Source organism: Vibrio sp. ArtGut-C1 (assembly GCF_002105475.1).
Classification (GTDB): Bacteria; Pseudomonadota; Gammaproteobacteria; order Enterobacterales; family Vibrionaceae; genus Vibrio; species Vibrio diabolicus.
Genome location: NZ_NCTH01000005.1, coordinates 115,343 through 173,013, shown reverse-complemented (window position 1 = coordinate 173,013; position 57,671 = coordinate 115,343). Strand labels below are relative to the sequence as shown.

Sequence of the window (57,671 nt, the reverse complement as noted above, 5' to 3'; positions counted from 1 at the left end):
TGCCCCGAAGTGTGGATGATTAATACAGGCTTATCTGTGCTGACTTTATCGAGATCCGCTTTGGTAGGGTAGTAATCCAGTTGGGCGTCGTCGTAACCAAAACCTAAAATCCAACCCGTTTTCTCAATGAATAGGCGTTGCGTATCATTGTTCGCGGCATTTTTTAGAGTTTCGATGATTTTCGCCACGGTATCGGCTTCGCCATCAGGAGATGGCAGCACGTTTGCGACCATGGCTTGCAGACCAACACCATACACATGACTGTGCGGATCAACAAAGCCAGGCAACATAGTTTTGCCTTTTAAGTCGACCAACTGTGTTTTACCGAACTTGTGCTCCATCGCTCCATCTTTGCTGCCGACATAAATGATTTTCTCGCCTAATGTTGCGACGGCTTCGGCGTACTCTGGCTTATCGCTAGCCATGGTTAGGATATCGCCACCATAATAAATTTTGTCTGCGGCGGTTACTTTTAGCGGCTCGGCGACGGCTTCTTTCGCTTCTTCAGAAAAACACCCCGTTAAAGCAAGCCCAGAGAGGGCAATAGGGATCCAGTTTTTGTTCATCGGTCATCTCCATACAGAGTAAGGTTTTTGCCTATTGCCCCCATCTCAATGAGTTTGAGAACTCAATAGGTCACATTCACTTTAGTTCATATTGAAGGAGGATTATCAACAAGATTAAAGACTTTCAATCAAGCGCAAGTTATACCTATCGATGAATATCAAAAATGTTACCTTTTCCCATTTCATAAACGTTTCTGGACTTGGGCAATGTGACCCATAACGAGGTTCTGTGGTTAAAAAATCGGCATGATAAGTCCACGATTTATCTCGATGACGCTCAAGGAAGAAAATGAAAGACGAAACGCTATCCATCCATTTTGGTTACGAAACTGACCCGACCACCAAATCTGTCGCGACACCGATTTATCAAACAGTCGCGTACGAGTTTGACAACGCGCAGCACGGCGCTGATCTGTTTAACTTGGAAGTGCCGGGGAATATCTACACTCGCATCATGAATCCGACTAACGATGTTCTGGAAAAACGCATGGCGGCGTTAGAAGGCGGCATTGCTGGATTGGTCGTGAGTGCGGGGAGTGCAGCGATTAACTATGCGATTCTGACCTTAGCGCAAGCGGGCGATAGCATCGTTTCTACGCCGCAACTTTATGGCGGTACTTATACCTTGTTTGCGCACATGCTGCCAAATCAGGGTATTCAGGTGAAGTTTGCTAAAGATGACAAGCCAGAAAGTTTGGCCGAGTTAATTGATGAAAATACCAAAGCGGTGTACTGCGAGAGCATTGGTAACCCTGCGGGTAATATCATTGATTTAGAACGTGTGGCGGAGCTTGCTCACGCACAAGGCGTGCCTGTGATTGTGGATAACACCGTCGCGACGCCAGTGCTGTGCAAACCCATCGAATTCGGTGCGGATATCGTCGTTCACTCCCTCACTAAGTACGTTGGTGGACACGGCACCACATTAGGTGGCGTGATTGTGGATTCCGGTAAATTCCCTTGGGCGCAGCACAAAGACCGCTTTCCCGTTTTCAACGAACCAGAACCTTCTTACCACGGCGTGGTGTATACCGAAGCGTTTGGTGAGGCGGCATTTATCGGGCGCGCGCGTACCGTACCATTGCGTAATACCGGATCGGCATTATCACCGATGAATGCATTTATGCTTATGCAAGGGCTAGAAACGTTACCGCTGCGTATGGAGCGCCATACCGAGAACACTCTCAAAGTGGCTGAGTTCTTGGAACAGAATGACAAAGTCAGTTGGGTGAGTTATGCCGGATTGCCAAGTTCTGATCACTTCCATCTCGCCGAAAAATACATGAAAGGTAAGCCTTCTGCGATTTTGTCGTTTGGTTTAAAAGACGGTTATGACGCAGGTGTGCGTTTTTATGATGCTCTGAAAATCTTTAAGCGTTTGGTGAACATTGGCGATGCAAAATCATTGGCTTGCCATCCCGCCTCGACGACCCATCGTCAGTTGAGCGAAGCAGAACAAAAACAAGCTGGTGTGTCTCCAGAGATGATTCGTTTATCTGTAGGTATTGAGCATATTGACGATATTCTAGCCGACTTAGAACAGGCACTAAACGCGTAAAACGATTCTGTTTTTAGCTTTTGGTTACCCATAGGCCAGCCTTTAAAAAAGCTGGCCTTTTTTTATTTTATTATTTAAATATCAAATGCTTTGGTGTTTTTGGGTTGTGGTATTCCAAAAGCTCATGGTGGGTGAAATTTATTCCCTTGTTGCATTTGGGTTTGTTCCTGATGATGTGTGCAAATCTTACACATTGGAAGGGACTCAAATGTCTTACGTATTTCACCGTCATTGCCATGCCACGCTGCCAATCATCGATCAAGGTGAAGGTGTTTATCTATTCGATAAACAAGGAAAACAGTACCTCGATGCTTGTGGCGGCGCTGCGGTATCAAACCTTGGCCACAGTCATCAAGCCGTTAAAAAAGCCATGTTGGAACAGCTCGAGCGAGTGCCGTTTGCTCATACTGGATTTTTTACTAGTGACAGCGGTGAGCGACTAGCGGAATTGATTTGTCAGTACATGCCTGAGCAGTTCAACCATGTGTATTTAGTCAGTGGCGGGTCAGAAGCGGTGGAGTCGGCACTAAAAATGGCGCGGCAGCATTTTGTGGAATCAGGTAAGCCAGAGAAGAAGCAATTCATCGCGCGTCAGCAAAGTTATCACGGCAATACCTTGGGGGCTCTGGCGGTCGGTGGTAATGAATGGCGACGTGAACCGTTCAAACCTATCTTGCATCCGAGTCATCACATTGCCCCTTGCTATGCTTATCGTTATCAGCAGAGTCATGAGTCGGAATTGGGTTACTCATTGCGAGCGGCGAATGAACTAGAGGCAAAAATTCTTGAGTTGGGGGCTGAGAATGTCATGGCTTTTGTCGCCGAGCCTATTGTGGGAGCCACCGCTGGAGCTGTACCTGCGACTCAAGGTTACTTTAAACGTATTCGCGAAATATGCGACCAATACGATGTGTTATTGATCTTGGATGAAGTCATGTGTGGCGTTGGGCGCAGTGGCAGTTTTTTTGCGTTTGAGCAAGAAGAGGCAGAGCCCGATCTGGTTTGCATGGCTAAAGGGCTTGGTGCGGGTTATCAACCTATTGGCGCGGTGGTTGCGAATGATCGAGTCTATCAAGCTATTGCTGATGGAAGCGGTTTTTTCCAACACGGTCATACTTTTATGGCGCACCCTGTGGCGTGCGCTGCCGCCGTGGCAACCATTGAAACCATCTTCCAAGATGATTTATTAACAGCGGTGAATCAGCAAAGTGTTTTGCTGCGTAAAGAGCTTACTTCTGCATTGGCCCATTTACCATACATTGGCGACATTCGTGGTAAAGGTTTGTTTTTGGGCATTGAGTTGGTGGCGGATAAAGAAAGCAAGGCGCCTCTGAGTAAAGCCACATTGGCAGACAAACGCATCAAACAGCGAGCAATGGAAAATGGCTTAATGTGCTATCCAATGGGCGGAACGATTGATGGCGTTAATGGGCACCATATTTTGCTCGCACCGCCATTCATTATTCAGTCTCATCATATTGATGAACTAGTCGGTAAACTCTCACTGACGTTAAAAGAGGTGGCGGAGACATGGAAGTAGCAAACCAATATTTGCGAGAACCTATCGCTATTATCGTGGCTCCAAACGGCGCAAGAAAAACCAAGCACGATCACGTCAACTTACCCATTACAACAGACGAACTGGTTGCAGAGGCTATCGCTTGTCAAACAGCAGGGGCTGCCATGATCCATTTGCATGCTAGAGACGCCAACGGACGTCATTCATTAGACATCGACGACAACATGGCAATTTACCATGCCGTGAAAGAAGCGGTGGGAGAAACCATGATGGTTCAGCTCACCACAGAGGCGGTAGGTTTATATTCTCCGCCACAACAGCGGGCGTTAGTTAAAGCTGTGAAACCAGAAGCGGCTTCTTTCGCATTGAGAGAGTTAATCCCCGATCGCGCAAGTGAGAAAGAAGGGCATGCCTTTTTCCATTGGTTGGCTGAAAACAACATCGTGAGCCAAATTATTCTCTACGATGCAACCGACATTGAACGTTATTTCCAACTGCGTGATGCGGGCGTGTTACCTAAAACGCATCAGCATGCATTAGTGGTGTTAGGGCGTTATCACCAAGCTCAGCAGTCTTCACCATGGGATTTACGAGGTTTGAATTTGGCGCGTTTTGTCGAGGAAGAAATTCGATGTGCCATTTGTGCTTTTGGCGCGCGAGAGCAAGACTGTTTAGCGAGTGCGATGTTACTTGGATTCGATGTGAGAGTGGGGTTTGAGAATAACCACTTCGATGTGGCAGGCGAATTAGCAATCAGTAACGCGGCTCAGGTGGAAGCTCTACGTGATGTGGCGCATCGATTTGCGATTCCTTTACACAGTGCGCAAAGTTTGCGTTCAGCTTTGAAGTAAATCTGCTCGCAGCAAGGAAAATAAAGAAGAAAGTAAAAAGGCTCCCTCGGAGCCTTTTCGGTATTTGTCGTTAGTTTTCGGTTTGCACTACAGGTTGACGCGCGGGATGTTTGATAAATACCGCGACAACAGCCGCTATCGCTAATGCAAAGCAGTAGTAAGAATTAGCAACTACTTCAATTGGCGATAGGTTGAATACGGAACCTAGCAGCAACACTTGAGCGCCGTAAGGCAACACGCCTTGCACCACGCATGAGAAAATGTCTAACAAGCTTGCTGAGCGGCGAGGAGAGACATTGTTCTCTTCCGCCAACTGGCGAGCAACGCTGCCCGAGACAATGATGGCTACGGTGTTGTTTGCCGTACAGCCATTGACCATCGACACCAAGCCTGCGATACCTAGCTCGCTCGCGCGGCTGTTGGCATGCTTAGAGTGGTTAGAGCCAAACGCGTGGATAAGGCTGCTAACGAAATTGGTTAGAAAAGCAAGGCCGCCTTGACGACGCATCAGTTCACTCAAACCACCAATTAGCATGGACAACAAGAAGATCTCTTGCATGTTGCCAAAGCCTTTGTATACGTCTTGGGCTAGATTAGTCAGTCCGTAATTGTCAATCGATGCCAAGCTCACGCCGCCAGCCAAAAGGATACCAATCGACAGAACCACAAACACATTCACACCAGATACCGCTAAGATCAAAATAGTGATGTACGGCAAGACTTTCAGCCACTCAATATCGCCAGTTGCAGGCACTTGAGTCGCTGTACTGTTGAAAGCGAACACTGCAATCGCGATCAACGCCGCAGGCAAAGCAATACGAATGTTCTCTTTAAACTTGTCTTTCATCTCACAACCTTGAGAGCGTGTCGCCGCGATGGTGGTGTCAGAGATGATAGAAAGGTTATCACCAAACATAGCGCCGCTCAGCACAACGCCTGCGGTTAACGGTAAGCTCATTCCTGCTGATTCAGCAATCCCCAACGCTACGGGGGCAACGGCTGCGATGGTACCCATCGATGTGCCCATCGCTGTTGCGATAAAAGCAGAAATCAGAAAAATGCCCGGCAAAATCATGCTGGTTGGAATTGCGGATAAACCAAGGTTCACCGTTGCATCAACACCGCCAGAGGCTTTTGCTACCGCAGCAAAGGCACCAGCAAGCAGATAGATCATACACATTGCGATGATGTCTGGGTGGCCAACACCACGCATGAAGTGTTCGATTGAGCGGTTAAGTTTCTCTTTACTTAAAAGAAACGCAATGATGATGGCTGGTAATACCGCGATGGGTGCAGGCAGCTGGTAGAAGGCAAATTCAACGCCTTGCAAAGATAAGTAAGTGCCTACGCCAATAAACAGCGCAAGGAATACAATCAATGGGATCAGTGCGACCGCAGAAGGTGCAACTGTTTTAGTTGTTTGTTGGGAACCGGACATGTAAACGACAATGTTAATAATAAGAGAGAAGAGCAGACTAATATCACATTTACGCATTGTCAACGTCTAGACGTCTAAATGGCTGTTTAAATTTTGCACGTAAAGAAAAAGATAAAAGCTCGTATTACGTATCTCACTGATACCACGAGCTTTAGTTATGCGCTAATGAAGAGACTGTCGTTATTGCATTGATTTGGCTTTTTTGCGTTTAACAATACCTAAAACCATCCACGTAAATAAGACAGCAGCAAATGCCCATACCAGATATTTGTATTCGGTGTACAGGTTGCTCAACACGCTTAAATGTTCAAATGCAAAGTGAGTTAACAAGCTGAATACCAATACCCAAACCGTCGCCGCGAGGGCGTTACCGAGCAAAAACTCTCTACGTGGCATTTTCGCGATACCGCATGCAAGAGGCATAAATTGCTTCATTCCTTCAATAAAGCGACTGACGACCAAGCACGTAGGGCCGTATTTCTGGATAGTCAGTTGAAGTGTTTGCATCTTCGGGCCAGAGATATAGCCTTTTTTATCCAACCAGCCTTCAAAGTAATAACCGATTAGGTAACCACAGGTATTCCCAAAAAAGCAGCTTAGCCACGATACCATCATAACCATACTTAGGTTCATGACTTGTTCTGAAGAGAGCAAAGATGCCGCGATCATCAGCGATTGACCAGGCATCGGTACACCTATCCCTTCTAGAAATATACTGACAATCAGCGCCAAGTAGCCGTATTGCTCGAGCAAAGGCTTCATTGACATGAGAAGTTCGTTAATGTGTTCCAAAAGCTTTCCCCTAATAAAAGCGGAACGAAGTTGGAGTGATACTCCGAATGTCCTACTGGGTCAATTCTTGTTTCTCACCGCTGAGAAAAACTGACATGCCTCTGATTATTGTGCGGAATCAATCTGCTGCTTGTTTTATTCGCCGCCACGCTCCCGTGTGGCGGCGAATAAGGCACACCATTATGACTCTTTAGCTTTAGTAAATGCGCCATACAAATCAAGACGTCGGTGACGTAAGTTGGTTACTGAACCCTCGGTATTAAGTTGCTTCAACTTAGTCAAATCAACATCGGCGAAGATCATCATTTCGGTGTTGGCGCTTGCTTCTGTCAAGGTTGCATCGTGAGGGAAGTAGATATCCGACGGTGAGAATACGGCAGATTGCGCGTACTGGATGTCCACGTTATCAACACGAGGTAAGTTACCAACACTGCCACCAATTGCAACATAGCATTCGTTTTCAATGGCACGAGATTGGGAACAAATTCGTACTCGTTGATAGCCATTTTTTGTGTCCGTCCAGAAAGGAACGAATACAATTTGTGCGCCTTGTTCTGCTAACATTCTTCCCAATTCAGGGAATTCGCTGTCATAACAAATCAGTATGCCGACTTTGCCCGCATCGGTTTCGAACACTTGAACATTGTCACCACCGTCGATCACCCAGTCTCTTTGTTCATGAGGCGTGATGTGGATTTTATATTGAGCGTTAATTTCACCATCTCGTTGCAGCAAGTAGGCCACATTATACAGTTTGCCATCTTCGATAACGGGCATACTGCCTGCAATAATGTTGATGTTGTAGGTGACCGCCATCTGCGAGAAACGGTTTTTGATCTCTTCCGTAAAACTAGCCAAAAAGCGGATTGCTTCAACGGAATTTTTGTCGTTTTGCAAGCCCATCAGCGGTGCGTTAAAGAACTCAGGGAATAGGGCGAAATCGGCTTTATAGTTCGCAAGAGAAGAGATGAAGAACTCAGCCTGATCGAGCAAATCCTCCAGGTCATTCATCGCGCGCATTTGCCACTGTACGACACCAATCCGAATCAGCGTTTTTTCTACATCGTGTACGGATTGAATATCCTCTTCGTAGAAAAAGTTATCCCACTCCAGCAGTGTCGCGTAACCTTTAGAAGCGCTATCCTCTGGCAAGTAGCCGCGCATGATTCGTTTTACATCGAAGTCGTTAGCAAGCTGAAAAGACAAAATAGGGTCATGAAGCTCACGGCGTTTTACTTTGTCGATGTACTCTGCAACGCTCAGTTCATCTGCGTATTGGTGGTAATTAGGAATGCGACCACCGGCTAAAATGGCTTTGAAGTTCTTACTACGGCAAAGCTCTTTACGTGCATCATATAAACGTCGACCTAAACGTAGCCCTCGATAGTCCGGGTGGACAAATACATCGAGACCATACATTGCATCACCGGTTACTTGATTCTGTATGACGTTGTTTTCGGTAATGATGTCGGTATATAGGTGAGGAAGAGAAAAGCGGTTGTAGTCCACTTTAATGGTTAATGCTGCACCGACTATTTTGCCGTTATCTTCAATACAGATTTGGCCATCAGGAAACTGATGAATGAGATCCATAATAGTCAGCCGTGGCCATGAGCCGCCAACATCAGGAAACACTAAGTCCATTAGTTCTGCAAGCTCAGGGTAATCCGTTGGCTCAATGGTACGTAATGAGAGTTTGGGCGAATTGCTGTCCATATCTTTCAATCCATTTATCCTTTTGAAACAGTGTTAATGAGAATGCCACAATTTGAAGCAGACAGATACTGAAGTCTTTGAGTTACCAAAAGCATATCAAGAAAACAATATTAGCTTAGTTTGCTCTTCAACCATTCGTAAAACGCCGCCACTTTCTTAGCCGATAGGCGATAATTTGGGATCATCACGTAATAACCATAACCACTCTGTAAAGATAGGTTAAGAATACGTTGGATATCCCCTCTTAAAATAGAATTCTGCGCCATAAAATCAGGAAGTAAGGCGAGTCCTTTTCCCATTTTGACGGCTTCGTAAGCTAGGTAAAAATGTTCAAAGCCTACAGAGTGATAGGTAACGGTTGATTCTACTGCATGCGCAGCCTTAAATTGCTCCCACAACTGAGGACGAGTGATTTGAGGTATCAGCGGATAGTCGCTAACAGCGTGCACATTCTTGAGTGCAGGAGCGTCAGTACAACCGACCAATAGTAGAATTTCTTCGCATAGTAAGTGGCTGTATTCATAATGCGTGGACAATGGAAGACAACGAATATGCAAGTCGCTTTCACCGCTTGAACCTTTTACGTTCCCATCTCCGGTACAGATTCTTACACGGATATTGGGATGTCGCTGGTGGAAGTCATCAATATGAGGTACCAACCAAAGGCTAGCGAAAGAAGGAGTAACATCCACGGTGAGCAATTCTTGCTTTGAATCTGATTGTATTAAGTTGGCGGTTGCATTCTGAATAAGTTCTAGTGCTTCTGTGACTTGCGGTAGGTAGCGTTTTCCTTCCTCAGTTAACTCAATACCATTCGAGCCTCTTTGTATTAAAGGTAAACCCACTAGTTTTTCAAGCGCGGCAATTTGTTTGCTTACTGCACTTTGTGTAATGCATAGGGCATCCGCCGCTTTAGAGAAGCTGAGGTAATTTGCAACCGCGACAAACGTCCTTAATGCTCGGATAGAAGGGTACTCACTGCCTTTTAACATACTTCAGTCCCATGGAGATAGCCTATTCACAGAGTAGGAGATTTACCTATTGAAGCAAAGAGAGAAAAAGCCGATGTGTGATTACCTTCCTTACTCGTTCATAAAGAACCCAGACCAAAAATTAAGAATCCTAAATATAATGGGTATGTAAATAATTGATGATTGGGGTTTGTTTATTGATTTTCCCTATCTTTTGAAAAAACTACAAATAAAATAGAATGTTTTACATCATTAGTATTTACACAAATCTAATATTGTTTTCTCAAGGTAAATAAAACGGTATAACTTTTATTTTTGTTGTTTTAATTTCAAAATAATGTCAATTTTTTATAAAGTAGAAAATGTTTTTCATTAAATTAAAATTGGCATTGCATTTGCTTTGTATAATTCGAACTTTCAATGGCACTTATATTAGGAGAACGAAATGAAAAGCAATGTTGTTACTTTGATTGGCCTTTTTTCTTTAGCAACGTTTAGTACTTTATCTCACGCAGCGGACTCCAAAGATCATGGTGTTTATGTCGGCGCCAACTATGGTTACTTAAAAGTTGATGGACAAGATGACTTTGATGATGACAGCGATGCTATTCAAGGTTTGGTTGGTTACCGTTTTAACCCTTACTTAGCGTTAGAGGGTGGTTACATTGATTTTGGTAGCTATGGTAATAACCTAGCAAATGCCGAAACGGACGGTTACACCGCAGCACTAAAAGTTACAGCCCCTATTGCTGATCGTGTCGATCTTTACGCAAAAGGCGGTCAAATGTGGTACTCGACGGATTACAACGTTGCGGGCTTCCAAGGCAACAAAGATGACGAAGGTGTATTCGCTGGTGCCGGTGTTGGTTTTAAAGTTACTGATAACTTCTTAGTTAACGCAGAATATATGTGGTACGACGTAGAACTGAATGCAGAGAACGTAGCGAATGGTGCAAACACAAAAACTGATTTTAACCAAGCATCGCTAGGTGTGGAATATAGATTTTAATACTGTTAACAACTCTAAGCCCTAATAAAAAGCGAAGCTAAATGGCTTCGCATTTTTATTTTTTAAGAGATTTAATTATCTGCATAAAATTACTAATGAATAAAATATTTATAAAGTTGGAAGTGTTGATTATTAGTGATCATCTGCTTATTTTTCTATAGGCTATAAAAGAAGCCGTGCACTAATAGAAAGTAACATCGTAAAAGTAGATCGTGTACTGTTGCAACATAAGTACGGATAGCAGATACAAAAAAGGCCACCCGAAGGTGGCCTTTTCCAAACGTTTGGTGGAGCTGGCGGGAGTTGAACCCGCGTCCGAAAACCGTTCATCATTGGTACTACATGCTTAGTCGATCTTTAATTTCGCCACCCACCTGCGAACCGACACGCTAATGAATGACTAGCCTGAATTAAAATTCGCCGTTCATCTCTCAGGCGGGAGAATCCGGGCTAGCGCGTTTGGGTTTGATCCCTCGTTATTCCCCGTCTTACGTGCGGAAGCTAGGGCGAGAGAGCTCTGAGCAGGTTATTAAGCTGCTAGTGCGTAGTTTTCGTCGTTTGCGACTATTTTTTTGCGGTTTGTTAACGAGGCCTACCGCACCTCGGCATGCACCTCAGACTTCTGAATTCCCGTCGAATCCTAAATCAGCCCCAGGTAATATTCGCATAGTAACAGAAAAGCATTGGCTGTCCAGTACTATGCGTTTAAGTGGTCAAGATTAACGCAGTGTACTCTTCATTACGCGTGCTTTCTCTCTTGCCCAGTCTTTTTCTTTTAAATCCGTACGTTTATCGTGCAGCTTTTTACCTTTTGCTACGCCAATTTTTAGTTTCACCCAAGAGCGAGACCAGTACAGAGAGAGCGCCGTTAATGTCATACCTTCACGGTTCACACGTCCGAATAGGTTGTCTAGTTCACGACGACTCATTAGTAGTTTACGCACACGTGTGGGGTTCGCCACAACGTGTGTCGATGCCTGATTTAAAGGAGTGATTGTCATGCCACTCACAAAGGCTTCACCGTCACGCATAAATACGTAACTTTCAGAAATATTGGCTTTACCTTGGCGAAGGGCTTTCACTTCCCAACCTTGGAGCTCCAAGCCAGCTTCGATTTCATCATCGATGAAATACTCGTGGCGAGCTTTTTTATTCAGCGCGATAGTATTGCTACCCGCTTTTTGTTTCGTTTTTTTCTTTGCCATAATAGCGACATTATACGGGTTGGATATCGGATAGGAAATCCTTTTATTTGCGCAATCGTGGAATAAAAGTAAAATTGGCAGGAGCTTTAAATCTGTACATGTATCGATAGGAGTATGTATGAAGCAAGTCAGCCGTTCTGCGCTTGTGTCTTTTAGTGCTGAACAGATGTTCAATCTGGTTAACGATGTTGCTAAATACCCTGAGTTTCTGCCTGGTTGCTCGGGCTCTAGAATCATTGAGTCTTCGGGTAATGGTATGGTGGCTTCTGTCGATGTGGCGAAGGCTGGTATCAGCAAAACGTTTACTACTTCAAATGAGCTGATCCCAGGCCAAGCAATTATGATGAACTTGGTGGATGGTCCGTTTAAGACATTGCGTGGTGGTTGGATTTTTACCGCGCTAGATGAGCAAGCTTGCAAGGTTGAGCTAAAGCTTGAGTTTGAATTCTCAAGTAAAATGATTGAGATGGCCTTCGGTAAGGTTTTTAACGAGCTTACCAGTAACATGGTAAATGCATTCACTAAACGCGCAAAACAGGTCTACGAGTGTTATGAGTATTGAGTCAGATATGATTCACGTAGAGGTTGTCTATGCTCTTCCTCATGAACAGCGTGTATTTAATTTAGTGGTGAATAATCACGCAACGGTAGAAGAGATCATTCGACAATCTGGCGTGTTAGAGTTATACCCTGAAATTGATTTATCTAAGAATAAAGTGGGTGTGTTTAGTCGTAATGTGAAGTTAGATGCGACCGTTCGAGATCGAGATCGAATAGAGATATATCGTCCGTTACTCGCAGACCCGAAAGAGATTCGTCGTAAGCGGGCGGAGCAGGCTAAAGCCGAGGGGAATGCAGACCCAGTCACCGGTGGTAAGCCTAGCTCTGTACGTAAGAATAAGTAGACTTGATATCAATCCCAATGGATGGCGTCATTGATTCAAAGTGTGATTGCGCGATATCTAGATAATAAAAAACCTCTCATGTGAGAGGTTTTTTGCAAAAGTCGTTTACTGAATCTGCTCGTAAAAAGCGTCACTTTTTGGGAAGTCACCACTGATATCTGCGAGTGTGCCTTGATCGTTAAAGTTAACGATCAGGTCTTTTTGCACTGGATCACCGTGACCAGGAGTATGGTGATAAATGTAGTACCAAGTGTTTGGGTAGCCGTTTTCAATAAGCATTGGCGACCCTAGTACGAAGCGAACCTGTGCTTTAGTCATCCCAAACTTTAATTTATCTACCGCACTTTGTTCTACATAGTTGCCTTGGTTGATATCAATGCGATAAACCAGTTTTTCCAATACCGAACATCCTGTCAGCAATGTCATTGCTAATGGTACGGCAACTAACCACTTCTTTAATTGCATAATAATTTCTTAGTAACCTTTAAAATACTGCGCTGATAATAAACAAGCTCGACGCAGATGTAAAAAGCTATGCGTCGTATGATAGGAAATCTGACAACGAATTTTGAGTTGAGTTGCATTTATTGATTCTCTCACATGTATGTTTATGTCGATGAGCGATTTTCTATCCAGTTTAAGCGGTAACTAATGACAAATAGCCAAGTTATTGAGCTATGGGGTGGCACTGACCATTATTTCGAAAGGGAATCAGAACCCAAGCACTTTGATATGGTGATGGGGGAGGTAGAGTCACGGAGTAGTGTTCGTGACTCTATCTTTGAAAGAGCATGGCTAAGCGGCGATGAGGAGCTCTTTGGCGTTTGCAAGGGTAGAATCTGTAATTTGGCTACCTCCAAGTAGGCGAGCTAATTCTGCCACACGTTGTTGTTCATCTAATGCGTGCATTTGTGTTTCGGTTTGGCCAGCTTTTGTTTGTTTAGCCACGAACATTTGTTGATGGCCACAACCTGCAACTTGAGGGAGGTGAGTGACACACAATACCTGAGTAGACTCGCCAAGCTTGCGTAGCATTTTGCCGACTACAGCTGCTGTTGGACCACTAATACCGACATCCACCTCATCGAAGATCAAGCTTGGTGTATCCACTTTCTGAGCGGTAATCACTTGGATAGCTAATGAGATGCGTGATAGCTCACCGCCTGACGCAACTTTTGCTATAGGTTGCAATGGCTGTCCTGGGTTGGTCGATACTAAGAAGCACACACTGTCCATGCCAAGTGGTGATGGGTGCGTGTTTTCATTGCTGACTTCGATATTGAATATCGCTTTTTCCATGCTCAATTCGTGCATGCTTTGCGTGATCAGCTTATTCAGCTCTTTAGCGTAACGGCTGCGTGATTTGTGTAGTTTTTCTGCTTGGTTTAGGAAGCTTTGGTACTTTTGTTCCACTTCTTGCGCGAGTTCATCTAAACGTTCATCAGAGCAATCTAACGCTTCTACTTGGGCCAGAAGATCTTGGTGATGTTGGTATAGTTCTTCTGGCATCACGTGGTGTTTGCGAGCAACAGACATCACTTTAGAAAAACGTTCTTCTACATAAGCCATACGAACAGGATCCACATCTATGCCATCTAGATAACTGCGTAATTCGTTCTTCGTTTCTTCCAGTTGAATCATCGCTTCTGACAACATGTTGGGTAGCTCAGATAGCTTTTCATCTAACTCAGCTAGTTGAATTAGGGAGTGATTGGCCGATTGCAAAATACCAAGCGCATTGACTTCTTCACCTTCGTAAATAAGTTCGATGGCTTGCTGACAGGTAGTGGCGAGTTCACCACTATTGGATAGTCGTTTGTGCTCTTGCTCGAGCTCTGCAAATTCTTCTTCACCTAGCGATAACTCATTTAGTTCTTTGATTTGGTATTCAAGCAATTGTTTTTGCGCCTGGTTTTGCTGGCTATTTTCTTTTAGTTGCTTGAGGTTATTGTCTGCCTGACGCCAATGCTGGTAAGCACTTCGTGTGCTTTTTAGTAGGTTTAGATGACCTGCATATTGGTCGAGCATAGCCATTTGGTGTTCGCTTTTCATCAATTGGTGATGAGCGTGTTGCCCATGGATATTGATCAGCAGTTGCCCTAGAGATTTGAGTTGTGATAGTGGGACAGGACTGCCATTAATGAAGGCTCTTGAGCGACCTTCTTTTGTGACGATGCGACGCAAAATACATTCACTGCCATCAAGCAGATCGTTATCTTCTAGCCAACGCGTTGCATGTAGGTTGTTGTCCAGTAAAAAAGCGGCACTAACTTCGGTTTTTTCTTCACCTTGTCGAACCATGCCAGCTTCGGCTCGTCCGCCTAAGCAGAGCCCAAGTGCATCGATAGCAATGGATTTACCCGCGCCTGTTTCACCTGTGATGGTGGTCATGCCCTTAGACAGCTCGAGTTGTAAAGACTTAACAATCGCAAAATTATTAACACTTAGATGAGCCAGCATTTTTATTTACCTGTATAACTGAACAATACTGTATAAGAGAACAGTATATACTGTTTCTTTATACAGTAAAGACAGGTGAGAAAAAATTTCTGTGTGGGGTGCTTTTTTGTGATGAAGTGGGAAAAATGAGCCGAAGTGATTACAACGACTCATTAAAATTGAACAGGTTACGGACGAGTTGGGTTAATCGTGAGCGGCTCTAATGTGACTACTGCATTCACACCAGCACCTGGATGATCCACGTATGATGTGTCTTGCATTAGTGTGTAGTAAACGTCGACGAAGTCATCATCATTCGTTAGGACGCCGTCAGGGATCGTGTCGATGATCTTATTCGTGATTTGCGGAATAATCGCGTAAGCCTGAACTTCTGGATCTGGAATCGCTTTCAGCACTTCTCCAGCAACTTGAACGAGGAGTTTTGCCAACTGTTTATAGTCTGTACCATCATCTTGTTCCATGAGCACGATGTCTGCAGCGCCCCAGCGGTAACGAGACCAGTGAATAATGATCTGATTCGGGTAGTAATCTTGGTTATCGTAGTCTAAGTATGGAAGCTCCACTAAATCGAGAGTCGGTTCATCACGACTTGGATTGACGCCCGTTACGATAGCGTAGATTTCTGCCTTGCCAGAGATCCAAGGTTCTTTGTCATCGGCGAGACGGATCTTTTTCAACTGCGTTGTTTGAATTGGAGCCGCTTCGCCCACTGTGCTACTTGACAATAGCGGTGCATTTTGGCGTTGTTCATCAGCAACGTATGGTTGAACTAAAGCTGGCTGACCGAGTTTTTTCATCTCAGCTTGCATAGCTTGCAAGCCTGCTTTTAGCTCAGCAGAGCTGTTGTTATCAACAACGAGTACAGGTACATCTGGGAGTTGGTAAACATCGAGTTGATGGATGTTGCCATACACATCAAATGCTTCGATATATTGCCAATTCTCATCATCACCACTTGGTTCAAATGCAAATAATGGCTCGACCTCGCCACTTTGCCATGCTGTTATCATGCTCTCATTCGCTAAACGAACTTCCAGCAACTGATCTGAGTATTCAGAAATACCTTTCCAGCTACGAATTTGAGTGTCAGCTTGTACAAGCTGATGGCTAAACTCGGAGTTGGGGTTTTGTTGAACAAATGCTGATACAGAGACGCTAGTCTGTTGTGGAGTAATATCTCTTCTCAACATGGGTTCAATGGCAGCATAGTTCTCACTCAATTGTTGAGCGAGGGCACGCTTCGTCTTAGTGATATCTTCCGCTTTTGCGTTGGATATACTGTTGACTTGCGTTTCCTCTGATTGGCAGCCAATAAGTGCTAATGTACTGAGAACAGACAGAATGATGGTTTTCTTCATAATATGTCCTTTATTGATTTTATGAAATAGAGTTAATACTCTATTCATGGTGAGAATATCACCGGACATAGATCATTGAATTTGCTTTTCTATCTTTTGTGTAAACTTTGCCCACAGGATCAAAATTTATAAACTTCTCTTTAATGACAGCAAATATCGTGTCGCCTCACTACTTTGTGTCTATTTCTTGTCTAAGAAAGCCAAAAGCCAGTGGCAATTAAGCTGCTGGCTTTTTTATTGAAGTCATTTCCCTGAGTAACAAGTGTTTAGAACAATTTACTAGACCAACCAAGCTTGTTACGTAAAACGTGATAGTAGCTGTAGTCTTTGGGATGGATGAGTTTGAGCACATTTGGACTTTGATAGATGTGGATTTCGTCTCCTGGAGAAACAGGGAGAGACACTTGTCCATCACAGCTAACTTCTTGTGTTCCTCGGTTCTCTGGTGACACCACCAATTTAATTCGACGCTTTCCATCAACCACCAAAGGTCGACTCGACAAGGTATGAGGGAACATTGGCACGAGTGAAATGGCATTCAAGCTCGGCGAAAGAATGGGACCGCCGCCAGAAAGCGAATATGCGGTCGAGCCCGTTGGTGTGGAGACAATCAAACCATCGGCTCGTAAAGAGAAGGCGAAGCTTTCATCGATGTACACTTCAAATTCAATCATATGGGCAATTTGCCCTGGGTGAAGTACAGCTTCATTTAGCGCAGCGTTGTGGCTTTTAATTTGCCCGTGACGGTGTACTTCCGCTTCTAAGAGAAAGCGCTCTTCTTCAATATACCCACCGTCGAGTACCGCTTGCAGAGACGCTTGGAACTCGTCTGGGTTTAAGTCAGTTAAGAAGCCCAGGTTTCCACGGTTCACCCCTATGACTGGAACATCAAATCGGGATAAAATTCTTGCCGCGCCTAGCATGTTGCCATCCCCACCAACCACAATGGCTAGATCGGCATTTTTTCCCAGTTCAACTAAACTGGCAAATTGACTTTGCGGGATATCATCCAGTATTGCGGCAAGGCGATCGTCAATAAATACTTTATAGCCTTCAGAGGTCAGCCATTGGTACAACTCTTTATGAGTTTGAATTGCTTGTTGATCTCTTGGTTTTCCGATAATCGCGATCACGTTACATGGATTTTTCATAGCATTTCCGCATTAAAGAGGCTTGAATCAGGAATCTTCATCCCCATAATAATGGCAAGTCACCTAAATATGCGAATTTTTATGTGGTTAAAGCCCGCAAAAACGCGCATGGCTTTAAGGGCATTATGTTGAATTCTGGAGATATCATGAGCAACGAAGAAAACAAAGTTACAGAAGAAGAGCTTGATCAAATCATCGAAGAGGCTGAAAAAGTAGAAGCTGAAGCACAAGAAGTTGAAGCTGAGCTTGAAGAAATTGGTGATGAGACAGACGCTAAGATTGCTCAACTAGAAGCGGCACTATTGTCTAGCGAGGCAAAAGTAAAAGAGCAGCAAGATGCGGTGTTGCGTTCTAAAGCTGAAGTAGAAAACATGCGTCGTCGTACCGAGCAAGAAATCGATAAAGCACGTAAGTTTGCGTTGAACAAGTTTGCCGAAGAGTTGCTTCCTGTTATTGATAACCTAGAGCGTGCAATTCAAGCGGCAGATACAGAGAATGAAACGGTTAAGCCGTTCCTAGAAGGTGTTGAGTTAACACACAAAACGTTTGTCGACGTTGTGGCGAAATTTGGCTTGAAAGCAATCAACCCTGAAGGTGAAGCATTTAACCCAGAGTTCCATCAAGCGATGTCGATTCAGGAAAGCCCTGATCATGAATCAAACACAGTTATGTTTGTTATGCAAAAAGGCTACGAACTAAACGGCCGTGTGATTCGTCCGGCAATGGTAATGGTTGCTAAATAACCTTAACTGCCTGTTTTCAAATATAAAGCGCCCATCATTTTTTGATGGGCGCTTTTTTGTTTTAAACGTAAGTTGTTGTAATGAGCTTCATTGTATATCGATAAAATGGAAGTTTGATCCCCTTCATGTTTTTTCTTATTGGTTAATTATTTTCCTATAGGAGATTTCTTCTCATTTCACTGCGTGTTTATGAACGAAGAGGGCTATAAGTAATTGTAATCATTCGTTGTGTGAATGTTTGTCCTGCATAGGAATGTAAAGATAGTCATTTTTTCTACAACAATTCCGTTAACAAAAATGTAAATTATCACTTTATTTTGTAACCTTCGTGTGTATGATTTGCGACTAATGCTTTAAAAGTAAGCATATATAACTACAAAGATGTAAATAGCAAACACAACATATCGGAGATTTATAATGGATAAATCGCTTTCTAGTAAGATTTTTATAGGCTTGTTTGCCGGCCTTGTGCTCGGAACAGCAATTCAGTACTTATTTAGCGGTATTGCGATTTTTGATACATACCTACTTGGAGCAGCAGAAGGCGTTGGCGGCATGTTTGTCTCGCTGATCAAATTGCTTGTTGTTCCTTTAGTTTACGTTTCAATCGTATGCGGCATTGTTGACTTGAAAGACATCAGTGCATTTGGTCGTCTTGGTGGAAAAACTTTTACCCTCTACATTCTTAACACCATCATTGCGATTACGGCGGCTTTGACTGTTGGTTTGATTTTCCAGCCAGGAGCGGGTGCTAATCTGGCAGGAACGGTATCTGAGGCCGTACAGCTGACGACGACAGAAACGCCGGACATTTTCTCTCTAGTTGTTAACATTGTTCCTAGCAACCCAGTACAAGCGTTTGCTAACGGAGACATGCTGCAAATCATCTTCATGGCAATTCTGACAGGTCTTGCAATTCAAGCTTTGGATTCTCGTGGTGGTCCTGCCATCCGCACGTTCAAAATGGCAAATGAAATCATGATGAAACTGGTTGGGTTAGTGATGAGTCTTGCGCCATATGGTGTGTTCGCGCTAATGATTCAATTGGGTGCAACACTAAACGCCAATACATTGATGTCTGTGGCTGGTTATGTGGCCTTGGTGGTTGCGATGTTGGTGTTCTGGATCTTCTTCTTCTATCCAATGGCAGTAAGTCTTGCGACAGGGACCTCTCCAAAGACTTTCCTACGTGCAACTCGTGAGCAGATTCTGTTCTCTCTATCTACCGCGAGCTCAAACGCGACTATCCCGGTAACGATGCGTACACTGACAGAAAAGCTTCAGGTCTCTAAATCGGTTGCTGGCTTCGGTGTACCACTGGGCGCAACGATGAACATGTCTGGTGTGTCTATCTATATTGCTCTAGCAACGATGTTTGTTGCGAACGCTTTTGGCCAGCCAATTAACACCGCAGACATCTTCACGCTTGGTTTAACTATTCTTCTATTATCTATTGGTGCTGGTGGCGTTCCTGGAGGCGGCGTGGTAATGGTAGGCGTTTTGCTTCACCAACTAGGCTTACCACCTGAAGGCTTGGCAATTATTGCTGCGGTTGACCGTATTAATGACATGTTCTGTACGTCTTCAAACGTTGTGGGCGACACGGCGGTAAACACCATTGTTGCAAAAACAGAAGGTGAGATTGGTAAAGAAGAAGGCGTTGACGCTGAGCCTGCTCAAGCGAACGCCTAATACCTTGAATAATTTATTTTAACCCTAATATTGAAGCGAGCTCTTATGAGCTCGTTTTTTTTGTTTAGGAAGAGTCGGGCATAAATACATTTACCTGAGAAATGGTGTTTTGTTGCGCTACAGCAGTGTGACGAGTTCCCAACTAATCAGAAAGAAACACATAAATTTCGAAAAAAGACGCTTTTTTTTAATTCTGCCCTTGAAAAGCATTTTGCCGCCCTTATCTATGTGGCATAGAGAAGCAAACATTGATTATTTTTGTTTGTGAGCAAGGGTTGAAACCCGATTCTCCTCCCCCCACATTGGGGTTATAACCAAACGAAAATAGAATTTATTCGGAGATAGCCAGATGGGTAAAATCATTGGTATTGACTTAGGTACTACTAACTCATGTGTTGCTGTATTAGACGGCGACAAACCACGTGTAATTGAAAACGCAGAGGGCGAACGTACTACTGCATCGGTTATTGCTTACACTGACGGTGAGACGCTAGTAGGTCAACCAGCGAAACGTCAAGCAGTAACTAACCCAGAAAACACGCTATTTGCAATTAAGCGTCTAATCGGTCGTCGTTTTGAAGACGAAGAAGTTCAGCGTGACATCCAAATCATGCCTTACAAAATTGTTAAGGCTGACAACGGTGACGCTTGGGTAGAAGCAAAAGGCCAAAAAATGGCGGCTCCTCAGGTTTCTGCTGAAGTTCTTAAGAAAATGAAGAAAACTGCTGAAGATTTCCTTGGTGAGGAAGTTACTGGCGCAGTTATCACAGTACCTGCTTACTTTAACGATGCTCAGCGTCAAGCTACAAAAGATGCTGGTCGTATCGCAGGTCTAGAAGTTAAACGTATCATCAACGAACCAACAGCAGCAGCGCTAGCTTACGGTCTTGATAAGAAAGGCGGCGATCGCACTATCGCGGTATACGACCTTGGTGGTGGTACATTCGATATCTCTATCATCGAAATCGATGAAGTTGAAGGTGAGAAAACATTCGAAGTTCTAGCGACTAACGGTGATACTCACCTTGGTGGTGAAGACTTTGATAACCGCCTAATCAACTACTTAGTAGACGAGTTTAAGAAAGAGCAAGGTATCGATCTTAAGAACGATCCACTAGCAATGCAGCGTGTTAAAGAAGCAGCAGAAAAAGCGAAAATCGAGCTTTCTTCTACTTCTCAAACTGACGTAAACCTACCTTACGTTACTGCAGATGCAACTGGTCCTAAGCACATGAACATTAAAGTGACTCGTGCAAAACTAGAATCTCTAGTTGAAGACCTAGTGCAACGCTCTCTTGAGCCACTAAAAGTAGCTCTAGCTGACGCTGATCTATCAGTAAACGACATCACTGACGTAATCCTAGTTGGTGGTCAGACTCGTATGCCAATGGTTCAAGCGAAAGTTGCTGAGTTCTTTGGTAAAGAAGCGCGCCGTGACGTAAACCCTGACGAAGCAGTAGCAATGGGTGCTGCAGTTCAAGGTGGTGTACTTGCTGGTGACGTTAAAGACGTACTACTACTAGACGTAACTCCACTGTCTCTAGGTATCGAGACAATGGGTGGCGTAATGACTAAGTTAGTTGAGAAGAACACAACTATCCCAACTAAAGCGAACCAAGTTTTCTCTACAGCGGAAGACAACCAGAGCGCGGTTACTATCCACGTTCTACAAGGTGAGCGTAAGCAAGCGATGTACAACAAGTCTCTAGGTCAATTCAACCTAGAAGGCATCCAGCCTGCACCACGTGGTATGCCACAAATCGAGGTTACTTTTGACCTTGATGCGGACGGTATCCTACACGTGTCAGCGAAAGACAAGCAGACTGGTAAAGAGCAGAAGATCACTATCCAAGCTTCTGGCGGTCTAAGCGATGAAGACATCGAGAAAATGGTTCAAGAAGCAGAAGCTAACAAAGAAGCGGACAAAAAGTTCGAAGAGCTAGCGACTGCACGTAACCAAGCTGACCAAATGATTCACGGTACTCGTAAGCAAGTAGAAGAAGCTGGTGAAGCACTACCTGCAGAAGAGAAAGAGAAGATTGAAGCAGCAATTTCTGAGCTAGAAACAGCGCGCAAAGGCGAAGACAAAGAAGCTATCGATGCTAAAGTTCAAGCACTAATGACCGCTTCTCAAAAACTGATGGAAATCGCTCAACAACAAGCTCAAGCGCAGCAAGCACAAGGTGCTGACGCCGATGCACAGTCTAAAGAAGACGACGTTGTAGATGCTGAGTTCGAAGAAGTTAAAGACGACAAGAAATAATATTTCTTAACCAGATGGCTGCAAAGCCATCTGGGGTCGATAAGACTTCGTGTGCGGGCGTTTGGGGCAACTCTTACGCCCGTCTGTTTGTAAACGCTGTCTTTCTAGTTAAGTATGTTGCGGATAAGTGCACTTACCTAGAACGATACAAACACCAAGCGGTGAATCGATGCCGTTTGTAGTAATTAACTGGTGACGAAGAACATGTCAAAACGTGATTTTTACGAAGTATTAGGCGTAAGCCGTGATGCCTCAGAGCGCGATATCAAAAAGGCGTACAAGCGTCTAGCGATGAAATTCCACCCAGACCGAAACCAGGGTGATGAGTCTGCGGCGGACAAGTTTAAAGAAGTAAAAGAAGCGTACGAAGTTCTGACCGACCCTCAAAAGAAAGCGGCGTACGACCAGTACGGTCATGCTGCTTTTGAACAAGGCGGCGGTGGTTTCGGTGGCGGCGGCTTTGGTGGCGGCGGTGCTGATTTCGGCGACATCTTTGGCGATGTATTCGGCGACATTTTTGGTGGTGGTCGTCGTGGCGGTGGTGGTCACCGTGCTCAACGTGGTGCGGACTTACGTTACAACATGGAACTGACGCTAGAAGAGGCGGTTCGTGGTGTAACGAAAGAGATCGAAGTACCAACACTAGTACACTGTGATACCTGTGATGGTAGTGGCGCGAAGAAAGGTTCATCTGCTGAAACATGTGGTACCTGTCATGGTCATGGTCAAGTACAGATGCGCCAAGGCTTTTTCGCAGTGCAACAAACCTGTCCTACCTGTCACGGTAAAGGTAAAATCATTAAAGACCCTTGTAATGAGTGTCATGGTCAAGGCCGTAAACAGAAAACTAAAACACTTAACGTTAAGATCCCTGCAGGTGTTGATACTGGCGACCGTATTCGTCTATCTGGCGAAGGTGAAGCGGGAGAGATGGGAGCTCCAGCGGGTGACTTGTATGTACAAGTGCACGTGAAAGAGCACCATATCTTCGAACGTGATGGTAACAACCTATACTGTGAAGTGCCTGTAAGCTTTGCGATGGCGGCTCTAGGTGGTGAAGTTGAAGTGCCAACTCTAGATGGTCGCGTAAGCCTAAAAGTGCCTTCAGAAACGCAAACAGGTCGTATGTTCCGCATGCGTGGTAAAGGTGTGAAAGGCGTTCGCGGTGGCGGTATCGGTGACTTGATTGTTAAGTTGGTTGTTGAAACACCAGTAAACCTAAGCTCACGCCAAAAAGAACTGCTCAAAGAGTTTGAAGAGTCTTGTGGTGGTGAAGCGGCGACAAAGCACAAGCCTAAATCAGAAGGCTTTTTCAACGGTGTGAAAAAGTTCTTTGATGATTTAACCAGCTAAGACGTTAGTGAAAAGCACAAATACAAAGGCCTGCTAAAATGCAGGCCTTTTTGCATCTCGGTGTTCTTTCTAATTCCAGCAATCACTTGGTTCTTCGACATTTGTTGACGTTAAAGTAATCGTTTTAGCGCCAGTTAAGCACTCGTCGTCGTCTTGTCCAAGAGCCGATTTTGCTGTTGCTGTAATGGTATAGGCCGTACTTGCAGAGCTCGCAATATTGAAAGAAAATCTATCTGTGTCTGAATCACATAGAGTGCATGTGCCTCCAGAGATAATATGACTCCAGTCGTACCCACCATCATAAGATGTCTCTAGCTCTAGCTGAATTCGACTAAGATCGCTCAAGGCAACCGTCCTATGAGACTTGATTACATGATTGGTGTAAGAAGGGTAGGCGACAGCCGCAATGATCCCGACAATCACTACGGCTATCAGTAATTCGATCAATGTCATCCCTCCCAATCTTTTTTTGTAGCTGTTACAGCGAGAAATTCGAATCATCACGAGTAGTTTCCTTTTCACTTTTCCGCCTATTTTTGGCAGGTGATAGCATCTGTGCAAGATGAATTACGGCCCTTTTGCCGTTTACATAGGAATTTGGGAAATGCCTCGCGGGTTTACGTTGTTGGAGCTTCTTATTACTGTGGCTGTACTGAGTATTATATTGGCGTTTGCAGCACCTTCTTTCCAAAATGTTTTTGAAACCAACAAAATGCAGCGCTTAGCTAATGAATTGCATGGCTTTGTTATTGAAGGCAAGTCTGAAGCAGTATTACGGCGTGAAAGACTTTGGGCACACATCATCATGTCTGGGAGTTCATCCAGTGACGGAAACTGGCGTATTGATTTGACAGATAACGGAGCTGAGGGGGCTGGGACTGTGTTGTTCTCTTTATCAGGTAAGCCGTATGACGGTATTGTCGTTACACCTAGCTACGATTCAGACCAAATCAGTTTTGACGACGTTTATGGTCGACCATCATCAGGAAACTTGAAGTTTCATCCTGTTGGTGAATCATCAAAAGTCTTAAAACTTATTTCCCACACTTTGTCTGCTCGCGTGCGAGTGTGTAGTGATAGCAACAGTACAGAATATTACGGTTATTCAACTTGCTCTTAAAAGGATGATTATGTTTAAACAAAAAGGGGCAAGCCTTGTTGAGTTTATGATCGCATCTGCACTTGGGCTTATTTCTCTTGCTACAGTGGGGTCAATCTATGTGAGTGGTCAACGAGTGATAATGGAACGGTCGAAAGAGCTAATGTTGTTACAGAACTCTGAAAGTGTCGTGCAAATGCTCAAGAGTGACATTCAGCGTGCTGGTTTTGATGGTAACGATGACCATTCTATAAAAATATCTGGCGCATCGAACACGATTTACACTCTCGATGATGTTGATAGCGGGGTGATTGCTTATGCCTATTACATAGGTGTTTCTGGCGCTTTTCCTTTATATAAAAACGTAGCTTATGAGCAACGAGTTAGCACGCCAGAGTCGCTATTTGTTTGTGAAAAAAAGCAAATAACGATATGGGATGTTGATGACGTGATTAACCTTGCAGGCACTGGCTCATGTAAAAATCTTTTTGATAAGAAAGTTATTCACGTTAATCGTTTTGACCTTACTAGTGAACGGTTAGAAAGCACTGATGCAAAAAGTGCACTGGTGACCGTTACATTGGAAACCGAATTGAAAGATGCGACTGATATTCGCACTCAGCAGTCGTTTACTGCAATGCAAAGGAACTGGCAATAATGAATAAACAACAAGGTGCAGTAGCGTTACTGGTTGTCAGTGTATTACTTGTCGCAGCGTTAATGATGTCGCTTGGTAGCTACAAGTCTCTTTTTTATCAGATCAAGCGTGCCAACAATCAAATTGAATCACGACAAGAGCATTGGCGTGCTGAAGGGGGATTGGAGTGTGGCTATGCGATAAATAAAGCGGATATGTCGATCGCACCAAATATGCAAGACTACTCTAGTTGTTTACAAAGTACTGTTGTTGCAACTCAATCTTTGGTGGATCCCAAATTCTACGAGCTATCTTCAAGCGTAAATAACCGAGTTGAGACCTTCAAAAGTATTGAAGTAGTTGGTAGACCAAGCGGAGCTATACAAGCCCGCTCAGATTTGAAGTTAATGGGCTCCTATCTTTTTACACCTGAATTTGTCGAGCCGGATATTTGTGTTTCTGTTCGATTTATGAAATCAGTAGTAATGGAGGGCGCTTTTGTTACTACACACCCTTCTGGAAAAACGTGTAGTTCATCTCATATGACTAACACTGCCCGCTTAGGGTTATGCGTTTCTGGTGACGCTAACTGCGATGATTCTGGTGGCATAAACGACTACAAAGTGAAAGTCATTGGTAACAATAAAAATTATATTGGCGACGAAAAGATGTTTGAGCATGATTTTGTTCATGACCCAAATCTTGACCCTTTTGAAGCTTTTTTTGGTTATCCTCGCTCCCAATTAACTCAAATAAAGAATGGATTTGTGGTGATTGATGGGAGTGTGGCAAGCAGCTCGTCAACAGTTAAATCTTGTGTTGATAGAATTGTTAGTTCATTTTCTGTGAGCGACAAAGTGTGGGTGGTTGGTGATTGTGACCTAGAAACTGGTATCGGAATCGGCCTCAATTCTAGCCCTAAGCTTCTTGTTATCGAGAATGGCTTATTGTCGGTTAATGGTGCTGACTCTTTTCCCGGAACTGTTTACCAATTGTTTACTTCTACAGTTAGTGACATGACCGCAAGATGGACATCAGATGTCTCAGTCACTCCATTTATAGGAGGACTCTCTACAGACGAAATAAAGAAGCTTACTTTTTTTTCCCGTGGCGCTTTCAAGCCTGTAGGTGGATATGTTTTCGACACCCCAGGAGGGTTAAGTGTCTTTGGTGCTGCAGTTAATTTGGAGTTTGATTCAACATCTGTACCCAATGATCACAAGAAAGTAAAATGGAAGAAGGGCTCTTGGAATGATCTCTAAACAAAAAGGTTTTAACCTTCTTGAAGTTCTAATTTCTTTTCTGCTTATCGGTGTTGGGGCACTAGGTTTAACAAAGCTAAACGTGTATCTCGAACGTGAATCCGAATATGCCATAAAAAGTATTGAAGCACTGCGTCTAACAGAGAACCAGCTTGAATGGTTCCGAACGCGTGGTGCTTCGGATGCGCTTTCTACGATTTCTACTGCCAGTTTTGCCTCTATCGTGACAGGATCTTCCGCCACTGGAGCGTACACGGTGGAGTGGGATGTGCCACCTGCTACTGTATCAGGTTCACTAAAGACGATCATCATCACAACAAGTTGGGAAGATAGAATGGGGCAGACGCAATCCGTTCAGCTGAAAACTATGATTTCACAGTACAGTGAATTCGAAAACTAAGTTCAATTGCATACATGGGCTGAGACAAATGCGGGTGTAATTCCTGTTTGATACCGGATTTGTCACGGTTAATAAATGGTTTTTGAACTGTTAATTGAGTTGATGTGCTACTGTTTTTATTATGTTTAATTGAAGTGGTGTTTTTGCAAAATATGTCTCCAATTATGAAAAAAAATATAGAACCTTGTGCTTTCTCCATTAGTGTTTACTAGAATACTCGTTGGATAGTAGGCCGTCATAATTACTCAAATAGGCCTTGGCACCAACATCATTCACTATGGAGTTACCATGAGTAACCAAGCTGTAAATAAGGCACCATCATCGAAGCCGAGCGGGATGGAGCGCTTTTTAAACTTTATCGAGAGGACAGGTAACAAAATCCCTGATCCTGCGATTTTGTTCTTCTGGGCATTGATCATTACTTGGGCGGCGTCAGCACTTTTATCGAATGTATCATTCGATCTTCCAAACCCTCGAACGGGCGAAGCTCTTACCATCACTAATTTACTTACGGGCGAAGCGCTAGCAAGTTTCCTTGCTAACATGGTGACGACGTTTACTGGCTTTGCGCCACTGGGTATCGTACTTGTCGCAATGCTAGGTGTGGGTGTTGCAGATTCTTCGGGTTTTATTACGACGGGTCTTAAGAAGATGCTGAACTTCACGCCAGCTAAGCTTCTTACTCCAATGCTGATTTTGGTTGCTATTGTGTCGCATACTGCGGCAGATGCAGGCTATGTTCTGGTTATTCCTCTGGGCGGTATTATCTTCCATGCGGCAGGTCGTCACCCTCTAGCGGGTATTGCGGCAGCATTTGCAGGTGTATCTGGTGGCTTCTCTGCAAACTTTATCCCTTCTGGTATCGATCCACTACTTGCAGGCTTTACGCAAACCGCGGCGCAGGTTCTTGATCCTGAATACGTGGTTAACCCATTAGCAAACATCTTCTTTACTGGCCTATCTTCCATCATTATTGTAGCGATTGGTTGGTACGTGACAGAGAAAATCATCGAGCCTCGTTTGTCAAAAATGCCAATTGATGACGATGCGGAAACCGCGCCAAACCTAGGTTCATTTACTGAACTGGAATCAAAAGCATTCCGTTATGCAGGTTGGGCAATGATGGCGGGTATTGCTTTACTTGTTGCAGCGTTAATTCCAGAAACATCAGCACTTCGCTCGCCTGAAGGTGAAATTACTGCCTTCTCAGCACCGATCATGAAGTCTATCGTGCCGTTGATCTTTATTCTGTTTATCATTCCTGGTTACGTTTACGGTAAAGTGTCTGGAACGTTCAAGACCAGCAACGACATTATCAAAGCGATGGCTGATACTATGTCGACCATGGGCGCATACATTGTAATGTCGTTCTTCTGTGCTCAGTTCCTATCTGCATTTGCTCAGTCAAACATCGGTACGATGCTAGCGTTGTATGGCGCAGAAGGCTTAAAAGCGATGAACCTACCAGGTGAAGTGACTATCATCGGTATGATCCTTCTAACCGCGTCTGTAAACCTACTTATTGGTTCGGCATCGGCAAAATGGGCTTTAATTGGTCCAATCCTAGTGCCAATGCTAATGGCGGTTGGTATCTCGCCTGAGCTATCTCAAGCGGCTTACCGTGTGGGTGACTCTGTATCGAACATCATTTCGCCTCTAATGGTATTTTTCCCTCTTGTAGTGGTTTACTGTCAGCGTTATGTGAAGTCGGCTGGTATCGGTACGCTTGCGTCACTAATGATGCCATTCTCGATCGCAATGCTGATCGGTTGGTCTATCTTCCTAGTTGCTTATTGGATGGTAGGTATCCCGCTAGGCATTCAAGCTCCTTACACTTACACAATGTAAAAACGTGTAGGGTGTGAAAGCCGCTAATTGGCAGCCGAAAAGCGCAGGTCTTCGATCTGCGCTTTTTTGTTCTCGTAAAACGAACATCGATAGGTCTTGTAACTAGGTTTTTTTTGGAGTTGCAAACTTTGTCCCGTGATGTGTTGCTGTAGTGAAACCGAAGTTGGTGATAAAATTCCTGACTTCAATCGTTTTTTGTTTCTTTGGAGCTTCCTTTGTCTAACCATCCGTTTTCCCCTCAAGATGAATTGTTTATGCGCAGAGCGATGATGCTTGCTGAGCAAGCAGAAGCTGAGGGGGAAGTACCTGTCGGCGCAGTGCTTGTCAAAGATGGTGAAATTATCGCTGAGGGGTGGAATCGCTCTATTGGTACTAATGACGCTACCGCACATGCTGAGATCCAAACACTGCGTAAAGCCGGCCAAAAGCTAGAAAATTACCGCCTTCTGGATACGACTTTGTATGTAACACTTGAGCCATGTCCAATGTGTGCCGGAGCCTTATTGCATAGCCGCGTTAAGCGGGTCGTTTTTGGAGCGCCAGACTTAAAAGCGGGAGCAGCAGGAACAGTGCTTAATTTGTTTGAAAGCCAAGCTGCTTACCATTACGCCTTAGTTGAAAAGGGGCTGCTAGAAGATGAGTGCCGCACTCAGCTACAAGCGTTTTTTAAGCGTCGCCGTAAGGAAATTAAAGCGAAGAAACAAGCACAAAAAGCATTAGAAAATGGAGAGAGTGGACAAAATTATGGAAATAGTGAGAGTTAGCAAACATCTACAACCGGGTAGATGTTTGCCTGAACATACTAGTGATTGACTAAGTGTACAAAAACACGATTACGTGAACTTACTTTCTTTTTCATACATGTCAGTTTACGTTTACGTCGGATAGCAGCTACTGTGTTATTTAAACGCTTTGACTGCACTCTACGTCTTCTCATATTCAAAACCTCCTGCAGACAAGACTTATACCAGTAAATAGCGGTTCATCGATGCTTTACAATAGGCTCGATAATCGCACTAAACATTGTATGGTTTAAACGTTCTTCATTTGACTCCTGCATTGCACAGAGCAAGCAAATAATTTCAATACGATGCTTAATAATAGGAGTGACGTTATTTCGGCAGAGCGTAGCCGATAGCGCCGCTTCATCAGTGAGCTAAACCATGTGGTTACGAAGCAATCTGTTACAAAGCAATCAGTTTAACTAACGGTGAAAAAAGGCGACCAACCAAAGGAATGGTTGAGTGTGGTTGGTGTCACTCAGAGTCTTGGATTCTAGATAAGTTTTCGCTAGGACTCAACAAAAATGACGAGCTCATGGGCTCGTCATTTTTTAGTTTACAGCGGGTCTATTCTTCAAGGCTTTCTTGTTCGGTGTCTTCTTCAACCGTGACGTCAGAAGCGCCAGATATTTGCTCTACAACGGTCTCTACTGCTCCTGATATCAAAATGTCAGGGTTGAGCGGCGGGATAACTTGCAAGTCATCGCTATTCTCATCAATCGCTGGTCTTTGGCTGACATGACCAATGATGGATTGATAATAACGTCGAATATTTTCTACGTAATTACGCGCTTCATCACCTCTGGCGTACCCATAGCGAGTTTGACTGTAGTAACGCTTCTGACGCAGTAAAGGCAATCTGTCTTTTACATCTGCCCAAGCGTTTGGATCGCCACCTTGCGCTTTAGTAAGTCGCCGTGCGTCCATCATGTGGCCGTAGCCAATGTTGTATGAAGCCAGGGCAAACCATATTTTTTCATGCTCGTTGATGCTATCAGGCACGCGACCTACAATGCGACGTAAGTACTCGACACCACCACGAACAGATTGCTCAGGGTCTAAACGATTTGTTACCCCGACGCTTTTCGCTGTTGGCAGAGTAAGCATCATCATCCCTCTAACACCTGTTGGCGATTTTGCCGCTGGCTTCCAGTGTGATTCTTGATACGCCAATGCTGCAATTAAGCGCCAGTCGAACTCTTCGCTGTACTTTTGGAATAAAGGTGCCCACTTAGGCAATTTGTCATCCAGAGCTCGAATGAATGCGCGAGTATCAACGTAGTCAAATGCTTCAATATGACCAATGTACTTCTCTTCGAGAGTGGACAGTTCTCCTGATTGTTTAATGTTACCGAAAAACTCTATCAGCATCGCATACAAACTTTCGTCTTCAGAGCGTCGAGTAAACCACGATACTGGTTGATCTTCTGTAAGTTCAAACGCGAGCGCAAGATCGGGGTAAAGGCGCTGAGCTAGGGAAAGTTCCACAGAGTCAGTCACAGTAAAACGCAACTCACCAGTGGATACGTATTTAAGTAAGTCTCTCGTGTCAGCATCGCCAACAATTTCAAACTGCAGCTCTGGGTATTTCTTCTTTAATGCGGTTAGGGTCGGAACATATTGCGATTGTTCGACGATCTTTAATGTTTGCGCGCCTGCATTTGTATCTTCGTCAGATTCGCTGTCTTTCGATGCTTGGTATTCAATCAGCTGTTCGATATCACGTGGTCGAAGTTGCCCCTTTTTATACACAACTTGTTGGCTTACATAATAATAAGCAGGGCCCGGTCTAAAGCGTTTTACCGCTTGTGACGTTTGATTTAAGCCCGTAGCGATGAGATCAATATCTCCTTTCTTAAGAGCAGGAAAAAGCTCGGCTTGGCGAAAGGCAGGTTTAATCTCGAGCTTGACGCCGAGCTGCTCCGCAAACTGACGCGCCAATTCGTAATCCAACCCAGCGGGACCATCGGGACCAATATAATAGGAAAGCTGATTGTTTAGCGTGCCAACACGAAGCACGCCACGTTCCTGAATTTTTTCGAATTCACTTTTGGGTTCCGACTCAATCTGGCAGGCAGAGAGTAGTAGCACAGAAACAAAAATTAGGGCGCTGCGCTTGAGTCGGTTGAGCTGGCTTATTTGCATTAATAGGTACATCTTAGGAAATTTCTATTTGCCTTTATATCAAAGCGAGCTCATGGGGCAAAGTGAATCACACACTTATAGCGTGACATTGTGTGTTTTATCGACATTTTAGTCGTAATTCAAATTTGACAAAAAAAATGACGCAAACGGTTGCCTTTGATGTTACATCACAAAAACAATTGCTATATAATGCGCTCGCAATGACGAGGTGGAATCGGCATAGGTTCGACAGGGCTTATTTTAAGTGTCTGAATTTATTCCAATATCACCTTAATCAATTGCATAAGAGACCTAAGCACATGAGAATTTTGCGTGGCTCCCCAGCTCTTTCTGAGTTTCGTGTTAATAAACTACTGGAACTTTGTCGTGAACAAGATCTGCCTGTAACTGGCATTTATGCCGAGTTTATGCACTTTGCCGATCTAAAGTCTGACCTTGATGACCAAGAGTTAGAAAAACTTGAAAAGTTACTAACTTACGGCCCAACCATCGAAGAGCATGAGCCAGAAGGTCTTCTACTTCTTGTTACGCCTCGTCCAGGCACTATCTCGCCTTGGTCTTCTAAATCTACCGATATCGCTGTTAACTGTGGCTTGGATAAAGTGAAACGTCTAGAGCGCGGTACGGCTTATTATGTCGAATCTTCAGTTGTTCTATCAGAAGCTCAAGTTGGCGCTGTCAAAGCATTAATTCATGACCGCATGATGGAAACGGTATTTACAGAATTTGAAGCTGCGTCAGCGCTGTTTACAGTCGCAGAGCCTAAGCCAGTGGCGCATGTTGATATCTTAGCGGGCGGTCGTCTTGCGCTTGAAGAAGCAAACGTTTCCCTAGGCTTGGCACTCGCAGAAGATGAAATTGATTACTTGGTAGAGAACTTTACTAAGCTTGGGCGTAACCCAAACGACATTGAACTGATGATGTTTGCTCAGGCGAACTCAGAGCACTGTCGCCACAAAATTTTTAACGCAGATTGGACTATCGACGGGGTAGATCAACCTAAGTCTCTGTTCAAAATGATCAAAAACACGTTCGAAACGACACCTGACTATGTGCTGTCTGCATACAAAGACAACGCGGCCGTTATGACGGGCTCTAAAGCGGGTCGTTTCTTCCCAGACCCTAAATCTCGTCAATACACTTACCACCATGAAGATGCACACATCTTGATGAAGGTAGAGACGCACAACCACCCAACGGCAATCTCTCCATGGCCGGGCGCATCGACTGGTTCAGGCGGTGAGATCCGTGACGAAGGCGCGACGGGTATCGGCGGTAAGCCAAAAGCGGGTCTGGTTGGTTTTACAACCTCTAACTTACGTATTCCTGGTTTTGAACAGCCATGGGAAACCGCCTTTGGAAAGCCAGGTCGTATTGTTAACGCGCTAGACATCATGCTTGAAGGTCCTCTAGGCGGCGCGGCATTCAACAACGAATTTGGTCGTCCAAATCTATTAGGTTACTTCCGTACTTACGAAGAAAAAGTGACCTCTCACGCGGGTGAAGAAATCCGTGGTTACCACAAACCAATCATGATTGCTGGTGGTATGGGTAACATTCGTGACGAACACGTGCAGAAGAAAGAAATTCCAGTGGGGGCGAGCTTAATCGTACTTGGTGGTCCGGCAATGAACATCGGTCTTGGTGGTGGCGCGGCGTCTTCAATGGCGTCTGGTCAGTCAGCAGAAGATCTGGACTTTGCTTCAGTACAGCGTGAAAACCCAGAGATGGAGCGTCGCTGTCAGGAAGTGATCGACCGTTGTTGGCAGCTAGGCGACGACAACCCAATCGCATTTATCCACGATGTGGGTGCGGGCGGTATCTCTAACGCATTGCCTGAACTTGTCGACGACGGTGAGCGTGGCGGTAAGTTCCAATTACGCGATGTACCAAACGATGAGCCGGGCATGAGTCCGCTAGAAATTTGGTGTAATGAATCACAGGAACGTTACGTTCTTGCGGTAGCGCCAGAAAACATGGAATCATTCGATGCAATCTGTAAGCGTGAACGCGCACCATATGCAGTGGTGGGTGTGGCGACAGAAGAGCGTCATCTAACGCTAGAAGATTCTCACTTCGACAATACGCCAATCGATATGCCAATGGATATCCTGCTTGGTAAGCCACCGAAGATGCACCGCGACGCAACCACACTAAAGGTGGAAAGCCCTGCCATTGTTCGTGATGGTATTGAGCTTAATGAAGCGGTGGATCGCGTACTTCGTCTTCCAGCGGTTGCAGAAAAAACATTCCTAATTACTATCGGTGACCGAACAGTAACGGGTCTGGTTGCTCGTGATCAAATGGTTGGTCCTTGGCAGGTACCAGTAGCAAACTGTGCAGTAACAGCGGCAAGCTATGACACTTACCACGGCGAAGCAATGTCGATGGGTGAGCGCACGCCAGTGGCATTACTAGACTTTGGTGCATCGGCTCGCCTAGCTGTTGGTGAGTCACTAACGAACATTGCGGCAACAGACATCGGTGATATTAAACACATTAAACTGTCTGCGAACTGGATGTCGCCAGCGGGTCACCCAGGTGAAGATGCAGGTCTTTATGAAGCAGTCAAAGCGGTGGGTGAAGAGCTCTGTCCTGCATTAGGTTTGACGATCCCAGTTGGTAAAGACTCCATGTCGATGAAAACCAAGTGGGAAGAGAACGGCGAGAGTAAAGAAGTCACTTCTCCACTGTCTCTAGTTATCACGGCATTTGGTCGTGTGGAAGACGTACGTAAGACCGTGACTCCACAACTACGCACTGACAAAGGCGATACTTCTCTAGTTCTTGTTGACTTGGGTAACGGCAAAAACCGCTTAGGTGCGACAGCATTGGCACAAGTATACAAACAGCTGGGTGACAAACCTGCTGACGTAGATAACGCTGAGCAGCTAAAAGGCTTCTTTGATGCAATGCAAGCGTTAGTACGTGATGACAAGCTAGTGGCTTACCACGATAAAGGCGACGGTGGTCTGTTTGTTACACTGGCTGAGATGGCGTTCGCGGGTCATTGTGGCGTAAAAGCGAACATCGCAGAGCTGGGTGATGATGCGCTAGCCGTTCTATTTAACGAAGAGCTAGGTGCGGTTGTTCAAGTTAAGAATGATGATCTGGATTCAGTTCTATCTACTCTGGCGGCAAACGGCTTAGAGGCATGTTCACATGTGATTGGTTCAGTTAACGCTTCAGACGACTTTATTATCACTTCTGGTGATGCGGTTGTGCTTGAACGTTCACGTACCGAACTACGTGTTATCTGGGCTGAAACAACGCATAAGATGCAGGCGCTACGTGATAACCCAGCGTGTGCTGACCAAGAGCACGAAGCTAAGAAAGACAACTCTGACCCGGGTCTAAACGTTAAGCTCAGCTTCGACGTAAATGAAGACGTTGCAGCACCGTACATTGCGAAAGGTGCTAAACCTAAGATGGCGATTCTACGTGAGCAGGGTGTTAACTCCCACGTCGAAATGGCAGCAGCGTTTGACCGCGCAGGCTTTGAGGCAACCGACATCCATATGAGCGATATCCTAACGGGTCAAGCGGTACTGGATGAATACCATGGCCTAGTAGCTTGTGGTGGCTTCTCTTACGGCGACGTACTAGGTGCGGGTGAGGGTTGGGCTAAGTCTATCCTGTTTAACGCACAAGCCCGTGAACAGTTCCAAGCCTTCTTCAACCGTAAAGAGACGTTCTCTTTAGGTGTATGTAACGGTTGTCAGATGCTTTCTAACCTGAAAGAACTTATCCCGGGTGCAGACTTGTGGCCACGTTTTGTTCGTAACGAATCTGAGCGTTTTGAAGCGCGCTTTAGCCTAGTTGAAGTTCAGAAATCTGATTCTGTATTCTTCGACGGAATGGCTGGTTCGCGCATGCCAATCGCGGTTTCCCACGGTGAAGGGCGTGTAGAAGTACGTGATGAAGAGCACCTAGCAGCGATTGAAGCATCAGGTACGGTTACGGTTCGTTACGTGGATAACCTCGGTAACCCAACACAACAATACCCGAACAACCCGAACGGTTCGCCAAACGCGATTACTGGCTTAACAACAGCAGATGGTCGCGTGACTATCATGATGCCTCACCCAGAGCGCGTATTCCGCACAGTTGCAAACTCTTGGGCTCCGGAAGGTTGGGGTGAAAATGGTGCTTGGATGCGTATGTTCCAAAATGCCCGTAAGAATATCGGTTAATTAACCAAAGGTTAATCTAGCTTAAGTAAAGCGTTGGTTGAGAGACCAGCGCTTTCTTTTTTCTTATCACTCTTTTTCTTCGCCGCTCTTTCTAGTGACTTGGCGAAACGTTGCTTTGTTCGGCCTCTTCTTTGTCATCTATTATCTCGCGTAAAAAACTTGCAGCGTTTAGATTACTTTTATGCTCTAATACCGCGCTTACCAAGGGATGGTGTTAAACAGCTCAGCTTAGATGGAGTTATCAAGTTGACCGAATCCCTGATTGATCCCTAAATCCCTTAGGAAATGAAAGAAATGTCTAAGAATCCAAAATTTGCTATCCGCGTCACTGAAAAACGTAACGGCTGGAGCGCAGAAATCACTCGCCAAGTGACATCTCGTAAGACTGTAGTATCAAAGCGTGAAACTGGCTTTGACAGCGAAGAGAAAGCACAAGCTTGGGCTGAACAAGAACTGGCTGGTTTTATCCAAAACCAAGTGGTTCGTAACGAGCGTAAAGCAGCGCAACGTCAAGAGCGTGAAGCAGAACAACTAGCGGCAAAAGTTCGTAAAGAAGAAGCCCACAAAGCACGTGACGCTGAAGTAGACGCTGACGAAGAATAGATTCAAGTCGGTGAGATGGTGACGTCACCCATCAAACAAAAAGTGAAAATGCCCTGAGCTTTGTCTCAGGGCATTTTTTATTGTATCGACTTAAAAACAATCCGAGGATACTGACAGACTAAACGTACCGTCTTCAGGGGCTGCAAATTGTTTATTGCCAGGAAGAAGGTGAGGGTTATTAGCATAAGTGCGATGTGTTGACTTACCCTTTGCCGAGTGCCTCTCTGGTAAATCAAAGTGTTGCAATCCGTCAGATAGATCGTTTGCTTCACCGTAGTCGAAATGCGTTGCGACGTCTTTGGGCTGCTTGGCGTAACGACAGTGATCCGGCTTACCATCTTCGTGCCAAGTTAAAGAGTTAGTTTTTGCATCTAGATTCAGGTTATTTGCTGTTGGCTGTGCGTAAAAATCTTCTGAAACTTGGTGCTTGCTTTGTTCTTGTAAGTAGTCTGCAATGTTCTCAGAAGCTTGCGCTAGGCTACCTACAGGGAAGAAGCAAATCAGAAGAAGCCGTGTTTTTAGATTGTTCATAATGTGTATACAAGCAAAAGGAAATGATAATACTGATAAATAAAACGGCGTGCAATTATAGCCATTGGATACGATATAACAGGGCAGTTAATGTCTGCCCTGCATCTTTTAGGTATGGTTAGTATTGATAAGTGAGGTGCAGTTTGACTTCACGACCAGGCGAAGGCACGCCATTAGATAGGTATGCTTCGTAGTAACGATCGGTTAAGTTTTTCACAACTGCGCCAACACTCAAGCCTTCGACTTGTTGTATTTCCCAAACCACGTAAGCGTTTTGTAGCGTGTATTGCTCACTTGGCGATTTCACTTTTAAATTGTTGCCACTTGCCTTGGTTTTGGTTTGCGCATCATACCAACGGACTTCCCAGCCCGTACGTAAACCCGGAATCCATTCGTAACCTAAACCCAGATTAATGTTTAATGGTGGCACATCAGGGTGATCATCATCTGAACCTGTAGAGTCAGATAAACTGCCTTTGTTTTTGCCGCGAATGTAACTTGCTGAGAAATTACTGTAGAAATCTTCAATCCGGTATTGTGAAATTAGCTCAAAGCCGTAGTTTTTAAAGCCATCTAGGTTTGTATTCCAGCTTTGTAACTCAGTAGTATTTGTGTCGAGGTTTTCGCCCGTTCGTATATCAACCGTGTCGCTAACATCGTTATAGAATAAAGTTAACTCTGTTGCGAGGTTATCGCGAGTATTCACCAGCCCTTCCGTTAAGTTGATAACGCTTGCTTGATAAGCATGGATACGAGACACGTCCAGATTCAAAGCAGTAGCCGTAGCGGTAGCTCGTGCATATTGCACTGAGTAGATGTTATCAACGGTTGGTGCTTTTAAAGCGTAGGCGTAGGAGGCGTTTAAACGCGTATTATTGGTCGCATTAAAGTCGATATCCAAACGTGGGCTAAAGCCTTTATGCGTCGTTTCACCGTAGTCATGTCCGGCGGCTGGATCATTATAATCCGGCGCGGCGTTCCCTTTTCCTTCACTCTTGATGTATTCGTAACGCAGAGAAGGTGTGATGGTTAGACGGTCTGTTGCTTGATAGTGATCAGCAATGTAAGCCGCATAAATTGACTGAGTGCCAGATGGTTCGTAGTAAGGGGTGTACCAACCGTAGTTTTTTGCTTCATTACTGTCGTATGATGCGTTGAATACTAACGAGTCTCTATCGGTTTTTTGATATTGAAGCCCTGTCACTAGAGTGTGGTCTCCGAACTGCGCTTGGTTAAACACATCAACGTAGTCACGCTCGTAACTCAGCCATGACTCATGACCGTAACTGCCAACAGAAACGAACATTTTCTCGAATGCTACGTCAGGGCGAACCCAGTGACGATCGTTTTCAGAACGTGCCATTTTGATATTGAAATCAATATACGGGTTAGTCGGCATGTAGTGGTAAGAGATGGTCGTGGTGTTATCCGTGTATTTATTATCGACGGTGTATGCGTATTTGGCTTTTTCTAATGATCCGTATTTCTTGATGTTGTACTCAGTGATGTTAGGCATTTTTCCGCGGCGGTTAGCCCAAGGTTTACGACCTTCATCTTTGTAGCGAGTGTGGCTAATTTCAAACTCGTGATCGTTGTTTTCATAACCGACTTTTACGAGCATGTTTTCTTGCTCGTAACCTGAGTAATCCAGCGTTTCACCACCACCGACTTTAATGTCATCAGAATCTTTTACAGAGCCATTCGCTAGAAAATAAAAACCAGCATCGTTTTTACCATAGAGTGTTAGCGTGTAGGCATTCTCATCGCCGTTGGTGTTATATGCACTTGAGATGCGAGCACCAAAGTTTCTATTGCCGTACAGTAGGTCATCGACACTCTTGGTTTTAATACGAATTGAGCCACCAAACTTTCCGTTGAGTGCTCGATAGTCGTGCGCGCCCTTGATAATTTCTGCTTCACCAATCAAGAACGGATCAAAAAAGAAAGTTCCGTAGCGGTATTGTTGAAAGCCAATGGGAGCGCCATCGACAAATACGGCGATATCGCTTGGATCATCAAAACCACGAATATTAATACGTTCGCCGCCGGAACGGCCGCCGCCATCTAATGATGCGCCCGGAACGGCATCGATCATTGAGGCAAAATTGGAGTACTGTTGCTCTTCAATCTCTGACCAATTAATGGTGGTTTGCGCAGGCTCAGCAACGGTGATGGGTTTGGCATAACGCACGCCGATGACTTCGAGCTCTTCATTTGGCGTTGTCTCGGCATATGAATAAAGAGGGAAGAGCAAAGTCAGTGAAATGAGATTTACTTTGAATGGATGACTTTTTAATCGTTTCATATTGATGATTTATAGTGTTTTTATGAAGCTCGGATTATAAGAACATTATTACGATTAATAAATGATAATGAGATTAATTATCAAATGCGTTTTTGCGATGGCTTGTAAAGTTTTTTATCCATTCGTGGAAACTACGATGAGTATCGTTAGCTTACAGAAAACAAAAAGCCCAGCATCATGGACGCTGAGCTCATTGGCTTTTAAACAAAATGGTGCGAGCACTGTTGCTCCTTTCGAGCTAATCAAGTGCGTACTTGGTAGGAATTACTGAGTTTCTAACGGGATCTGTCCGGTAGTCAGTGGCTCGACATCGAACTCGGTCAGTCCTTCAATGTAACTTTCAACGGCTTGTTCTACCGAATCATCACCTTGGTTGAAGTAAGCAAGGTGGAAGATCGCATCGCCTTCATTAACCAGTGGCAAAGTTTGTTGACCGATCACCAAGCCACGCTTAGGCGCTTTGAGCTCTACCTCATCATGTCCAAGAGGAGAGCTGATATAGGCGAGCGTTTCACCCTGTTCCACTTTGTCTCCCAGATTAACGACAGTACGCAAAATACCGTTACCTGACGCACGAACCCAGCTGGTGGACTTCGCTATGATAGGCTCTGGCAGCTTTTTCCTGCTCGCACGCAACATACCAATGGCTTGCATTACGCGCCGAACCCCGAGTACACCAGCGCTGATCGAAAGTGGATCAAAACGCAATGCTTCGCCAGCCTCGTAGGTTAGCACGGGGATATCACATTTTTCTGCTTCACTGCGTAAAGAGCCATCACGCAATGCTGAGTCAACAATCACTGGCGTCGCAAACGCCTGAGCAATACGCAGAGTTTCTGGGTTGCTTAAGTTTGCGCGAATCTGTGGCAAGTTCGTGCGGTGAATGGCCCCGGTGTGCAGATCCAAAATGTAGTCACAACGCTTGGCAATGTTGTTAAAGAACCCGTGTGCCATTCGAGATGCAAGCGCGCCTTTTTCACTGCCAGGAAAACAACGGTTGAGATCTCGTCGATCGGGCAAGTAACGTGATTTATGGATGAAACCAAAAACGTTAACGATAGGTACTGCAATGACAGTGCCTTTCAGTTTTTGTGGATCCAGTTGGTTAATGATCTGACGAACGATTTCTACGCCATTAAGCTCATCACCATGGATAGCAGCATTCACCATCAACACAGGCCCTTCTTGTTTCCCATGGATGATTTCCACAGGAATAGATAAAGGCGAATGTGTGTATAGCTTCGCTGCTTCAAATTCGATCTCTAATCGTTGTCCTGGTTGTATTTGATGCCCTAAGAGCTCAAACACTTTGCTTTTTTTACTTCTGGCCATAAACCATCTCTGTCAAATGCGTTATCAGCAATGTAACAATTGCTGCAAAATCGCACTAATCATTCTCATTAAGGACACGACAAATTACTTTAATCGTCATGCGCGAAACCTCAGCATGTGTGAAGTTTTTGTTTTCAATATGATCTTTTCTATCAGTTTAATACATAACGAGAGGTACAGAAGGAAGAGCAATCATAGGCTTAAAAAATGTGACTGTATTAAAAATAATACTGATAATGAAGGACAAAAAAACGGACTTTTAACCCTACTTTTTATCCGATAATATCCGCGCCGAATTTGAGGTCTAACATTTCTAACTAGAGGTTTTGATGAAAAAGGCAATTGCTAAAATTGGTGCATTGACTGCTGTAGCAGTTTCACTTTCAGGTTGCGTTGGCAGTAATGCCGTGACAGGTTATGTCATGGGGTTTAACTTGAAAGCTGTAGATAACCGTTACGCTCGAGGTGGTCTAAACATGCTTTTAGCACCTGTTTATGGTGTCGCAATCGCAGCGGACTACATCGTGTTTAACTCTCTAGAGTTTTGGACGGGTAAGAACCCTTTAAATGGTAAGCCACATATCTTCGATACAAAGATGGATACTTACATCGATGTAAACCACCAGTTAGATAAATCGTTAACGACGGCGCCAATTGCACCGTTAGCGAATAACCGTGTTATTGAGCAGGGCCATATGCAGCAAATCGATGAGAATACTGTTCAAATGGATATTACTTACAATAACGGCGAGAAGGCGACACTCATGGGTGTGCGCGATGGTGAGTTTGTCACTTACTACATTGATGGCGAAGTCGTTGCACAAACCTCAATGGATGAGCTAGCTGCTTATACGCAAAATCGCGTGTAATTTGGTCCAGCCAAACAAAAAAGGGTGCAGCGCTAAGTATACAGTAAAGCACCCTTTGTCGTTTTTCGTGGTTGAATTACGCTTTCTCTGGAATTGCCTCTAGAAGCGCTACCATTTGGTCCCAGTACAGCTGAACGGTATCAATCTTCACTTTCTCATCTGGTGAGTGAGGGAATTTAATTGTTGGACCGAAAGACACCATATCCATGTGTGGGTATGGTTCTTTAAACAGGCCACACTCAAGACCAGCATGGATGACCATGATGTTCGGCTTATGACCGTAAATGCCTTCATACATATCACGGAAAATTGCCATGATCTCGGAATCTGCATCTGGCTTCCAGCCAGGGTAAGCACCTGAGAACTGAATTTGCGCGCCTGCTAGCTCAGTAATCGAGCGCAGCATGCTTTCCACTTGGCTACGTCCAGAGTCAATGAGAGAACGAATCAAGCAAAGCACGGTGACTTTATTTTCTTCTGTGCTGATCACACCAACGTTTAGAGAAGTTTCAACAACACCTTCCACCTCGTCACTCATACGCATTACTCCGTTTGGACAAGCGTTAAGTGCGGCAATGAAGCGTTGCTGATCGGCGATTGAAAATACTTGCGCGTCAGTAGCGAGCAATTCATTAAAGGTTACGATACCTGTTTCGACTTTACCCAACTCAGTTTTAAGCAGCTCAGTGTAGTGATCGAACAACCCTGCAAGTTTGTCTTGGTTTTCAGCAGGAAGAGCGACAGTGACAAACGCTTCGCGAGGGATTGCATTACGTAAGCTACCACCACGGAATTCTACCAAACGTAAATCAAGCTCTTGCGCATGACCCGCGAGGAAACGACCAAGTAATTTGTTGGCATTACCGCGACCTGTGTGAATGTCACAACCTGAGTGACCACCTTTTAGGCCTTTCAGCGTCAGTTGGCGTGTTACGAAACCTGCAGGTGTTGCTTCTCGAGAAATATCGAAAGTCATGGTGCCATCAACACCACCGGCGCAACCCATGTAGACTTCGCCTTCTTGTTCAGAGTCTGTGTTTAGAAGGATCTCACCTTCTAACCAACCAGTCTCAAGACCAAATGCGCCAGTCATGCCTGCTTCTTCATCAATTGTCAGCAGAACTTCGAGTGGACCGTGCTTAATATCTTTAGATGCCAATACAGCAAGGCAAGAAGCCATACCAATCCCGTTATCTGCACCAAGCGTCGTGCCTTTCGCCGTTACCCATTCGCCATCGATGTAAGGTTGGATTGGATCTTTGGTGAAGTCGTGTTCGGTGTCTTCGTTTTTCTGCGGCACCATGTCGATGTGTGCTTGAAGTACAACAGCCTTCTTATTTTCCATTCCAGGTGTCGCGGGCTTTTTGATGAACACGTTACCGGTTGGATCACGGCGAACGTCAAAGCCTTGCTCTGTTGCCCAGTTGATAATGTACTGTGCCAATGCTTCTTCATGCTTAGATGGGTGAGGGATAGAACAAATCTTATCGAAAAACTGCCAAAGTGGAGCAGGTGATAAGGTACTGATCTCAGAATGGAACTCAGACACGGAGGACTCCTTTTGATGTGCTTTGCCAAATATATACCGTAAAAATATTGTCGAGATAGCATTAAATGCTAGACGATTTGGCCTTCAAATTGCCGTTTAGCATACCACCAGATAAGGAGTACGAGTAGTCGCGTGCACAAGGATTTCTCTCAGAACTGTCACAGTTTGTGAACACAATAACAGGCACTATGTGTTCTTTATCATACATTCTGAAAGTGGCTTTATTTTTTAATTCACAAAACTGTAATTTAATTACATTTAAACTTTGGTGAAGGTCAATTTGTACATTTTTTGTGATTTTAATCACTAAAATACTTGTAATTAAATTTCTTAGTGGTATATTTGTAACCAGCTTCTGAGAGAAGAATGAAATGCTCAAAGGATGAGTCCGTTTTATCGCCTCCAAGGAACCGAGAAATCAACGAATGTTTAATTGATTTAAAAGGTGATAGTTATGAAAGGTTTACCAAGTACAATGTTCTGGAATAGCAAGTCTGTTTACACCGGCAACTTTGTATACCCAACAAGCTTTGGCTACTAAGTGAAGTCAACGCATGTGACTCGAACAGTTTGTTCACCCCTATAAATTGGAATTTTTTTTCAGTGATAGTGCTGACATGATTCGCCGCCACCCAAATTGGGTGGCGTTTTTTTATCTCCACTTTCTCTTTCTGACACATTTTCTGCCATCAAGGCAGGATTCTATTCTCCGTTCTTCAGTTTTATCGACTTTCCCGTCAAATCCACCTAGATATGACGCTTAAAACGCCCGGTTTCTATTTGAAAGTTTAGTACATTGTTCAGTTTTTATTCTGTTGTTGGGTTCTGAACGATAATTATTAATTGTTGTTTTATAAGAATATATTTCCTGTTTTGCTTTTAAGAATTAGCGAATGGGTTTCATATCCAAAGAAAAAAATCGCATTAGAGTGAAGATTCTATCTAGAATTTGCTATTTGATAACTTTATAATTCCCGCCAATCGATTACGCAACCGTTTACTTTTTACCTTTACAGGATTCGATCATGCTCGAGAGGCTTTTTAAGCTCAGTGACAATGGCACAAATGTGCGCACTGAGATCATTGCAGGTGTTACCACCTTCCTAACCATGGCTTACATTATTTTTGTAAACCCAGCGATCCTGTCGGATACCGGTATGGACCGTGGTGCCATTTTTGTTGCAACTTGTCTTGCGGCCGCTATCGGCTGTTTCATCATGGGATTTGTTGCCAACTACCCAATTGCACAAGCACCAGGAATGGGGCTGAACGCATTTTTCACTTACTCTGTTGTGTTGGGAATGGGCTATACGTGGCAAGTTGCGTTAGCGGCGGTGTTTGTTTCAGGCCTGCTGTTTATTCTTTTGAGTATATTTAAGATCCGTGAGTGGATTATTAACTCGATACCGCATTCTCTTCGAACTGGTATTTCAGCCGGTATCGGTCTTTTCTTAGCGTTTATCGCATTAAAAAATGCAGGCATCGTCGTTGATAACCCCGCGACATTAGTTTCTATGGGAGACATCACATCATTGCCATCTGTATTGGCTGCGATTGGTTTCTTCCTTACTATCGCGCTTGTTCACCGTGGTGTGAAAGGTGCGGTGATGATCGCCATTCTTGGTGTTACAGCGCTTGGCCTTCTATTTGGTGATGTGCAGTGGAGCGGCATTATGTCTACGCCACCAAGCATTGCACCAACTTTCATGCAACTGGATTTCTCTGGCTTGTTTGAAGTTGGCATGATTTCCGTTGTGTTCGCTTTCCTATTTGTCGATTTGTTTGATACCGCAGGTACGCTAGTTGGCGTTTCTCAAAAAGCAGGCCTCACGGATGAGAATGGCAACATCCCGCGTTTAAACAAAGCGTTACTTGCAGACTCAACAGCAACGTCAGTAGGTGCACTACTTGGTACCTCAAACACCACATCTTACATTGAGAGTGTTTCTGGTGTGGCGGCTGGTGGTCGTACTGGTCTAACAGCAGTGGTTGTTGGTGTGCTCTTCCTACTTGCTCTATTGTTTTCACCACTAGCAGGAATGATCCCTGCTTATGCAACATCGGGCGCTCTGTTCTATGTCGCGATTTTGATGCTGTCTGGACTGGTAAGCATTGATTGGCGTGACCTAACGGAAGCATCACCAGTTGTTGTGACTTGTTTGGTGATGCCATTAACGTTCTCGATTGCAGAGGGTATTACGTTAGGCTTTATCGCGTACTCGGCGATCAAATTATTCAGCGGCAAGGGTCGTGAAGTGTCGATGAGTGTGTGGGTGATGTCTGCCATCTTCATCGTCAAATACCTCGTCGGTTAATTTCTCGAGCAAAAAGCCAGTGTGGATTTATTCACGCTGGCTTTTTCTATTTTCACGTTGTTCACTTAAGACGGTTTTTCTGCGGAATAGGCAGAGAATTTTGATATCACCGTTGGTATTAACGGTGTGTTTCGGTAGAATAATCGTTTGCGCAGCTTGAAATCCTCATCTCCATACGTTTTGGAGAGGTCAGTGAGCATTCCGCTTTTGAGTGAGTTCGCTAGATTTTGAGGATGCATATTTTCAAATTATTAGGTTATTACAATGAGTAAAAAATTCATTATCACTTGGGATGCAATGCAGACTTACTGCCGTGAACTGGCTGAAAAACAAATGCCAGCTGAGCAATGGAAAGGAATTTGGGCGGTAAGCCGCGGTGGTTTGGTTCCTGGCGCTATCTTGGCTCGTGAACTGGGTATTCGTTACGTTGATACAATCTGTATTTCAAGCTACGACCATGATCATCAGCGCGATATGACGGTACTAAAAGCACCTGAAGGCGATGGTGAAGGTTACCTAATCGTTGAAGACCTAGTAGACAGTGGCGATACGGCGCGCAAACTACGTGAGATGTACCCAAAAGCGAAGATGATCGCTGTGTGTGCGAAACCTTCAGGCAAAGCGTTGCTAGATGATTATGTGGTAGATATCGCGCAAGACACTTGGATTGAACAACCTTGGGATATGTCAATCCAGTACGCTGAGCCTGTAAACCGCAAGCAAAAATAAACGCTATTAAAGAATATTGAGAAATGCCCCTGTATAGGGGCATTTTTTTTATTATCATAACAACTCATGCTAATAGCCTAAGGTTCTTCCTATGTCTGAAGACGTCAGTAAAAATCTTTCCGAAACTTTGTTCGTGAAACATAAGCAAGCAAAAGAAACCTCTGCGCTTACCCAGTACATGCCGACCAGTCAAAAAATACTTGATGAGCGAGAGGCGCAGGGAGATCGTGCTTGGTATCGTCATTTGCGCCGCTTGCAATGGGCTTGGCAAGGGTTGTCTCCGATAGAGATGGAAGGTGTGCTTTCTAAAATTGCTTCTTCTTCCCACTCTCGAACCAATGATGATTGGTTAGACACCGTAATGGGATACCACAACGGCAACTGGACATTTGAGTGGATTAAGCTCGGCATGGAGCATCAGAAGCGTTCAAATGAAATACAAGGTGAGGAGGCCGCCGATGAACTCTTCACTGCATCTCTATGTTTTAGTATCGCAGGCTACCCACATCTGAAGAATGATAATTTGGCCTTGCAGGCTCAAGTGCTGGCAAACAAAGCGTACTCTGACGGCGCAGAGAAGACCAAGTACACCATCAAGCAAATTGAAGTGCCTTACCAAAATCGCAAAATCATCGCGAACCTTCATTTGCCAAGAACCGACAAACAACTGCCTGTGGTGATGGTGAGCGCTGGTCTCGATACGTTACAAACCGACATGTGGCGTTTGTTCCGCAATCATCTTGCACCACGAGATATTGCGATGTTGACGGTTGACATGCCTTCGGTAGGGCACAGTTCTCACTGGCCTTTGACTGAGAACTCAAGCTGTCTGCACCAAGCGGTACTAAATGAGCTGTATTCATTGCCTTGGGTGGATCATCACAAAGTGGGGGTAGTTGGATTTCGTTTTGGTGGTAATGCCATGATTCGACTCTCTTTTGTTGAGCAAGAGAAGATCAAAGCTTGTGTAGCCCTTGGCGCACCCGTACATGATATTTTTACTTCCCCTGAGAAGCTGCAAAAAATGCCGAAGATGTATCTGGATCTGTTGGCTTCTCGCTTAGGGAAAAGCGCGGTTGATATTAATAGCATGGCGGGCCAGATGATGGCCTGGTCATTGAAGGTTCAGGGCTTCTTGAGCAGTAGAAAAACCAAAGTACCTATTTTAGCTTTGAGCCTTGAAGGCGATCCGGTGTCTCCACACAGTGATAACCAACTCGTTGCGCTGTTTAGCCAGTATGGCAGAGCGAAAAAAATCAGTTCCAAAACGATTACAAAAGGATATGAGCAATCCCTCGATTTAGCCATAAAGTGGCTAGAAGATGAATTATTAGGGTGACAATTCTCCTAAATTAGTTAAGAGTGATATATCTGAGCAAAAAATAAGCTCATGATAATTAAAAATAATAATCATTCTTGGGTGTTTACTTTTAACTATGAAAACGGAGATTCATATGTCAGAGACGACTCAGGGCCCGACTCACTTTCGCTTGATGTCAAAGTTGAAGGCGATAGGGCCTTACCTGCGCGAACCACAATCGCAAGAAGGGCGCTATTATTTTGATTGTCTATCTGTTTGTGTAGACGACAAAAAATCGCCTGAAAAGCGTGAATTTTGGGGCTGGTGGATGGATTTGGAATCCATCGAAGGAGGCTTTACTGCCAAATATCATATCGGCAAGTACAACAAAGAAGGGCAATGGGTATCTGAAGCCCTGCCTAAAAAAGCAGTAGAGGAAGTGTATCTGACGCAGAGCACATTCCATCAAAAGCTGGTTGATACTTTAGAAGAACACTTCAAATTAGAAGTCGAATATCACACGGAGTCTTTCGATTTCGCTTAATTTGGTTGTTTTCATTTAATACCAAACAAAAAGGTGCGAAAACGCACCTTTTCTCTTGTTAATTCCCTCTTTGATTGTTAAAACATCCTCTCTTTATTTGTTTTTCACTTCAGAAGACATCATGACAACGAATCAACAAAATGCAGTTGTTTCACAACCACAAACTGTCGTTGTGAAATTGGGTACAAGTGTGCTGACAGGCGGCACTCTGGCACTCGACCGTGCTCACATGGTTGAGTTAGCGCGCCAGTGTGCTGAGCTTAAAAAACAAGGCCATTCAGTGGTAATGGTTTCGTCTGGTGCTATTGCAGCAGGTCGTGAGCACCTTGGTTACCCCGCATTGCCCAACGAGATGGCGAGTAAACAATTACTTGCGGCGGTGGGTCAAAGTCGCTTGATTCAAACATGGGAGTCTTTGTTTGGTATTTACGGTATCAAGATCGGCCAAATGCTACTAACTCGTGCTGATTTAGAAGATCGCGAGCGATTCTTAAACGCACGTGACACCATCAATGCGCTCGTTGCGAACGATATTATTCCTATCGTAAACGAAAATGATGCCGTTGCGACCAGTGAGATTAAAGTGGGCGATAACGACAACCTTTCCGCTTTGGTGGGCATTTTGTGTGGCGCAGATAAGCTCTTGCTTTTAACTGACCAAAAAGGTCTGTTTACTGCTGACCCTCGTAAAGACCCAAACGCAGAGCTGATCAAGGAAGTAAAAACCATCGACGATACGCTGCGTAAAATCGCAGGAGGAAGTGGTACAACATTGGGTACAGGCGGTATGGCAACGAAGCTGCAAGCCGCAGACATCGCTCGCCGCGCTGGTATCGAGGTTATTATTGCTGCCGGTAGTGCACCGAATGTTATCTTTGACTCTTTGAGTGCAGAGCCACAAGGCACACGCTTCCTACCTTGCGCTGAAGCTTTAGAAAACCGTAAACGCTGGATTCTGGCGGGACCTGCGGCATCGGGCGACATCATTATTGATGACGGTGCGGTAAATGCTGTGGTCGGTAAGGGCAGTAGCCTACTTGCTAAAGGGGTAATCAAAGTAAGTGGTGACTTTGCTCGAGGCGAAGTGGCGCGTGTAACAAATTCTCACGGTAAGTTGGTGGCTCGTGGCATCAGCGCCTACTCAAGTGATGACCTAACTAAAATTACTGGTAAGCACAGTAAAGATATCATCTCTATTTTGGGGCATGATTATGGCTCTGAGGTGATTCATCGCGATGATTTGGTCGTCATTCAGGAATAGAATTAGAGGGAAGCAAAGTGGATTTAACGAATATGGGTAAAGCTGCTAAAGATGCAGCTTTCGAATTAGCGACAGCGTCAACTGCGCAAAAGAACCAAGCTTTAGCGATCATCGCTGATGAGCTAGAAGCAAACTCCGCTGCTATTTTGGCGGCAAACGCTAAAGACATCGAACTTGGCCGTGAAGCGGGTTTAACCGATGCGCTGCTCGATCGCCTTTTGCTGAATGAAGAACGATTGACTGCAATTGCGAATGATGTTCGCAACGTTATTAGCTTGAACGATCCTGTGGGCAGCGAAATCGACAGTAAGGTACTGGAAAATGGGATGTCATTGTCTCGCCGCCGCGTACCACTGGGTGTTGTGGGCGTAATTTATGAAGCGCGTCCTAACGTGACCATTGATATTGCGGCGCTGTGCTTGAAAACCGGCAACGCAAGCATTTTGCGTGGCGGCAAAGAGACATTTTTCTCGAATATGGAATTGGTAAAGGTTATTCAGTCTGCGCTAGCAAAGGCGAACCTTCCTGCCGCTTCGGTTCAGTACATTGAAAAGCCAGATCGTGAGCTAGTCTCTCAACTGCTTAAACTGGACGATTACGTCGACATGATCATTCCACGCGGTGGTGCTGGCCTACACAAAATGTGTAAAGAAAACAGCACGATTCCGGTGATTATTGGCGGCTTTGGTATCAGCCATATCTTTGTCGACGAATCCGCTGATCTAGATAAATCCCTGAATGTGGTTGAGAACTCTAAAGTTCAACGTCCATCTGCGTGTAACTCACTAGATACGCTGCTCGTGCATGAAAAAATTGCAGAACAGTTTCTACCAATGATCGTTGAGCGTATGGACGAAAAAGTGACGTTCGTGGCAGAGCCAAAAGCAAAAGAACTCATGGAGCAAGCGAAACAAGTACGCGATGCTGTTGAAGGTGACTTTGATACGGAATGGTTGAGCTACACCCTTGGTGTAAAAGTCGTGTCTGATGTGAAAGATGCCATTGATCATATGCGTGTTCATAACGCGAGCCACTCAGATGCGATCATGACCAATAGTTTGGAAAACTCAGAACTGTTCATCAATTCTGTCGGTTCGGCGGCGGTTTATGTGAATGCTTCAACGCGCTTTACAGACGGTGCGCAATTTGGCCTCGGCGCAGAAGTCGCAGTATCCACGCAAAAGCTACATGCCCGTGGTCCAATGGGCTTAGAAGAGCTAACTAGCTACAAGTGGGTTGGTAAAGCGAATTACTTAGCACGCAGTTAACACATTCAACGAGATCTTGAGTGAAAAAGGGGCCTTTGGGCCCCTTTTTGTTTTGTCTAACATACCAATTCCGCTACACTACATGAGCTTTTATTTCGGTTTGAAAGCGTTATACCCAAATAGCTTTAATAGAGTCCGTATAACCATGAACGCGTGGTTAGCCGTGATTGCTCATGAGGTTATTTGGGTATAGATATGGAGGTGATATGCATTGTCCTTTTTGTTCCGAGAACGATACCAAAGTTATTGATTCCCGCTTAGTGGCTGATGGCCATCAAGTTCGACGTCGCCGTCAGTGCTTGGCGTGTAGCGAGCGTTTCACTACGTTTGAAAGCGCAGAGTTAGTGATGCCTAAAGTGATCAAATCGAATGGTAACCGTGAACCATTTGATGAAGATAAAATGGTTGGCGGTATTCAACGCGCTTTAGAGAAACGCCCAGTGAGTGCTGATTCTATAGAGTTAGCGATCAGTATGATCAAATCACAACTGCGTGCGACGGGTGAGCGAGAGGTTCCGAGTGAAATGATTGGTAATTTAGTCATGGACCAACTCAAAGAGCTCGACAAGGTCGCTTATATCCGTTTCGCTTCCGTTTACCGCAGCTTTGAAGACATTCGCGAGTTTGGCGAAGAGATTGCCCGCCTAGAAGACTGAGTAGCTCATGACTCAACACACTCCTGAAAGAGCGTTTTCTGATTTAGATTTCGCCATGATGTCACGAGCTATTAAGTTAGCGAGACGTGGCATTTATACCACCGCACCAAATCCAAATGTGGGGTGCGTCATCGTTCGTGATGAAGAAATTGTTGGTGAGGGCTATCACCATCGCGCTGGTGAGCCGCATGCCGAAGTGCACGCGATGCGCATGGCGGGTGAAAAAGCAGTTGGTGCAACCACTTATGTGACGCTAGAACCTTGCTCTCATTACGGCCGTACACCGCCATGTGCTGAAGGGTTAATCAAAGCCAAAGTGGCACGTGTGGTTTGCGCAATGGTAGACCCAAACCCTAAAGTTGCGGGGCGGGGCATCCAGATGTTGCGTGATGCTGGAGTTGAAGTACAAATCGGCTTGTTAGAGCGAGATGCCCTTGCCCTTAACCCTGGTTTTATAAAGTACATGCGTACAGGCATGCCGTTTGTTCAATTAAAAATGGCGGCCAGTTTGGATGGGCAAAGCGCACTCAGCAATGGGCAGAGCCAATGGATCACCTCCCCTGCGGCCCGCCAAGATGTGCAGCGTTATCGAGCGATGAGTGGTGGCATTCTCTCTACCAGCAAAACGGTGATTGATGATAATGCGTCACTCAATGTGCGTTGGGATGACTTACCTACCAGTGTTCAAGCGCAGTATTTACGAGAAGAACTTCGTCAACCAGTACGTGTAATCTTAGACCGTCAGAACCATTTAACGGATGCGCTCAAGCTGTTCCACACCGATGGAGAGCGAGTTATTGTTAGCCCAGATGGAGACTGTATCCCTCTATTGGACAGCGCTGACCAAATTGACTTATCAACAACATTAAAGCGTATCTCGGATGAGCACCACATCAATCACTTATGGGTTGAAGCTGGAGCCACGCTAGCGAGTGCGATGATAAAGGCTAATCTTGTAGATGAGCTCATTGTTTACCTTGCGCCAAAACTCATGGGCAGCGATGGTCGGGGGCTTATCGGTGCTTTAGGATTAAGCGCTATGGCTGACGTCATTGATTTAAACATTACAGACGTTCGTATGGTCGGGGTAGACATTCGTATCACCGCCACCATCAAACGTAAAGAACTTAGATAAGAAATAGTATGTTTACAGGAATAGTAGAAGCAGTTGGCAAGTTAGCTGCGATTACGCCGAAGGGTGAAGACATCACCGTCACGGTTGAAACTGGTACGCTTGATATGTCAGACGTTAAGTTAGGCGATAGCATTGCGACCAATGGTGTTTGCTTAACGGTAGTTGACTTCGGAAGCCACTATTACAGTGCTGATCTGTCATTAGAAACCTTGAAGAAAACTGGGTTTGCTGAATACCAAGTGGGCGATAAGGTGAATCTAGAAAAAGCCATGTTACCAACAACGCGATTGGGTGGACATATCGTTTCAGGTCATGTCGATGGGGTTGGTGAAATTGTCGAACGCAATTTAGTTGGCCGCGCGATAGAGTTTTGGGTTGCAATGCCTGCGGAAATTAGCAAGTACGTCGCAGAGAAAGGCTCGATTACCGTTGATGGTATTAGCCTAACTGTCAACGACTTACGTAAAAATGCTTTTAAGCTGACGATCGTTCCTCATACGAGTGAAGAAACTACGATTGACCAGTTTCAAGTGGGACGTAAAGTAAACTTAGAAGTTGATGTACTTGCTCGTTATATGGAGCGTTTACTGCAAGGGCAACAAGAAGATAAGGCCGAGTCTCGTATCACGATGGACTTTTTACAGCAAAACGGTTTTGCATAAGTCTTCGGAGTGGCTGCGTGAGGCATGCGATAAAGAGCAGACTCACAGAACACCGCGAGATTCATTGACTTGCTTGGTGCAAAGCTCAAACTATTGACCTAATTAGCATTCACTGCAACATGATTTTTCATTGCTGTCGCAATAACAAATTTAGAATAACGGGATAACAGACTATGTCAATCAGTACGCCACAAGAAATTATTGATGATATTCGCGCAGGCAAAATGGTCATCCTAATGGATGATGAAGACCGCGAGAATGAAGGTGACTTGATCATGGCTGCCGAGCATATTACGCCGGAAGCCATCAACTTTATGGCAACCTATGGCCGTGGCCTGATTTGTTTAACCATGACCAAAGATCGTTGCGAAAGCCTAGGTCTGCCACCAATGGTGCAAGACAATAATGCGCAATACACAACCAACTTTACCGTTTCTATTGAGGCGGCAGAAGGTGTAACGACGGGTATTTCAGCCGCGGATCGCGCACGTACGGTTCAAGCGGCAGTCGCGCCAAACGCCAAAGCTGCGGATTTGGTGCAGCCTGGTCATATCTTCCCGCTCGCGGCCCAAGATGGCGGTGTACTGACTCGCGCAGGTCACACTGAAGCTGGCTGTGATTTGGCTCGCCTTGCTGGTTTAGAGCCAGCATCGGTTATTGTTGAGATCTTAAATGACGACGGCACCATGGCTCGTCGCCCTGATCTAGAGGTCTTTGCAGAGAAGCACGGTATTAAACTGGGCACTATTGCCGACCTAATTGAGTACCGCAATAACACTGAGACAACGATTGAACGTGTGGCAGAGTGCAAGTTACCGACAGAGTTTGGCGAGTTCACGTTATTCACCTACAAAGACACCATTGATAACCAAGTGCACTACGCAATGTGCAAGGGCGATTTGAAAGAAAAAGCGCCACTGGTTCGCGTACATCTTCAAGACGTTTTTACCGACTTACTACGTAGCGATCGTAATGCAGAGCGCAGCTGGACACTAGATAAGGCAATGAAACGCATTGGTGAAGAAGGCGGTGTGCTGGTTGTTCTTGGCCATGAAGAATCGACCGATCTACTTATTCATCGTGTGAAGATGTTTGAAGCGCAAGACAAAGGTGAAGCACCAACGCTTGCTAAGAAACAGGGCACGTCTCGCCGTGTCGGTGTGGGCTCACAGATTCTTGCGGATCTCGGTGTACATGATATGCGCCTTCTGTCATCGACCAACAAAAAGTACCACGCATTAGGTGGTTTTGGTCTGAACGTGGTTGAGTACGTCTGCGAGTAACAACCGAACAATAAGTTCCTAGTCTTTTACGCACTCAACTCGTCAATGGCTAGGAACCGGTGATTTGCCTCCAATTTCCATTAGATATTGCTCACAAATTTGTGCTAGAATCCGGCGATTCTCACTTGATGAACATATTTCACTTATAAATAGAGTTAAAGGAAAGCTTATGAAAGTGATCGAGGGTGGCTTCCCAGCGCCAAATGCAAAAATTGCTATCGTTATTTCTCGTTTCAACAGTTTTATTAACGAAAGCCTACTTTCTGGTGCGATCGATACACTAAAGCGTCACGGACAAGTAAGCGAAGACAACATCACGGTTGTGCGTTGTCCAGGTGCCGTAGAACTACCTCTAGTAGCTCAGCGTGTTGCTAAAACTGGCAAATTCGACGCTATTGTTTCTCTAGGGTCTGTTATTCGCGGTGGAACGCCTCACTTTGACTATGTTTGTAGTGAAATGAACAAAGGTCTAGCACAAGTGTCTATGGAATTCAGCATTCCAGTAGCATTTGGTGTTTTGACTGTTGATACGATCGATCAAGCGATTGAACGCGCAGGAACCAAGGCTGGTAATAAAGGTGCAGAGGCTGCACTAAGCGCACTTGAAATGATTAATGTACTATCTGAAATTGATTCCTAATGGGGGCCAGTGTGAAACCAGCCGCACGTCGTAACGCACGTCAATTCGCTCTACAGGCGATCTACTCATGGCAAATTACTAAAGAGAATGTTGCCAAGATTGAAGAACAGTTTTTGTCTGGCGACAAATACGATGAAGAAGAACTTCATGCATCTGAGCCAGCGCTTGCTGCTCCAGAAACAGACGTAGCTTACTTCCGTGAACTACTAAGCGGTGTTGTACTTAGCCACGCTGAGCTAGATAGCAAAATTCGTCCATACATCTCTCGTCCTATGCAGGATTTAGATATGATGGAACTTGCTCTTCTTCGCCTTGCTATGTACGAGATGACTCGTCGCGAAGATGTTCCTTACAAAGTTGTTATCAATGAAGCGATTGAACTTGCAAAAGTCTTCGCAGCAGAAGATAGCCACAAGTTTGTGAACGGTGTACTTGATAAAGCAGCACCTCACATTCGTAAGAAATAACGATTTCTTCAATGAAAAGGTCAGCACATGCTGACCTTTTTTGTATCAAAAGCTTTTACATCAAAAAGTAAGTGAATTATGTCTGGTGAATTTAATCTGATAGACAAATACTTCGTCGGGCGTCAGAACCAACGTAAAGATGTCCACCTAGCGGCTGGTGATGATTGCGCACTCGTCAAAGCGCCGGCTAATGTTCAGATTGCGATTAGCACGGATACATTGGTGGCTGGAACGCATTTCTTATCCGACGCAAATCCGGCGTGGGTGGCGCACAAAGCATTGGCTTCTAACATCAGTGATTTGGCAGCGATGGGAGCAACGCCTGCATGGGTGAGCTTTGCATTAACAATGCCCGAGCCAGATGAAGAATGGCTTGCACCTTTCTGTGATGCATTTTTCGAATTGGCTGATTACTATGGTATTCAGTTAATTGGCGGTGACACCACAAAAGGGCCATTGTGTCTGACTCTGACGGTGCAAGGTTTTGTTCCTGAAGGTAAAGCTCTCACACGTTCCGGAGCAAAGTCAGGGGACTGGGTGTACGTAACGGGGAACCTTGGCGATGCAAAAGCTGGCTTGGATGTGATTCTAGATGGCTCTCTACGCAGCAGAGCCGGCGCGGAAGCACTAGAGCGCGCTCATTACCTTAGCTCGCCTCGTGTGCTTGCTGGACAAGCTCTTGTTGGCTTAGCCTCGTCGGCGATAGATATCTCAGATGGTTTAATCTCTGATATTAAGCACATTTTACAGCGATCTCAGGTAGGGGTGAGTATTGATGTCTCTCAGTTACCGATCTCTTCAGAATTAGTCCAGTTTTTAGATGATAAGATCAGCGCGCAGCAGTATGCTTTAGCAAGTGGCGAAGAATACGAGTTGTGTTTTACCGTGCCGGAGCAAAATCGAGGCTCGTTACAAAGCGCTTTATCTCATACTGGCTGTAAGGTCACATGTATTGGTCAAATCCGACCAAATGGAACCTTCGAGCTGCATGATAACAATCAACCACTTGATTGGGACTTAAGTGGCTTCGACCACTTTAAATGATCTGAGCTAAGCTCTAGCCAGAGCCTGTTACTATTGAGCAACTCGCAGGCATGACGATTGAAACCAAACTAGCAGTATAGGTTTAAGGATATGACCAACCCTCTTTCTCTGATTTCATTAAAGAACCCGTGGCATCTATTGGCGACGGGTTTTGGCAGCGGATTATCCCCGTTTATCCCAGGAACAATGGGCACATTGGCGGCCGTGCCCTTCTTTTTGTTGTTGGCGCAATTGCCATTTACGGCGTATGTCATTGTTGTTCTGATTTCGTGTGTGATCGGTATTCAAATCTGCCAAGTGACGTCAGCAGACATGAAAGTACATGATCATGGTTCAATCGTATGGGATGAATTTGCGGGTTTTTGGATTACGATGGGTATCGTCCCTGCGTTAAATATTCCGTTGACCGAGTGGAAGTGGTTGCTCACTGGTTTCATCTTGTTCCGTTTTTTCGATATGGTAAAACCGTGGCCAATTGGGTGGCTTGATAAGCGAGTTCACGGTGGGCTGGGTATTATGGTTGATGATATCGTGGCGGGAATTATGGCTGGTGTTGCCCTGTTTCTAGTCGCAAAATACGCTGGCTGGATGAATTAAACGTTGGACGTAAAAAAGGGATGCCATGAGCATCCCTTTTTACATGCTATTTTGCTAAATAATCCAAGATGGATCTTTCAATCCCTTTTGCATCGAGACCAAGCTCTTCATGCAGTTCATCTTGTGTTCCTTGATGAATAAACTCATCGGGTAAGCCTAGGTTTAAGACTGGCTTAATGATTTTATCTTTCATCATGAACTCAACGACACCTGCACCTGCACCACCTGCGATAACATTTTCTTCTAACGTCACGAGCACGTCATGATCTGCGGCTAATTGACGAATTAATGCTTCATCGATCGGCTTCACAAAGCGCATATCAGCAACAGTGGCGTTAAGGTATTCTGCCGCTTCTAGCGCGTTACCCAAGAAAGTACCAAAGTTCAGAATAGCAACTTTTTCACCTTGGCGAACCATGCGTCCTTTACCGATTTCTAAAGCCGTAAACTCAGTTTCGATTTCTACGCCCATCCCGCTACCGCGAGGGTATCGAACCGCACTAGGGCCAGTATGTTTATGGCCAGTGTAAAGCATTTGTCGACATTCGTTTTCGTCACTTGGCGCCATGATCACCATGTTCGGAATACAGCGCATAAAGCTTAGATCGAATGCGCCTTGGTGAGTTTGGCCGTCTGCACCAACGAGACCTGCACGGTCGATAGCG

At 44.9% G+C, this 57,671-nt stretch carries 50 protein-coding genes and 1 other RNA gene (2 of these 51 running past the window's edge); 33 read left to right on the top strand and 18 right to left on the bottom strand.

Annotation, left to right across the window (positions count from 1 at the left end; genetic code table 11):
• Window positions 1–566: the 5' portion of an amidohydrolase gene (locus B7360_RS06560; protein ID WP_085343019.1), read on the bottom strand. 1,174 nt of this gene lie to the left of the window's left edge; the window shows 566 of its 1,740 coding nt (coding positions 1–566); it begins with the start codon at window positions 564–566; its stop codon lies beyond the left edge, outside the window.
• Window positions 567–855: 289 nt separating this feature from the next.
• On the opposite strand from B7360_RS06560, the gene B7360_RS06555 reads away from it, so the two are divergent.
• The 3 genes from B7360_RS06555 to B7360_RS06545 all read left to right on the top strand — a co-directional run bounded on the left by B7360_RS06555 (window position 856) and on the right by B7360_RS06545 (window position 4,494).
• Window positions 856–2,124, top strand: a complete 1,269-nt coding sequence (locus B7360_RS06555; protein ID WP_085343017.1) for an O-acetylhomoserine aminocarboxypropyltransferase/cysteine synthase family protein — start codon at window positions 856–858, stop codon at window positions 2,122–2,124.
• 208 nt (window positions 2,125–2,332) lie between these two features.
• Window positions 2,333–3,664 carry an aspartate aminotransferase family protein gene (locus tag B7360_RS06550; protein WP_085343066.1) on the top strand — a complete coding sequence of 444 codons (1,332 nt, stop codon included), beginning with the start codon at window positions 2,333–2,335 and terminating at the stop codon, window positions 3,662–3,664.
• Window positions 3,655–4,494 (top strand): 3-keto-5-aminohexanoate cleavage protein, encoded by an 840-nt coding sequence (locus tag B7360_RS06545; protein WP_085343015.1) that lies wholly within the window; start codon window positions 3,655–3,657, stop codon window positions 4,492–4,494. Before B7360_RS06550 ends, B7360_RS06545 begins: the two co-directional genes overlap by 10 nt.
• A gap of 70 nt (window positions 4,495–4,564) precedes the next feature.
• Here the strand turns inward: B7360_RS06545 and B7360_RS06540 are convergent, their stop codons facing one another.
• From B7360_RS06540 to B7360_RS06525, 4 genes are all read right to left on the bottom strand, one after another.
• Complete coding sequence (locus B7360_RS06540; protein ID WP_085343064.1) at window positions 4,565–5,932, bottom strand: Na+/H+ antiporter NhaC family protein; 1,368 nt, start codon at window positions 5,930–5,932, stop codon at window positions 4,565–4,567.
• Window positions 5,933–6,112: 180 nt separating this feature from the next.
• Complete coding sequence (locus B7360_RS06535) at window positions 6,113–6,700, bottom strand: DedA family protein (protein ID WP_005391489.1); 588 nt, start codon at window positions 6,698–6,700, stop codon at window positions 6,113–6,115.
• Between the two features lie 204 nt (window positions 6,701–6,904).
• A complete protein-coding gene (locus B7360_RS06530; RefSeq protein ID WP_005391488.1) occupies window positions 6,905–8,440 on the bottom strand; it encodes a bifunctional GNAT family N-acetyltransferase/carbon-nitrogen hydrolase family protein in 1,536 nt (511 codons plus the stop codon).
• A 110-nt stretch (window positions 8,441–8,550) separates the two neighbouring features.
• Window positions 8,551–9,432, bottom strand: coding sequence for a LysR family transcriptional regulator (locus tag B7360_RS06525; protein ID WP_085343013.1), 882 nt, complete (start codon window positions 9,430–9,432; stop codon window positions 8,551–8,553).
• Between the two features lie 424 nt (window positions 9,433–9,856).
• Here B7360_RS06525 and B7360_RS06520 point away from each other — a divergent pair, with 424 nt between their 5' ends.
• Window positions 9,857–10,420 carry a porin family protein gene (locus B7360_RS06520; protein ID WP_005391484.1) on the top strand — a complete coding sequence of 188 codons (564 nt, stop codon included), beginning with the start codon at window positions 9,857–9,859 and terminating at the stop codon, window positions 10,418–10,420.
• A gap of 285 nt (window positions 10,421–10,705) precedes the next feature.
• Here B7360_RS06520 and ssrA read toward each other — a convergent pair.
• Together ssrA and smpB are read right to left on the bottom strand one after the other, a co-directional pair.
• Window positions 10,706–11,073: a transfer-messenger RNA gene (gene ssrA, locus B7360_RS06515) on the bottom strand.
• Window positions 11,074–11,139: 66 nt separating this feature from the next.
• Window positions 11,140–11,625: an SsrA-binding protein SmpB gene (gene smpB / locus B7360_RS06510; RefSeq protein ID WP_005391476.1), complete on the bottom strand. Its 486-nt coding sequence runs from the start codon at window positions 11,623–11,625 to the stop codon at window positions 11,140–11,142.
• 118 nt (window positions 11,626–11,743) lie between these two features.
• On the opposite strand from smpB, the gene B7360_RS06505 reads away from it, so the two are divergent.
• Together B7360_RS06505 and B7360_RS06500 are read left to right on the top strand one after the other, a co-directional pair.
• Window positions 11,744–12,187 (top strand): SRPBCC family protein, encoded by a 444-nt coding sequence (locus B7360_RS06505; protein WP_005391473.1) that lies wholly within the window; start codon window positions 11,744–11,746, stop codon window positions 12,185–12,187.
• Complete coding sequence (locus B7360_RS06500) at window positions 12,177–12,530, top strand: RnfH family protein (protein ID WP_005391471.1); 354 nt, start codon at window positions 12,177–12,179, stop codon at window positions 12,528–12,530. Before B7360_RS06505 ends, B7360_RS06500 begins: the two co-directional genes overlap by 11 nt.
• Window positions 12,531–12,635: 105 nt before the next feature.
• Here B7360_RS06500 and bamE read toward each other — a convergent pair whose 3' ends face one another.
• The 4 genes from bamE to nadK all read right to left on the bottom strand — a co-directional run bounded on the left by bamE (window position 12,636) and on the right by nadK (window position 17,499).
• Complete coding sequence (gene bamE, locus B7360_RS06495) at window positions 12,636–12,995, bottom strand: outer membrane protein assembly factor BamE (RefSeq protein ID WP_005391468.1); 360 nt, start codon at window positions 12,993–12,995, stop codon at window positions 12,636–12,638.
• A 330-nt stretch (window positions 12,996–13,325) separates the two neighbouring features.
• Entirely contained in the window at window positions 13,326–14,990 is a 1,665-nt protein-coding gene (gene recN, locus B7360_RS06490) for a DNA repair protein RecN (RefSeq protein WP_085343011.1), read from the bottom strand.
• A gap of 167 nt (window positions 14,991–15,157) precedes the next feature.
• Window positions 15,158–16,348 (bottom strand): DUF3103 domain-containing protein, encoded by a 1,191-nt coding sequence (locus B7360_RS06485; RefSeq protein ID WP_085343010.1) that lies wholly within the window; start codon window positions 16,346–16,348, stop codon window positions 15,158–15,160.
• A gap of 266 nt (window positions 16,349–16,614) precedes the next feature.
• A complete protein-coding gene (nadK, locus tag B7360_RS06480) occupies window positions 16,615–17,499 on the bottom strand; it encodes an NAD(+) kinase (protein ID WP_085343008.1) in 885 nt (294 codons plus the stop codon).
• Window positions 17,500–17,645: 146 nt separating this feature from the next.
• Between nadK and grpE the strand changes: the two genes are divergently transcribed.
• From grpE to dnaJ, 4 genes are all read left to right on the top strand, one after another.
• Window positions 17,646–18,242: a nucleotide exchange factor GrpE gene (grpE, locus tag B7360_RS06475; RefSeq protein WP_012842091.1), complete on the top strand. Its 597-nt coding sequence runs from the start codon at window positions 17,646–17,648 to the stop codon at window positions 18,240–18,242.
• A gap of 417 nt (window positions 18,243–18,659) precedes the next feature.
• A complete protein-coding gene (locus tag B7360_RS06470) occupies window positions 18,660–19,934 on the top strand; it encodes a dicarboxylate/amino acid:cation symporter (protein ID WP_012842090.1) in 1,275 nt (424 codons plus the stop codon).
• Window positions 19,935–20,283: 349 nt separating this feature from the next.
• The gene (gene dnaK / locus B7360_RS06465) at window positions 20,284–22,197 is read left to right on the top strand and encodes a molecular chaperone DnaK (RefSeq protein WP_005391455.1); all 1,914 of its coding nucleotides are present in this window, start codon (window positions 20,284–20,286) and stop codon (window positions 22,195–22,197) included.
• A gap of 204 nt (window positions 22,198–22,401) precedes the next feature.
• Window positions 22,402–23,550, top strand: coding sequence for a molecular chaperone DnaJ (dnaJ, locus tag B7360_RS06460; RefSeq protein WP_005391453.1), 1,149 nt, complete (start codon window positions 22,402–22,404; stop codon window positions 23,548–23,550).
• A gap of 69 nt (window positions 23,551–23,619) precedes the next feature.
• Here the strand turns inward: dnaJ and B7360_RS06455 are convergent, their stop codons facing one another.
• Window positions 23,620–24,051: a type IV pilin protein gene (locus B7360_RS06455; RefSeq protein ID WP_047010170.1), complete on the bottom strand. Its 432-nt coding sequence runs from the start codon at window positions 24,049–24,051 to the stop codon at window positions 23,620–23,622.
• Between the two features lie 103 nt (window positions 24,052–24,154).
• Here B7360_RS06455 and B7360_RS06450 point away from each other — a divergent pair, with 103 nt between their 5' ends.
• The 6 genes from B7360_RS06450 (at window position 24,155) to tadA (ending at window position 29,560) form a co-directional block, all read left to right on the top strand.
• Window positions 24,155–24,670: a GspH/FimT family pseudopilin gene (locus B7360_RS06450; RefSeq protein WP_085343006.1), complete on the top strand. Its 516-nt coding sequence runs from the start codon at window positions 24,155–24,157 to the stop codon at window positions 24,668–24,670.
• A gap of 10 nt (window positions 24,671–24,680) precedes the next feature.
• Complete coding sequence (locus tag B7360_RS06445; RefSeq protein WP_085343004.1) at window positions 24,681–25,307, top strand: PilW family protein; 627 nt, start codon at window positions 24,681–24,683, stop codon at window positions 25,305–25,307.
• On the top strand, window positions 25,307–26,548 hold the full coding sequence (locus B7360_RS06440) for a hypothetical protein (protein WP_085343002.1): 1,242 nt from the start codon (window positions 25,307–25,309) through the stop codon (window positions 26,546–26,548). The genes B7360_RS06445 and B7360_RS06440 overlap by 1 nt, the downstream gene beginning before the upstream one ends.
• Window positions 26,538–26,948, top strand: coding sequence for a prepilin-type N-terminal cleavage/methylation domain-containing protein (locus B7360_RS06435; protein WP_031780848.1), 411 nt, complete (start codon window positions 26,538–26,540; stop codon window positions 26,946–26,948). Before B7360_RS06440 ends, B7360_RS06435 begins: the two co-directional genes overlap by 11 nt.
• A 288-nt stretch (window positions 26,949–27,236) precedes the next feature.
• Window positions 27,237–28,796, top strand: a complete 1,560-nt coding sequence (locus B7360_RS06430; RefSeq protein WP_005383758.1) for an AbgT family transporter — start codon at window positions 27,237–27,239, stop codon at window positions 28,794–28,796.
• A gap of 215 nt (window positions 28,797–29,011) precedes the next feature.
• Entirely contained in the window at window positions 29,012–29,560 is a 549-nt protein-coding gene (gene tadA, locus B7360_RS06425) for a tRNA adenosine(34) deaminase TadA (RefSeq protein WP_085343000.1), read from the top strand.
• A gap of 585 nt (window positions 29,561–30,145) precedes the next feature.
• Here tadA and mltF read toward each other — a convergent pair.
• A complete protein-coding gene (gene mltF, locus B7360_RS06420; protein WP_085343063.1) occupies window positions 30,146–31,723 on the bottom strand; it encodes a membrane-bound lytic murein transglycosylase MltF in 1,578 nt (525 codons plus the stop codon).
• A 299-nt stretch (window positions 31,724–32,022) separates the two neighbouring features.
• Here mltF and purL point away from each other — a divergent pair, with 299 nt between their 5' ends.
• Together purL and B7360_RS06410 are read left to right on the top strand one after the other, a co-directional pair.
• Window positions 32,023–35,916, top strand: coding sequence for a phosphoribosylformylglycinamidine synthase (purL, locus tag B7360_RS06415; RefSeq protein WP_085342998.1), 3,894 nt, complete (start codon window positions 32,023–32,025; stop codon window positions 35,914–35,916).
• A gap of 294 nt (window positions 35,917–36,210) precedes the next feature.
• Window positions 36,211–36,519, top strand: a complete 309-nt coding sequence (locus B7360_RS06410) for a DUF3622 domain-containing protein (protein ID WP_085342996.1) — start codon at window positions 36,211–36,213, stop codon at window positions 36,517–36,519.
• A 90-nt stretch (window positions 36,520–36,609) separates the two neighbouring features.
• Here B7360_RS06410 and B7360_RS06405 read toward each other — a convergent pair whose 3' ends face one another.
• The 3 genes from B7360_RS06405 to B7360_RS06395 form a co-directional block, all read right to left on the bottom strand.
• Window positions 36,610–37,050 (bottom strand): DNA-directed RNA polymerase subunit beta, encoded by a 441-nt coding sequence (locus tag B7360_RS06405; RefSeq protein WP_085342994.1) that lies wholly within the window; start codon window positions 37,048–37,050, stop codon window positions 36,610–36,612.
• Window positions 37,051–37,168: 118 nt separating this feature from the next.
• Window positions 37,169–39,355 carry a TonB-dependent receptor domain-containing protein gene (locus B7360_RS06400; protein WP_085342992.1) on the bottom strand — a complete coding sequence of 729 codons (2,187 nt, stop codon included), beginning with the start codon at window positions 39,353–39,355 and terminating at the stop codon, window positions 37,169–37,171.
• A gap of 264 nt (window positions 39,356–39,619) precedes the next feature.
• Window positions 39,620–40,687 (bottom strand): succinylglutamate desuccinylase/aspartoacylase family protein, encoded by a 1,068-nt coding sequence (locus B7360_RS06395; RefSeq protein WP_005391426.1) that lies wholly within the window; start codon window positions 40,685–40,687, stop codon window positions 39,620–39,622.
• 329 nt (window positions 40,688–41,016) lie between these two features.
• Between B7360_RS06395 and B7360_RS06390 the strand changes: the two genes are divergently transcribed.
• Complete coding sequence (locus B7360_RS06390) at window positions 41,017–41,556, top strand: DUF3332 domain-containing protein (protein ID WP_005391424.1); 540 nt, start codon at window positions 41,017–41,019, stop codon at window positions 41,554–41,556.
• 76 nt (window positions 41,557–41,632) lie between these two features.
• On the opposite strand, the gene B7360_RS06385 is transcribed toward B7360_RS06390, so the two are convergent.
• Window positions 41,633–43,105, bottom strand: a complete 1,473-nt coding sequence (locus B7360_RS06385) for an aminoacyl-histidine dipeptidase (protein WP_085342991.1) — start codon at window positions 43,103–43,105, stop codon at window positions 41,633–41,635.
• 1,025 nt (window positions 43,106–44,130) lie between these two features.
• Here B7360_RS06385 and B7360_RS06380 point away from each other — a divergent pair.
• The 14 genes from B7360_RS06380 (at window position 44,131) to pgpA (ending at window position 57,006) form a co-directional block, all read left to right on the top strand.
• Window positions 44,131–45,420, top strand: a complete 1,290-nt coding sequence (locus B7360_RS06380; protein WP_006741838.1) for an NCS2 family permease — start codon at window positions 44,131–44,133, stop codon at window positions 45,418–45,420.
• Window positions 45,421–45,684: 264 nt separating this feature from the next.
• Window positions 45,685–46,149, top strand: a complete 465-nt coding sequence (tet(34), locus tag B7360_RS06375; RefSeq protein ID WP_005391418.1) for an oxytetracycline resistance phosphoribosyltransferase domain-containing protein Tet(34) — start codon at window positions 45,685–45,687, stop codon at window positions 46,147–46,149.
• Between the two features lie 91 nt (window positions 46,150–46,240).
• Window positions 46,241–47,488, top strand: a complete 1,248-nt coding sequence (gene frsA / locus B7360_RS06370) for an esterase FrsA (protein ID WP_085342989.1) — start codon at window positions 46,241–46,243, stop codon at window positions 47,486–47,488.
• A 115-nt stretch (window positions 47,489–47,603) separates the two neighbouring features.
• Window positions 47,604–47,993, top strand: a complete 390-nt coding sequence (crl, locus tag B7360_RS06365) for a sigma factor-binding protein Crl (RefSeq protein WP_005391414.1) — start codon at window positions 47,604–47,606, stop codon at window positions 47,991–47,993.
• Between the two features lie 121 nt (window positions 47,994–48,114).
• Complete coding sequence (proB, locus tag B7360_RS06360; protein ID WP_005391413.1) at window positions 48,115–49,254, top strand: glutamate 5-kinase; 1,140 nt, start codon at window positions 48,115–48,117, stop codon at window positions 49,252–49,254.
• 17 nt (window positions 49,255–49,271) lie between these two features.
• The gene (locus B7360_RS06355) at window positions 49,272–50,522 is read left to right on the top strand and encodes a glutamate-5-semialdehyde dehydrogenase (RefSeq protein ID WP_085342987.1); all 1,251 of its coding nucleotides are present in this window, start codon (window positions 49,272–49,274) and stop codon (window positions 50,520–50,522) included.
• 206 nt (window positions 50,523–50,728) lie between these two features.
• Window positions 50,729–51,178, top strand: coding sequence for a transcriptional regulator NrdR (gene nrdR, locus B7360_RS06350; RefSeq protein WP_005381578.1), 450 nt, complete (start codon window positions 50,729–50,731; stop codon window positions 51,176–51,178).
• Window positions 51,179–51,185: 7 nt separating this feature from the next.
• A complete protein-coding gene (gene ribD / locus B7360_RS06345) occupies window positions 51,186–52,313 on the top strand; it encodes a bifunctional diaminohydroxyphosphoribosylaminopyrimidine deaminase/5-amino-6-(5-phosphoribosylamino)uracil reductase RibD (RefSeq protein WP_085342986.1) in 1,128 nt (375 codons plus the stop codon).
• 8 nt (window positions 52,314–52,321) lie between these two features.
• Window positions 52,322–52,975: a riboflavin synthase gene (locus B7360_RS06340; RefSeq protein WP_053811835.1), complete on the top strand. Its 654-nt coding sequence runs from the start codon at window positions 52,322–52,324 to the stop codon at window positions 52,973–52,975.
• A gap of 173 nt (window positions 52,976–53,148) precedes the next feature.
• Window positions 53,149–54,258 carry a bifunctional 3,4-dihydroxy-2-butanone-4-phosphate synthase/GTP cyclohydrolase II gene (gene ribBA, locus B7360_RS06335; RefSeq protein ID WP_085342984.1) on the top strand — a complete coding sequence of 370 codons (1,110 nt, stop codon included), beginning with the start codon at window positions 53,149–53,151 and terminating at the stop codon, window positions 54,256–54,258.
• Between the two features lie 169 nt (window positions 54,259–54,427).
• Window positions 54,428–54,898, top strand: a complete 471-nt coding sequence (gene ribE / locus B7360_RS06330; RefSeq protein ID WP_005381572.1) for a 6,7-dimethyl-8-ribityllumazine synthase — start codon at window positions 54,428–54,430, stop codon at window positions 54,896–54,898.
• Window positions 54,898–55,365 (top strand): transcription antitermination factor NusB, encoded by a 468-nt coding sequence (nusB, locus tag B7360_RS06325; RefSeq protein ID WP_005381571.1) that lies wholly within the window; start codon window positions 54,898–54,900, stop codon window positions 55,363–55,365. The genes ribE and nusB overlap by 1 nt, the downstream gene beginning before the upstream one ends.
• Before the next feature lie 78 nt (window positions 55,366–55,443).
• On the top strand, window positions 55,444–56,409 hold the full coding sequence (gene thiL / locus B7360_RS06320) for a thiamine-phosphate kinase (protein WP_085342982.1): 966 nt from the start codon (window positions 55,444–55,446) through the stop codon (window positions 56,407–56,409).
• 90 nt (window positions 56,410–56,499) lie between these two features.
• Window positions 56,500–57,006, top strand: coding sequence for a phosphatidylglycerophosphatase A (gene pgpA / locus B7360_RS06315; protein ID WP_046874310.1), 507 nt, complete (start codon window positions 56,500–56,502; stop codon window positions 57,004–57,006).
• Window positions 57,007–57,052: 46 nt separating this feature from the next.
• On the opposite strand, the gene dxs is transcribed toward pgpA, so the two are convergent.
• Window positions 57,053–57,671 carry the 3' portion of a 1-deoxy-D-xylulose-5-phosphate synthase gene (dxs, locus tag B7360_RS06310; RefSeq protein WP_085342981.1) on the bottom strand. Its footprint extends 1,247 nt past the window's final position, so only the last 619 of its 1,866 coding nucleotides appear in the window; its start codon lies off the right edge, out of view; it ends in the stop codon at window positions 57,053–57,055.

Coding starts and splice junctions, on each gene's coding strand:
- nusB (WP_005381571.1), top strand. CDS start 54,898: ATGGGGGCCAGTGTGAAACCAGCCGCACGTCGTAACGCACGTCAATTC.
- ribBA (WP_085342984.1), top strand. CDS start 53,149: ATGTCAATCAGTACGCCACAAGAAATTATTGATGATATTCGCGCAGGC.
- B7360_RS06530 (WP_005391488.1), bottom strand. CDS start 8,440: ATGGACAGCAATTCGCCCAAACTCTCATTACGTACCATTGAGCCAACG.
- B7360_RS06525 (WP_085343013.1), bottom strand. CDS start 9,432: ATGTTAAAAGGCAGTGAGTACCCTTCTATCCGAGCATTAAGGACGTTT.
- B7360_RS06410 (WP_085342996.1), top strand. CDS start 36,211: ATGTCTAAGAATCCAAAATTTGCTATCCGCGTCACTGAAAAACGTAAC.
- B7360_RS06430 (WP_005383758.1), top strand. CDS start 27,237: ATGAGTAACCAAGCTGTAAATAAGGCACCATCATCGAAGCCGAGCGGG.
- B7360_RS06395 (WP_005391426.1), bottom strand. CDS start 40,687: ATGGCCAGAAGTAAAAAAAGCAAAGTGTTTGAGCTCTTAGGGCATCAA.
- B7360_RS06520 (WP_005391484.1), top strand. CDS start 9,857: ATGAAAAGCAATGTTGTTACTTTGATTGGCCTTTTTTCTTTAGCAACG.
- B7360_RS06390 (WP_005391424.1), top strand. CDS start 41,017: ATGAAAAAGGCAATTGCTAAAATTGGTGCATTGACTGCTGTAGCAGTT.
- proB (WP_005391413.1), top strand. CDS start 48,115: ATGACAACGAATCAACAAAATGCAGTTGTTTCACAACCACAAACTGTC.
- purL (WP_085342998.1), top strand. CDS start 32,023: ATGAGAATTTTGCGTGGCTCCCCAGCTCTTTCTGAGTTTCGTGTTAAT.
- B7360_RS06440 (WP_085343002.1), top strand. CDS start 25,307: ATGAATAAACAACAAGGTGCAGTAGCGTTACTGGTTGTCAGTGTATTA.
- B7360_RS06445 (WP_085343004.1), top strand. CDS start 24,681: ATGTTTAAACAAAAAGGGGCAAGCCTTGTTGAGTTTATGATCGCATCT.
- B7360_RS06555 (WP_085343017.1), top strand. CDS start 856: ATGAAAGACGAAACGCTATCCATCCATTTTGGTTACGAAACTGACCCG.
- dnaJ (WP_005391453.1), top strand. CDS start 22,402: ATGTCAAAACGTGATTTTTACGAAGTATTAGGCGTAAGCCGTGATGCC.
- B7360_RS06505 (WP_005391473.1), top strand. CDS start 11,744: ATGAAGCAAGTCAGCCGTTCTGCGCTTGTGTCTTTTAGTGCTGAACAG.
- B7360_RS06540 (WP_085343064.1), bottom strand. CDS start 5,932: ATGTCCGGTTCCCAACAAACAACTAAAACAGTTGCACCTTCTGCGGTC.
- thiL (WP_085342982.1), top strand. CDS start 55,444: ATGTCTGGTGAATTTAATCTGATAGACAAATACTTCGTCGGGCGTCAG.
- mltF (WP_085343063.1), bottom strand. CDS start 31,723: ATGCAAATAAGCCAGCTCAACCGACTCAAGCGCAGCGCCCTAATTTTT.
- B7360_RS06450 (WP_085343006.1), top strand. CDS start 24,155: ATGCCTCGCGGGTTTACGTTGTTGGAGCTTCTTATTACTGTGGCTGTA.
- nadK (WP_085343008.1), bottom strand. CDS start 17,499: ATGAAAAATCCATGTAACGTGATCGCGATTATCGGAAAACCAAGAGAT.
- B7360_RS06400 (WP_085342992.1), bottom strand. CDS start 39,355: ATGAAACGATTAAAAAGTCATCCATTCAAAGTAAATCTCATTTCACTG.
- dnaK (WP_005391455.1), top strand. CDS start 20,284: ATGGGTAAAATCATTGGTATTGACTTAGGTACTACTAACTCATGTGTT.
- B7360_RS06535 (WP_005391489.1), bottom strand. CDS start 6,700: ATGTCAATGAAGCCTTTGCTCGAGCAATACGGCTACTTGGCGCTGATT.
- bamE (WP_005391468.1), bottom strand. CDS start 12,995: ATGCAATTAAAGAAGTGGTTAGTTGCCGTACCATTAGCAATGACATTG.
- B7360_RS06340 (WP_053811835.1), top strand. CDS start 52,322: ATGTTTACAGGAATAGTAGAAGCAGTTGGCAAGTTAGCTGCGATTACG.
- B7360_RS06485 (WP_085343010.1), bottom strand. CDS start 16,348: ATGAAGAAAACCATCATTCTGTCTGTTCTCAGTACATTAGCACTTATT.
- recN (WP_085343011.1), bottom strand. CDS start 14,990: ATGCTGGCTCATCTAAGTGTTAATAATTTTGCGATTGTTAAGTCTTTA.
- B7360_RS06550 (WP_085343066.1), top strand. CDS start 2,333: ATGTCTTACGTATTTCACCGTCATTGCCATGCCACGCTGCCAATCATC.
- B7360_RS06380 (WP_006741838.1), top strand. CDS start 44,131: ATGCTCGAGAGGCTTTTTAAGCTCAGTGACAATGGCACAAATGTGCGC.
- frsA (WP_085342989.1), top strand. CDS start 46,241: ATGTCTGAAGACGTCAGTAAAAATCTTTCCGAAACTTTGTTCGTGAAA.
- B7360_RS06405 (WP_085342994.1), bottom strand. CDS start 37,050: ATGAACAATCTAAAAACACGGCTTCTTCTGATTTGCTTCTTCCCTGTA.
- crl (WP_005391414.1), top strand. CDS start 47,604: ATGTCAGAGACGACTCAGGGCCCGACTCACTTTCGCTTGATGTCAAAG.
- pgpA (WP_046874310.1), top strand. CDS start 56,500: ATGACCAACCCTCTTTCTCTGATTTCATTAAAGAACCCGTGGCATCTA.
- B7360_RS06455 (WP_047010170.1), bottom strand. CDS start 24,051: ATGATTCGAATTTCTCGCTGTAACAGCTACAAAAAAAGATTGGGAGGG.
- ribE (WP_005381572.1), top strand. CDS start 54,428: ATGAAAGTGATCGAGGGTGGCTTCCCAGCGCCAAATGCAAAAATTGCT.
- ribD (WP_085342986.1), top strand. CDS start 51,186: ATGACTCAACACACTCCTGAAAGAGCGTTTTCTGATTTAGATTTCGCC.
- B7360_RS06470 (WP_012842090.1), top strand. CDS start 18,660: ATGGATAAATCGCTTTCTAGTAAGATTTTTATAGGCTTGTTTGCCGGC.
- grpE (WP_012842091.1), top strand. CDS start 17,646: ATGAGCAACGAAGAAAACAAAGTTACAGAAGAAGAGCTTGATCAAATC.
- B7360_RS06545 (WP_085343015.1), top strand. CDS start 3,655: ATGGAAGTAGCAAACCAATATTTGCGAGAACCTATCGCTATTATCGTG.
- B7360_RS06435 (WP_031780848.1), top strand. CDS start 26,538: ATGATCTCTAAACAAAAAGGTTTTAACCTTCTTGAAGTTCTAATTTCT.
- smpB (WP_005391476.1), bottom strand. CDS start 11,625: ATGGCAAAGAAAAAAACGAAACAAAAAGCGGGTAGCAATACTATCGCG.
- nrdR (WP_005381578.1), top strand. CDS start 50,729: ATGCATTGTCCTTTTTGTTCCGAGAACGATACCAAAGTTATTGATTCC.
- B7360_RS06500 (WP_005391471.1), top strand. CDS start 12,177: ATGAGTATTGAGTCAGATATGATTCACGTAGAGGTTGTCTATGCTCTT.